This window comes from Lachnospira hominis (ex Hitch et al. 2025), from assembly GCF_040096395.1.
GTDB lineage: Bacteria > Bacillota > Clostridia > Lachnospirales > Lachnospiraceae > Lachnospira > Lachnospira hominis.
Genome location: NZ_JBBMES010000006.1, coordinates 115,343 through 163,768 on the forward strand (window position 1 = coordinate 115,343; position 48,426 = coordinate 163,768).

At 36.2% G+C, this 48,426-nt stretch carries 42 protein-coding genes, 2 pseudogenes and 1 riboswitch (1 of these 45 running past the window's edge); of the genes and pseudogenes, 4 read left to right on the forward strand and 40 right to left on the reverse strand.

Going from position 1 to position 48,426, the window contains the following annotated elements; translation table 11 throughout:
* From WMO38_RS07595 to metK, 26 genes are all read right to left on the reverse strand, one after another.
* Positions 1-363, reverse strand: partial view of a sugar phosphate isomerase/epimerase family protein gene (locus WMO38_RS07595; RefSeq protein WP_349162061.1) — the start only. 570 nt of this gene lie to the left of the window's left edge; 363 of the gene's 933 nt are visible here — the first part of the coding sequence; it begins with the start codon at positions 361-363; the stop codon falls past the left edge of the window.
* Positions 364-381: 18 nt separating this feature from the next.
* Entirely contained in the window at positions 382-1,476 is a 1,095-nt protein-coding gene (locus tag WMO38_RS07600) for a sugar phosphate isomerase/epimerase family protein (protein ID WP_349162062.1), read from the reverse strand.
* Positions 1,477-1,504: 28 nt separating this feature from the next.
* Positions 1,505-2,854 (reverse strand): Gfo/Idh/MocA family oxidoreductase, encoded by a 1,350-nt coding sequence (locus WMO38_RS07605; RefSeq protein WP_021866373.1) that lies wholly within the window; start codon positions 2,852-2,854, stop codon positions 1,505-1,507.
* Positions 2,851-3,762: a LicD family protein gene (locus tag WMO38_RS07610; protein WP_349162063.1), complete on the reverse strand. Its 912-nt coding sequence runs from the start codon at positions 3,760-3,762 to the stop codon at positions 2,851-2,853. Before WMO38_RS07610 ends, WMO38_RS07605 begins: the two co-directional genes overlap by 4 nt.
* Before the next feature lie 128 nt (positions 3,763-3,890).
* Entirely contained in the window at positions 3,891-4,715 is an 825-nt protein-coding gene (locus WMO38_RS07615; RefSeq protein ID WP_349162065.1) for a flagellin N-terminal helical domain-containing protein, read from the reverse strand.
* Positions 4,716-4,930: 215 nt separating this feature from the next.
* Positions 4,931-5,755 (reverse strand): flagellin N-terminal helical domain-containing protein, encoded by an 825-nt coding sequence (locus tag WMO38_RS07620; protein WP_349162066.1) that lies wholly within the window; start codon positions 5,753-5,755, stop codon positions 4,931-4,933.
* Between the two features lie 134 nt (positions 5,756-5,889).
* Entirely contained in the window at positions 5,890-6,366 is a 477-nt protein-coding gene (flgN, locus tag WMO38_RS07625) for a flagellar export chaperone FlgN (protein WP_349162068.1), read from the reverse strand.
* Between the two features lie 18 nt (positions 6,367-6,384).
* A complete protein-coding gene (gene fliS, locus WMO38_RS07630; RefSeq protein WP_186837252.1) occupies positions 6,385-6,771 on the reverse strand; it encodes a flagellar export chaperone FliS in 387 nt (128 codons plus the stop codon).
* Between the two features lie 80 nt (positions 6,772-6,851).
* On the reverse strand, positions 6,852-9,011 hold the full coding sequence (gene fliD / locus WMO38_RS07635) for a flagellar filament capping protein FliD (protein WP_349162069.1): 2,160 nt from the start codon (positions 9,009-9,011) through the stop codon (positions 6,852-6,854).
* A 48-nt stretch (positions 9,012-9,059) separates the two neighbouring features.
* Entirely contained in the window at positions 9,060-9,470 is a 411-nt protein-coding gene (locus WMO38_RS07640; protein WP_021866367.1) for a flagellar protein FlaG, read from the reverse strand.
* A gap of 93 nt (positions 9,471-9,563) precedes the next feature.
* Positions 9,564-9,788 (reverse strand): carbon storage regulator CsrA, encoded by a 225-nt coding sequence (csrA, locus tag WMO38_RS07645; protein WP_349162070.1) that lies wholly within the window; start codon positions 9,786-9,788, stop codon positions 9,564-9,566.
* A gap of 1 nt (position 9,789) precedes the next feature.
* On the reverse strand, positions 9,790-10,257 hold the full coding sequence (fliW, locus tag WMO38_RS07650) for a flagellar assembly protein FliW (RefSeq protein ID WP_021866365.1): 468 nt from the start codon (positions 10,255-10,257) through the stop codon (positions 9,790-9,792).
* Positions 10,258-10,281: 24 nt separating this feature from the next.
* A complete protein-coding gene (gene flgL / locus WMO38_RS07655; RefSeq protein WP_021866364.1) occupies positions 10,282-11,754 on the reverse strand; it encodes a flagellar hook-associated protein FlgL in 1,473 nt (490 codons plus the stop codon).
* A 19-nt stretch (positions 11,755-11,773) separates the two neighbouring features.
* Positions 11,774-13,333, reverse strand: coding sequence for a flagellar hook-associated protein FlgK (gene flgK / locus WMO38_RS07660; protein ID WP_349162072.1), 1,560 nt, complete (start codon positions 13,331-13,333; stop codon positions 11,774-11,776).
* A 27-nt stretch (positions 13,334-13,360) separates the two neighbouring features.
* Positions 13,361-15,301, reverse strand: a complete 1,941-nt coding sequence (flgK, locus tag WMO38_RS07665; RefSeq protein WP_349162073.1) for a flagellar hook-associated protein FlgK — start codon at positions 15,299-15,301, stop codon at positions 13,361-13,363.
* 186 nt (positions 15,302-15,487) lie between these two features.
* Complete coding sequence (locus WMO38_RS07670) at positions 15,488-16,003, reverse strand: flagellar protein FlgN (protein WP_349162074.1); 516 nt, start codon at positions 16,001-16,003, stop codon at positions 15,488-15,490.
* Between the two features lie 13 nt (positions 16,004-16,016).
* Positions 16,017-16,301: a flagellar biosynthesis anti-sigma factor FlgM gene (gene flgM / locus WMO38_RS07675; RefSeq protein ID WP_021866360.1), complete on the reverse strand. Its 285-nt coding sequence runs from the start codon at positions 16,299-16,301 to the stop codon at positions 16,017-16,019.
* Positions 16,302-16,395: 94 nt separating this feature from the next.
* Complete coding sequence (locus WMO38_RS07680) at positions 16,396-16,809, reverse strand: hypothetical protein (protein WP_021866359.1); 414 nt, start codon at positions 16,807-16,809, stop codon at positions 16,396-16,398.
* Between the two features lie 90 nt (positions 16,810-16,899).
* Positions 16,900-17,634: a double zinc ribbon domain-containing protein gene (locus WMO38_RS07685; protein WP_349162099.1), complete on the reverse strand. Its 735-nt coding sequence runs from the start codon at positions 17,632-17,634 to the stop codon at positions 16,900-16,902.
* A gap of 17 nt (positions 17,635-17,651) precedes the next feature.
* Positions 17,652-19,910: an SF1B family DNA helicase RecD2 gene (gene recD2, locus WMO38_RS07690; RefSeq protein WP_349162075.1), complete on the reverse strand. Its 2,259-nt coding sequence runs from the start codon at positions 19,908-19,910 to the stop codon at positions 17,652-17,654.
* A 5-nt stretch (positions 19,911-19,915) separates the two neighbouring features.
* Positions 19,916-20,332 (reverse strand): hypothetical protein, encoded by a 417-nt coding sequence (locus tag WMO38_RS07695; protein ID WP_021866356.1) that lies wholly within the window; start codon positions 20,330-20,332, stop codon positions 19,916-19,918.
* A 21-nt stretch (positions 20,333-20,353) separates the two neighbouring features.
* Complete coding sequence (locus WMO38_RS07700; protein ID WP_021866355.1) at positions 20,354-21,166, reverse strand: flagellar hook-basal body protein; 813 nt, start codon at positions 21,164-21,166, stop codon at positions 20,354-20,356.
* Between the two features lie 22 nt (positions 21,167-21,188).
* Positions 21,189-21,965 carry a flagellar hook-basal body protein gene (locus WMO38_RS07705; RefSeq protein WP_021866354.1) on the reverse strand — a complete coding sequence of 259 codons (777 nt, stop codon included), beginning with the start codon at positions 21,963-21,965 and terminating at the stop codon, positions 21,189-21,191.
* 24 nt (positions 21,966-21,989) lie between these two features.
* Positions 21,990-22,985: a rod shape-determining protein gene (locus tag WMO38_RS07710; RefSeq protein ID WP_021866353.1), complete on the reverse strand. Its 996-nt coding sequence runs from the start codon at positions 22,983-22,985 to the stop codon at positions 21,990-21,992.
* 181 nt (positions 22,986-23,166) lie between these two features.
* Complete coding sequence (locus WMO38_RS07715; RefSeq protein ID WP_021866352.1) at positions 23,167-23,973, reverse strand: putative ABC transporter permease; 807 nt, start codon at positions 23,971-23,973, stop codon at positions 23,167-23,169.
* Between the two features lie 103 nt (positions 23,974-24,076).
* Positions 24,077-25,264, reverse strand: coding sequence for a methionine adenosyltransferase (gene metK / locus WMO38_RS07720; RefSeq protein WP_349162077.1), 1,188 nt, complete (start codon positions 25,262-25,264; stop codon positions 24,077-24,079).
* A gap of 110 nt (positions 25,265-25,374) precedes the next feature.
* Positions 25,375-25,524, reverse strand: a riboswitch (SAM riboswitch).
* A 209-nt stretch (positions 25,525-25,733) separates the two neighbouring features.
* Between metK and WMO38_RS07725 the strand changes: the two genes are divergently transcribed.
* The 3 genes from WMO38_RS07725 (at position 25,734) to mgtE (ending at position 29,092) form a co-directional block, all read left to right on the forward strand.
* The gene (locus WMO38_RS07725; RefSeq protein ID WP_349162078.1) at positions 25,734-26,849 is read left to right on the forward strand and encodes an HD-GYP domain-containing protein; all 1,116 of its coding nucleotides are present in this window, start codon (positions 25,734-25,736) and stop codon (positions 26,847-26,849) included.
* A gap of 81 nt (positions 26,850-26,930) precedes the next feature.
* Positions 26,931-27,206 carry a sporulation transcriptional regulator SpoIIID gene (gene spoIIID / locus WMO38_RS07730; RefSeq protein WP_021866349.1) on the forward strand — a complete coding sequence of 92 codons (276 nt, stop codon included), beginning with the start codon at positions 26,931-26,933 and terminating at the stop codon, positions 27,204-27,206.
* A gap of 458 nt (positions 27,207-27,664) precedes the next feature.
* Positions 27,665-29,092: a magnesium transporter gene (gene mgtE, locus WMO38_RS07735; protein WP_186837244.1), complete on the forward strand. Its 1,428-nt coding sequence runs from the start codon at positions 27,665-27,667 to the stop codon at positions 29,090-29,092.
* 114 nt (positions 29,093-29,206) lie between these two features.
* Here mgtE and WMO38_RS07740 read toward each other — a convergent pair whose 3' ends face one another.
* Together WMO38_RS07740 and recQ are read right to left on the reverse strand one after the other, a co-directional pair.
* The gene (locus tag WMO38_RS07740) at positions 29,207-30,550 is read right to left on the reverse strand and encodes an MATE family efflux transporter (RefSeq protein WP_349162079.1); all 1,344 of its coding nucleotides are present in this window, start codon (positions 30,548-30,550) and stop codon (positions 29,207-29,209) included.
* A complete protein-coding gene (gene recQ, locus WMO38_RS07745) occupies positions 30,543-32,405 on the reverse strand; it encodes a DNA helicase RecQ (protein WP_349162081.1) in 1,863 nt (620 codons plus the stop codon). The genes WMO38_RS07740 and recQ overlap by 8 nt, the downstream gene beginning before the upstream one ends.
* Positions 32,406-32,608: 203 nt before the next feature.
* On the opposite strand from recQ, the gene WMO38_RS07750 reads away from it, so the two are divergent.
* Entirely contained in the window at positions 32,609-33,997 is a 1,389-nt protein-coding gene (locus WMO38_RS07750; protein ID WP_349162082.1) for a TrpB-like pyridoxal phosphate-dependent enzyme, read from the forward strand.
* Positions 33,998-34,148: 151 nt separating this feature from the next.
* On the opposite strand, the gene WMO38_RS07755 is transcribed toward WMO38_RS07750, so the two are convergent.
* The 12 genes and pseudogenes from WMO38_RS07755 to WMO38_RS07810 all read right to left on the reverse strand — a co-directional run.
* Complete coding sequence (locus WMO38_RS07755) at positions 34,149-35,480, reverse strand: HD domain-containing protein (protein ID WP_349162083.1); 1,332 nt, start codon at positions 35,478-35,480, stop codon at positions 34,149-34,151.
* Positions 35,481-35,540: 60 nt separating this feature from the next.
* Entirely contained in the window at positions 35,541-36,038 is a 498-nt protein-coding gene (locus WMO38_RS07760; protein WP_349162085.1) for a low molecular weight protein-tyrosine-phosphatase, read from the reverse strand.
* Between the two features lie 175 nt (positions 36,039-36,213).
* A complete protein-coding gene (locus WMO38_RS07765) occupies positions 36,214-36,510 on the reverse strand; it encodes a hypothetical protein (RefSeq protein ID WP_349162087.1) in 297 nt (98 codons plus the stop codon).
* Between the two features lie 110 nt (positions 36,511-36,620).
* Positions 36,621-37,217: a hypothetical protein gene (locus WMO38_RS07770; RefSeq protein ID WP_349162089.1), complete on the reverse strand. Its 597-nt coding sequence runs from the start codon at positions 37,215-37,217 to the stop codon at positions 36,621-36,623.
* 293 nt (positions 37,218-37,510) lie between these two features.
* On the reverse strand, positions 37,511-41,404 hold the full coding sequence (locus tag WMO38_RS07775; protein ID WP_349162090.1) for an N-6 DNA methylase: 3,894 nt from the start codon (positions 41,402-41,404) through the stop codon (positions 37,511-37,513).
* Between the two features lie 470 nt (positions 41,405-41,874).
* Positions 41,875-43,296 (reverse strand): ApeA N-terminal domain 1-containing protein, encoded by a 1,422-nt coding sequence (locus WMO38_RS07780; RefSeq protein WP_349162091.1) that lies wholly within the window; start codon positions 43,294-43,296, stop codon positions 41,875-41,877.
* A gap of 90 nt (positions 43,297-43,386) precedes the next feature.
* Positions 43,387-44,106, reverse strand: coding sequence for a S1 family serine peptidase (locus WMO38_RS07785; protein ID WP_349162092.1), 720 nt, complete (start codon positions 44,104-44,106; stop codon positions 43,387-43,389).
* A gap of 125 nt (positions 44,107-44,231) precedes the next feature.
* Positions 44,232-44,648, reverse strand: a pseudogene (locus WMO38_RS07790) (tyrosine-type recombinase/integrase); the annotation flags it as partial.
* Between the two features lie 140 nt (positions 44,649-44,788).
* A pseudogene (locus tag WMO38_RS07795) lies at positions 44,789-45,188 on the reverse strand (PcfB family protein); the annotation flags it as partial.
* Positions 45,189-45,375: 187 nt separating this feature from the next.
* Positions 45,376-46,824, reverse strand: a complete 1,449-nt coding sequence (locus tag WMO38_RS07800) for a hypothetical protein (RefSeq protein ID WP_349162093.1) — start codon at positions 46,822-46,824, stop codon at positions 45,376-45,378.
* A gap of 51 nt (positions 46,825-46,875) precedes the next feature.
* Positions 46,876-47,895 carry an SIR2 family protein gene (locus WMO38_RS07805; protein WP_349162094.1) on the reverse strand — a complete coding sequence of 340 codons (1,020 nt, stop codon included), beginning with the start codon at positions 47,893-47,895 and terminating at the stop codon, positions 46,876-46,878.
* A gap of 53 nt (positions 47,896-47,948) precedes the next feature.
* On the reverse strand, positions 47,949-48,426 hold a 478-nt coding region (locus tag WMO38_RS07810; protein ID WP_349162095.1), incomplete at its 5' end, for a hypothetical protein.

The window sequence follows — 48,426 nt, forward strand, 5'->3', positions numbered from 1 at the left end:
AACCATCCACGGAACACCTAAAAATTCCGCTATCAATATATTTTTAGGTATTACATTCCCCTGCATATATTCATTCTGTTTTCCTCTTCCAAGAACATTTACCGGATAAGGTGCGTGCATCTGTGACGGACTAATTCCCGCCTTTTCCATTGCAATCCTGTAATCATTGAAATATACAAGCAAATCTTCTACTGAAGCATCAAAAAATCTATTAACATTACCGGCGTATAAATCTGAATTTTTCAAAAATGTATCTATACTCAGGTCAACTTTTTCAAATCCGGCATCTTTAATAAACTGAAAGCCTTTATCTACCGGCATATCAGGAAGGATTCCTTTGGTCTGTACTCCTACTTTAAGCATTTTTCACCTCACAACTTACTACATATAATAATGGTCCCAATAGCATCTGTATTCGACGCCCATGCTGTCAAGCTGTGCACCGATAGCATCATAATACATATTGCAAATCCACACATTTCGCTCACTTTCCGGAACATTAAGGATTTCATCAGGTGATTTAACAGGTATTCCCCATCTTTCCTGACCCTGGATTTCAGAATTATTATCTACAAGAAATGCCGGCGGGTACTTGTCTCCCCAGTTCTGCATATAATTAAGTGCCATTCTCCCGGCCCCGAAAAGAATAATTTTCTTTCCGTCAGCCGCGAGATATTCTTCAGTCTTAAAACAGCTCTCAATCCACTCTTCATACATTGCTTCAAGAAGTTCTGCCATTGATTTATGAAGCTTTGCCGGTGTTCTTTTAAATGTGCCTTCAACATTAAATACAAATCTTCCGTCAAATCCTGTTCTTGACAAATCGCCTATTATATTGTCCCAGTCTGTTGAAAGCAGTCCTCTTCCTGTCGTAAATGTATATGGCATCTGATGATAATCGCCTTTTCCGTCGTTATCGTTAATATGCATTATACCGGTCTTTTTACCGCACACTCTAACCATATCCCTCACGTTTATACCAAGAAGATTAGCATGTCCAACATTGATACAGATTCCAAATTTATCACAGCCTGCAAGCAGATTAAGTTTATCTGTAAGTTCAACAAGCCTTGAACCTTCAGAATAATCATTATGATAGAATCTGCCATTATCATTCGTATAACCATTTTCTATAAAAACATTAACATCTGATGCAGCAATTTCATTGACACATTCATCAATAATCTGTTCCAGAACAGACGCTTTTTTCACATTTGCTGTATCAATAACAATATATGCATTGTATCTGTCTGCAACAGACATTGCATCCCTAAATATCTGCGAAGCATTTTCTTTTAAAAATCCTTTATCTGTAAAATCACACAGACTGATTGCAATTCCGTCAATATTTCCACCATTTTCAAGAATCATATCTGCACTTTTACAACCAGTATATTCCAGTTCAAAATCCTCTAATCCGGCTTTAATCACGCCATGCAAGTCCATTCCGTCAACATACTTAATCCCTGACTTCACTTATCTTCCCCTTTCCGCTGTCTAGAAATCATCCATTTTTTCTGTTTTTCTTCTGCTCCATGAATTTTTCAACAAATTCAGACATTATAATTGATTCTCCTGATGTAAGCTTATAATCTTTCTTGTCTGTTCCATTAATCTTGGAAACAAAATCACTTATTTCATATCTCAGACCATCTCCCTGGAATCTAGGCTCAAAATGCTCAATCTTTGATGAATCCTCATATCTTACATCAAATTTTTTCATAAGCCACCACGGAGATTGTGCAATTATATATCCTTTTGTTCCTGAAACAACAAGCTGTCCTTCTGTTTTTACGCCAACGCCTGTCTTCACTGTTGCAAATCCGTTGTCATAGCGTATATCAACCTTTGTATACAGGTCAACTCCATTGCCATCATATATACTGTCAAAAGTAGCTGATGTGTAATCTTTTCCCATCAGCTTAATTACCGGCACAAGCACACTTGGTCCAAACTCCAGAAATGCACCGCCATATTCTGCATCTGTACGTTCTCTTGAAAGCGGGTCTGCAAGTCTTGTAAATGATGCTTCAACGTCAACTATATCCCCGATTTTTCCACTTTTTGCGACATTGATAAGCTGCTGGAATCCCGGACAATATGCTGCTTTTACAGCTTCCATAAGAACCACGCCTTTTTCTTTTGCACTTGTATACAATACTTCACTCTCTTTTTTGGTAAATGAGAGTGGTTTTTCCGAAAGCACATGTTTTCCTGCTTCTATCGCTTTTTTTGCATATTCAAAATGTGTTTCATTAGGTGAAGCTATATACACGGCATCTACATTTTCAAGAAATTCTTCATAATCGCCTGTATAGCACTTTATTTTCTCGCGTTTTTCAAATCTCTTTGCACTCTCCTCTACCGGATTGTAAGCACATTCTATCGTAAGTCCACTTACATATTTTGATTCCGATATAAATCTTGGTGCAATTCTTCCCGTACCTACTATGCCAATTCTTACAATTTTGAACTGTTTTTTTCTAAGAAATGTTGAAGAAATATTGGGCGTTCTCTCAAGATAGACTACTTTACAGAAGGCATTAAGATAATCAAATGTTCCTACCCAGTCTGAACCAACAGTAAATATATCCGCACCGTATTTTTGAATATCTTCAATTTTCTGCCCATCATGATCTTCAACAATAATCATGTCGGCAAAACCTGTCTTTTTGACATTCTCTATACGCTCAATTATAGGGTCAACAACATTGACCTTACCCCTTGCTTCGTCAAAATGCTCAGTTGTAACGCCAACTATTAAGTAATCACCCAACTCTTTTGCTCTTTTTAAAAGATTATAATGTCCCTGATGAAATAAATCGAATGTTCCGTATGTAATTACTGTCTTCATATCTTTATACCCATCTGGCTGTAAAGCTCCCTTTTCTGTTTTTTATAAAATGGGTATTCATGACTGCTGTTAGCAATTATCGGAGTCATATAATTTTCACCGTATTTTTGTTTTAATATCGCATCGTATCCAACCGGAACAGGAATCGTTGTATATTCAAAAGGCATCTCTATTGCTTCGCTATAATATTCTTTTGGATATACATCCAAAGGTCTGGGACCCACATGGTCAGGCATAAGTGCAATTTTTGTTGACTCTTCTTCTGTATACATCATATTAAGTCTGTCAATCAGTCTCAGCAGCTGATTTTCAAGAGGTTTACTATAGTCAAACTTTACATTAAGCATCTGCTCTACTTCAATTGCAGCTGCCTTTATTGTTTCATCATCATAAATATTTTCTTCTATATTAGCAACAAGTGCTGACACAATTTTTATAATTTCACATGTATATTCATCATCTTCCTGCGTTGGTGCAACATAATCAACAATAAATATATCAAGTCCTATCACCCATGGGCATCCATGGTATTTTTGAAGATGTTCATCATCAAATCGTATTCTTTTGCCATTAACAACTCTCGTTATGAGACTATTCCACCATTCTTCAGTATATATAGTTACCAAATCAAGTTCTGTTGTCTCTTTTGGAAATACTTCACAAAACTTAATATAATCCTGACGTTTCATAGTTATATCCATATCATCATCCCATGGAATAAAACCTTTGTGCCTTACTGCACCAAGCAGTGTTCCCCAGTCAGCAAAATATGTTATATTATGTTTTTTACATATCCTATCTATCTCATGCAGCACTTCAAGCTGTGCTGCCCATACTTTCTTCATCATGCTTTCAACGTAAAAGCTGTTGCGGATCTCGCCCTCTAAAAAATTATCAGGTACACGCATATTTATCACTCCATACAATCAATTTTCTTAACACGTCTTAATTAGTTCTCTTCTTCTATCCCCAGTGTCTTCATAAAGTAAAAAAAGCTGGCTTTAATAAGCCAGCTTTAATAAACAAAATATACTTTTTACTGGAGAAGTGAAAGTACGCCCTGTGTCTGCTGATTAGCCTGTGAAAGCATTGACTGACCTGCCTGAGCAAGGATATTGTTCTTGCTGTACTCAACCATTTCACTAGCCATATCTGTATCACGGATACGTGATTCAGCTGCCTGTGTATTCTCACTTGTTGTGTTAAGGTTATTGATAGTATGCTCAAGTCTGTTCTGGATAGCACCGAGTTTTGAACGTGTCTCAGATACTGTCTTGATAGCATCCTGAATTGTCTTCATTGCTGTACCAGCTGCTGAGAATGATGATACCTTCATGTTAGCTGTTGTAAGCTGAAGCTTTGAAGCACTCATCTTTGCAATAGATACACTGATTGACTGGCCAGACATAGCACCAACCTGAAGCTTGAGTGCCTTTGATGAGAATGTACCGTCTAAGAGGTTCATTGAGTTGAACTGTGTTGTAGACTGAATTCTGTCAATCTCACTTGTAAGCTGATTCATTTCCTGCTGGATAGCTTCTCTATCAACAGATGTATTAGTATCGTTAGCTGCCTGTGTAGCAAGCTCGTTCATTCTCTGTAAGATTGAATGTGTCTCATTAAGAGCACCTTCTGCTACCTGTACAAGAGAGATACCATCCTGTGCATTTGAAGCAGCTTTGTTAAGACCTCTAATCTGGCTTCTCATCTTCTCTGAGATTGAAAGACCAGCTGCATCATCTGCTGCTCTGTTAATCTTGTAACCTGATGATAACTTTTCTGTTGACTTTGACATTGCACTTGATACTGTGCCCATCTGTCTGCTAGTGTTCATTGCTGATAAATTATGCTGTACTACCATAACTATAATCCTCCTTGATTCAAACAATCCAATTATTTATTTTAAAATTAATAAAAGTGATTCTATTAATCCTATTAACTATTAATCACTCATTTGTATTATATATCGGAGATTTTTTTTATTCCTTAACCCCTAAATTTAAATTTTTTAATTTTTTTGCATAAAAAAACCGCTGCCTTGCGGCAACGGTTTTTTTATTATAGTAGTGCTTATAATTAGCCGAGGAGTGAAAGAACACCCTGTGTCTGCTGGTTAGCCTGTGCAAGCATTGACTGACCTGCCTGAGCAAGGATATTGTTCTTGCTGTACTCAACCATTTCACTAGCCATATCTGTATCACGGATACGTGATTCAGCTGCCTGTGTATTCTCACTTGTTGTGTTAAGGTTGTTAATTGTGTGCTCAAGTCTGTTCTGGATAGCACCGAGTTTTGAACGTGTCTCAGATACTGTCTTGATAGCATCCTGAATTGTCTTCATTGCTGTACCAGCTGCTGAGAATGATGATACCTTCATGTTAGCTGCTGTAAGCTGAAGCTTTGAAGCACTCATCTTTGCAATTGATACACCAATTGACTGACCCTTTAAAGCACCAACCTGAAGCTTAAGCTGCTTTGATGAGAATGTACCGTCTAAGAGGTTCATTGAGTTGAACTGTGTTGTAGACTGGATTCTATCAATTTCGCTTGTAAGCTGATCAATCTCAGCCTTGATAGCTGTTCTATCAACAGATGTATTAGTATCGTTAGCTGCCTGTGTAGCGAGTTCGTTCATTCTCTGTAAGATTGAATGTGTCTCATTAAGAGCACCTTCTGCTACCTGTACAAGAGAGATACCATCCTGTGCATTTGAAGCAGCCTTGTTAAGACCTCTAATCTGGCTTCTCATCTTTTCTGAAATTGAAAGACCAGCTGCATCATCACCTGCACGGTTAATCTTGTAACCTGATGATAACTTTTCTGTTGACTTTGACATTGCACTTGATACACTGTTCATCTGTCTGCTAGTGTTCATTGCTGATAAATTGTGCTGTACTACCATAATTGTTTCCTCCTTGAATTTACAGTGGCGTCCCTGCCACTAATATTATTTTGTTTAGGTTATTTATTTAATAACCTGTTATATATTATATCGGTGATTCTGTTTTAAACTTTACCCCCGAATATAATCTTTTTTTATTTTTTTTGATCCATAAGATGTGGCTCAAAATTCAGCTTGTTCATGCTGTTATAATATGTACTTGCCGCCTGAGTGTTTCTCTTCGCATTTGAAACTTCTTTTCTCATCTGGGCAAATCTGTTTTCAGCAAGAACTTTATTTCTTGCCTCCTGTGCCTGAACCCGCACTGCAAGCTCAGTTACACTTTTAATCAGTTCTTTGATATCGGTTATTTCTGATTTGTATTCATCTTTATGTCCGTCAAGAGTTTCCTTAACTCTTGCAAAAAGTGAATTAAATCCGTCATCAAGTCTTTCTATCTTATCTATGAGTTCTGCTTTCTCATCAATATTTTCGCGGAAAGCTTTCTCATCAAATTCTGCTGCAGCCAATATACCATTTTGTGCTTCGCTTAGCACTATAACTTTTTCAAGTATATCTTTTTTCATTATCAGGCTGTCTGTCATCATCTGAACATAATTTTCTGTTTCCATGATTCACCGCCTTAGTAATTAACCCTGCTTTGCTTTTGCCATTACTTCTTTCCATGTATCACGCATGCCTCGAAGTTCATTTAATGCCTGTTCAAGAAGCTCTTTATCTTTTTTAATGTTAGCCTCAACTAAAAGATTATATATATACTTATATATCTTATCAAAATCTTCTGCAACCGGATATTTATGATTAAGCGTCGCCTGAAATTCTTCTATTATATTTTCTACCTTTATGATATTGTTATGAACTTTCTCCATATCATTTTGTTCCAAGCCTATAATTGCAATATTGCAGAATTTTATAGCTCCCTCATATAAAAGAAGCGTAAGTTCCGCCGGTGATGCCGTAAGAACTTTATTTCTGTTATATTCTGCATATGCCTGATTTGCCTGATTAAATGCCATCCCTTAGTAACCTGTACCTTTCTTTAACGTCCATATGCCTGCACAACCAGATTTTGTGCAGACATATAAACTAATTATTTTTAAGAGAAATATCCTGAAAGTGAAGACTGTGTCTGATTAAGCTTAGCAAGTGCAGACTCCATCTTAGAGAATTTATTGTAATAATAATCTTCCCATGTACTTATCTCTGTCTCTTTATCAGAAATCTTAGTTGTATATGTTGAATACTCTGTAGCCATCTGCTTGTCATTGTATATTGTATAGATACTTCTCATACTTGTAGATGACATTCTCTTCGTCAAATCGCTGTAAAGATTTGATGCAAGCTGTGAGAAGAATGATATTGTTGTATCAGGGTCACTTGCAAGTGCAGCTTTTAACTTATCTTCATTAGCTGATGAAACTGAATCGTCTGAATTACCATCTATATGGAATACACCTTTTTCATTAGTACCTGAACTGAAATACCCCTGTGTCTTAATACCAAAGTTAGCTAATGAATAGCTCTTACCATTAATGCTGATTGATGATGACATAATCGTCTTCATAGCTGTAGATGCATTGCCAAGCGTTGAATCTTTTCTTAAAAGAGAATCTTTAATCTTCTTCTCCCACTCTTTGACTTCATCATCTGTCATCGCCTCTTTTTCATCGCTTGTAAGAGGTTCGTAGCCCTTGGAACTATCTGCATTGTAAGCTGTATCCATAGCCTTAATCAATTCATTATAATCTTTGAAGAAATCTTTAATCTGCTTATAGATACCATCTATATCTGTATCCGTTGTAATTGATACTGTTTCATTGCCTGTAAGTGCTGTTGCCTGGATTGTAAGACCATTAATTGAAAAATTATTAGTATTATTCTTAAATGTTGCACCATTTAATACAATCTCTGAATCGCTGCCTGTAATTCTTACCGCACCTGTTGAATCATCACCTGATGAGCTTACTATCTGCTTTGCAAATGCTGCCTTTGCATCTATTGCAGCATCTGAGTCAGACTTAATCTTTGCATTATCTGTATCAACTTCCGCGACAATCTTATTATATGCTGATGTATCTGTATCAGCTGCCGTTGCAGCAGCTGCACTTCCGTCATCTTTTATTGTAACATATGAAGCTGTATCTTCCATTGTTTTTTTATTAGTCTCATATGTTGTAATATTATTATTTAACGCATCAATTGATTTCTTTTCAGCATTATATTCTGTAAGCTTGCCATCTTTTTCAAGCTTATCTGTATCATATACAAGATTGCCACTGCTGTCTTTTACATCGTTGCCATCATCATCTTTTTTAACGTAATCTTTATATTTATCAGTAAAATCTGTCTGTTCTTTTGACAACTTTGCTTTTGCATTATCAATACCAGCCCATGTATCGTCAGCTTCCATAGTATCTATAACTTTTTTAGCTGCATTGTACTTATCAGCATATGATTTTGCCCGGTCAGCATAATTGATTTTCTTGCTTTCATATGCAGACTGCTTGATAGCATCAAGTTCATCTGTGCTATAATTAGCCCACTTTGTATATTCAGCCATATCAGCTGAAAGATTACCATTGCTGTCTTTTGTTGTATATATTCCAAGTCCTTTAAGTGCATTAAGACCATTCTGATTATTAGAAACTATTGAAAAATCATGGCTTTCACCTGACTTTGCTGCACTGATAAAGAATCTCTGGTTTTCTGAATCAAAGTTTGCATTAAGACCTGCTTCCTTTAATTCTGTGACAAACTTATTAATTGTCATATCACCTGATACCGCAATATCTCTTGTCTTACCATCAACAGTTACTGTCACTTTGCCATCTGACAAATCTCCAATTCCTTTAACATTGCTGAGTTTAGAGCTTCCACTAAGCTTAGCATCTTTGCCGTTGTCATCAGTTCCGCTTATTTCGCCGCCTGTAAGATATCCTGTGGCTGCAAGCTTATTGACTTTAAGTGTCTGTGTACCATTTACAGCAGAAGAACTTGCTGTAACTTTGGCATATGAACTGTTTGAAACTGTGGCTGTTTTTAAATTATAATTTTTTGAAAATCTCATAGAAGACAATTTTCCTGTGTAAAAGCTGTAAATACTTTTATTCATAGTCTTCCAGCTTTCCTGCTTCCATGAAAGTTTTGTTTGTGCTTTTACAAGGTTATCCTTCTGTAATGTATATGATGATACCAAAGCACTTACGAGTGATTCAGTATCAAGACCTGATGATAATCCTGATAATCTTATTGGCATATTATACTCCTATCTGCACCTCCGTGTGCTTAAACAATCATTGTATACTTATCTCTTCTCATCAACAAGAATTCCGGCTATCTCCCACGCTTTTTCGAGCATCTTTAATGCCTTTTCAGATGGAATCTCTCTTATAACTTCATCTGTATCCCTGTCTTTAATTTTAATTGTTATTCTGTTAGTTGGCTCATTATAGCCGAATTCAGCAACAGTATTGCGGTTAATAATCTTATTAATCTCGCTCATGTCTTTCATTGTTGCCGCATTTTTCTCTGAATTGTCAGATGTCTGGCTGCTGCCCGTGTTATCTGACTGCTGGCTTGACTTTACTTCTGTCTGCTTATCCTGTGCTACGGCATCAGATGTCTCTACATTAGTTACAGGTGCCGGCTGGCTTGCAGCTGTGTTTGCCTGATAACTCTGTGCTGCTGTAACTCTGCTTATTGATTCCATTCCCATCTTAAATCCACCTCCGTGTGATAGATAATATCATATTTTCCTATGTGCTACGTTGTATATCGGAAAAATGAGTTTTATAATTAACCCGTTTTTCTATTTTTTTGCAAACAACTCTTTGATATTTTTTATATCTACAGACTGTGCCGCCTCCTTGTTGGCATTCTGAATCTGCATATATACTTCTTTTCTATAGATTGGAACTGATTTTGGTGCTGATATACCGATTTTAACCTGGTCGCCTTTTATCTCGATTATAGTAATCTCTATGTCGTCATTGATAATAACTGCCTCATCTTTTTTTCTTGATAATGCCAGCATCCTACTCACCATCCTTCTGTTTTTTTGCATCAAGTATATCGTAAATAGGAAATCTAACCTGATAATCTTCATTACCGGCAATGAGCTGCGTTCCTTTCATTGTATCCATATTTACTATTATTGGTGCTTTAAGATTGCATGTCATCTTTGTAAGGTCCGATGGAACTGTTATTGTGACATACACGGCAAGATATGCATTTTCTATATCTTCACCAAGTGATTTTATAAGTTCATCTTCCACTATAGGATCGTAATCTTCTTTTACAATTTCCGGTTTGATAATAGGAAGTGCAAGCGAAGGTTCTTCTGCTGACTGAAGCCACATTATTGTATTTTCTGATTCCTTTTCGGCATCAACAACTATCGTGAACTTTTTGAAATCTTCAAATCCTATTATTCCTTTTTCAAATGTTATTATTTTATCTTCTGTTGTATCAATTTCCCCAAACCATTTTGTCTGTATTTTCATGCTAAATCAAACCTTTCCTTAATTTTATAAGAAATCAAGCAATGTCTGCTGTATTACTTTGCTTGCCGCTGTAAGAGAAGCATTGTATACAAGCTGTGCTGCAGAATATCCAACTACAACTTCTTCAAGGTCAATATCTTCATTTTCTGATTTGAGATTTGTAAAGTTCGTTTTCTGTTCTGTAAGTCTGCTCTTTGTAAGATTAAGTCTTGTCATTCTGTTACCTGCATCTGCTTTTGCGAGCGATGCCTGTTCCTGATAACCCTGCATTGTACCGACACAATACTCAAAGCGGTTTTTCATCTCTTCTTTTGCAAGTTCATTCTGCTTTGTAAGACCTTCCTTTATAGAATTCAACTTGCTCTGTGAATCTTTATCACTGTAAATATCCTGTTTTAACATTCCCTCAACTTTTTCAAGCTGTGCTTCAATATCAATAACATTATTTACTGATGTAATCAAATCATCAATATCTCTTCCCAGATACATATTAAATACTTCGTTGGCTTCTGTATTAACTTTTAACTTCTGTGAGAAGTTGATATTATATTCAATATCTTCTGTTTTCTTTGTATATACAACACCTGCATTATCAGGATTGTTGTCAACACAGTCATAATACATTACAGGATTCAAATCACCTTTTGCAAAGTTATCTTTTCTGTATGTAAATGAAAATCCGTCAGAAGCATATAACTGCTTATATACATTTTCTCCAAGAAGAATCTCACCTGTCGCTGCATTAAATGCTGCCTCATCATCTCCCGGCTGATAATTGGAATCATTAACAGCTGCTGCCGCAATTGTAGTTCCGTCATTTAACTTGATTTCAAACGTGCCTGCATCAGAAACTTTTGTATATCCGATTCTTACTCTATGAACATCTGCAACATTAGGTGTTATAACATTTCCTGTCGCTGCATCTGTCTTAACATTAAGATTAAGAATATCATCATTAGAATAAGCATTTGTATATACTGTCTTTAATTCTATGTTTTCTCTTGTAAACTCCTGTGTTATTGTAAAATCAGCTTTAGCTGCTGTCTCATCTGACTGATATGTGAGCGGTGTATCTGTCATATAACCTGAAAAGAGATATCTTCCGGCATATTCAACATCACCTTCCGCATAGTATGCATCGCGAAGTTTATTAAGGCTCTCTGCCAATGTACTTCTTTCTGAAGGTGAATATGAGTCTGTCGCACCCTGTTCACAATAAGCATAAAGGTCTGTTATTACTGATACAGCTTCGTCTACAGCCCCCTCTGTTGTCTTGAGCCACGAATCAGCATCAGGAATATTTTTATTAAGATACTGTGTAACCTGTTCAAGGCTTGAACGAAGACGTAAGGCTCTGATTGCAATTACAGGATCCTCAGACGGCTTATTGATTTTTTTCTGCGTAGAAAGCTGTGTTTCAAGCGTATTTACCTGTTTTTTATTTACCTGGATATTGGCCATCGTACTGTTGACCATCATCTGATTAGTTATTCTCATCTATGCCGCTTCCTTTCTTTTATATTCCAGTCTGATTGATAAGCTTGTCATAAATCTGGTTCATGACTGACATCATCTTTGAGTTAAGATTATAAGCCTGCTGGTACTTTATCATATCCATAGCTTCTTCATCTGTATCAACACCCATTATTGAAAGTCTCTGGTTATGTATGCTTGTCTTCAAATCAGTATAATTCTTATACAGATTAACAGCCTTCTGTGAATCAATTGACATATCACTGACAATACTTTCAAGGAAATACGAGCCTGTGCCGCCTGCAAATATCTTTTCGCTCTGAAGCTTATTTAATTCTTCCATTATCTTTGCGTCTGACTCACCGTCATTCTGCTCTTTTTTAATTGCAAGCAAATCAGCATTTTTAAGAAGTTGAGGATTAACTGTTATATTTCCTGCTGACATTACTGTTGTATTTGGCTGCGTTACAAATAATGAAATTCCCTTGCTGCTTCCATCAGACGTGTAACCTGACTTCATTATCTTATTAACTGCATCAGAGAAAATTTTTGCAAATTCATTGAGCTGTGCCTGATAATAAGGAACACCTTTATATGAAACTGTCTTATCTGCCGCCGGTGCTGTCGTAAGCACAAGATTGCCATCTGAATCAGTAACATTGTTACCATCATCATCAGTTTCTATATTTTCATGCTCACCATTATTACCATCTCTTATATCTATTAGACCTTTTAAATGTCCGCTTAAAGATGTGCTGTACATATCAAACTTCTGTCCTGAATTCCACTGTACATCATAAAGGCCTTCTGCGTCTGAGTAATTCTTTTTATCAGTTCTTGCAACCGTTTCAAGTGTATTATAGCTGTATGATGAAACTAATGTCTGTCCGTTGATTCTTACTGAAAAATTAGATACATTATTTCCCATATCTTCTTCTGATGTATCAAGATTGACAATCTCTGAAAGTTCATCAATCATGGCATTTCTCTTATCACGCAGATCATTTGCATTACCATAATTTGCTTCAATCTGGTTAATCTGTCTGTTAAGTGCAGCTATATTTTTTGCATATGAATTAATCTGCTGGACAGCATCTTTTATCTCGTTATTTGCATCAGCCTGAACATTTCTTAAATTTGTTGTAAGTGTGTTAAAATAATCTGCAAGGCTCTTTGCATTATTGATAAGCTGGTTCTTAGCTGATGTATCTCCAGGTGTAATTGTAAGCTGGTTTACGGCAGAAAAGAAATTTTTGTATTCCTGTGAATATCCGTTGAGTGTAAACTCATCAAGATAATCTTCAATCTGTCCCATATAACTTTCTTTTACTGAATACTGACCGTAATTTGCCATATTATTACGGTATTTTACATCATAGTAACTGTCTCGTATCTGACTTATTTCTGTAACAACAACACCGGAACCGATAGCACCGTATGTTGTATGTGTTCTTAAAGCATCCGCTGCCTGTGTACCTGCCTGCTGTTTTGTGTATCCTTTTGTATTAATATTAGATACATTGTGGCCTGTTATTGTTAATGACGTATTTGCCGCCTGTAATCCTGAATATGCGATTGTTAATCCAAAAAATGTTGATGCCATATTCTCACTTTTTCCTTTCCGCCATTATCATGAACCAAGTGCTGTAACTATATGTTCAAGCATCTCGCTTATTACATTGACATATCTTGATGAGGCATTGTATGCCTGCTGGTATTTTATCATTTTTTCAAGTTCTTCATCTGATGCAACGCCTTCTGACTGAAGTCTCTGGTCATCGTATCCGTCAACCATTGTCTGCTGGTGGTCTACATAATTATAAAGGACTTTTCCTACTGTCGAGAATTCTCCGATAAAGTTATTGTAATATGTGCTGAAATTGCCAACAGCATACATCTGCGGATTTATTGATGCGAAATCACCGTTCCATGCATCAATAAGTTCCTGACCCTTAGCCATATCTTCTTTTCCCTGAAGCGTTGTCATTGGAATCTTTGCTATATCCTGTTCTGCATCAGAATTCATAATTATATTTCCAAGCTTATATTCTGAACGGTCGCCTTTTTCATTCTGGTTATTATGAACATACATGTCATTACCATTGGCATCTTTCATCTTTATATAACGCTTTGTATTAAGTCTTCCAAAGATTTCTGTGCCGACTGTCTTATCTTCATCCATGCCATAATCTGTCTTATCCATGTCAAGCACAGTATAATTGTATGATGTTACGTCAGCCTTATTTTTTAAATCTTTATCGGTATAAAGAGGCTCTGATGATTCGTAGCTGTATGTTCCGTCGCCGTTATCAAAACCTTTTACTTCATTTTTATATTTATCATATAAAACAGCATCTGAAACAGTATAACTGTAGCTGTTTGGCATAATTTCGTTGCCATTTTCATCTGTCAAAGCTGTTGTAAGCTTCATGTCTTTCTCCGGGCAAAGAACATCATTTATCTTTGTCACAATACCGTTCATAAGCTTATCAACGCCCGCAAGAGCACTAAGGATAACCGATGGTTCTATGTACTTATTATAATATTCCTGCTTCTCCTGATATTTTGCATAATCTTTATCATAGGCCGCTTTTCCGTCCGCTGTTGTAAGATCATAATCAGCTTTATCAGGCTTTACCGGTATATCTGTATAATCGACTTCAATGCTTCCTCTTGCAAGAAGTATGCCTTTAAGTCCGCCCTTGTCTTTATCTGTCAATGCAGAATACAATTCTGTCTCCGGATATACATCTCTTTCAAATGCCGGCCATGTCGGAATAAGTAATGTCGAATCATCATTCGTTCTTGATGACATCTGCGTATATGACGACATTGTCACAAATGGAACTCCACCGGCATTTACATATATCTCTCCACCCTGCACTTCATAATATGAAATATCAATATACTCACTGAGTTCATCAAGTGCTTTATCTCTCTGGTCTCTCAAATCGTTGGCATTCTCAACACCTGTACCTTCAATCTTTGCAATCTGCTTATTCAGTGAAAAAATCTTCTCACCATAAGCATTGATTTTGTTAATTGCATTGGCAACATCTATGTTAAGAGTTTCCTGATAATCTTTAAGTCCTGAATAAATTGCATCAGACCTTGTCACAAGTGCTGACGCATTCTGTATGAGTGAAGAACGCTTTACAGTACTTGCTGGTTCTTTACTAAGTTCATTAATTGCCGTATACAGATTGTTCAATGCGTCCTGAAATGTTACGCCCTGAAGTTCTCCAAACTGGTCTTCAACTTCTTCAATAGCCTTGTACTGGTTTGAGTAATAACCAAGCCGGCCGTTTTCTGTCCGATATGCTTTATCTATAAATTCGTCTCTTATTCTTCTGATTTCGCTTATCCCAACACCAAGTCCGTATACAGATGCTGAAGGTGAAGCATAGCTTCCACCGATTCTAAGATAGTGTGTATCCCTGAATGCAATCTGCTGTCTTGTATAACCCTCTGTATTGATATTAGAAAGGTTGTGTGCCGTTGTATTTAATGCTGTCTGTGCTGATTTTAGGCCTGATGCACCAACAAACAGACTCGCCATTCCATTAGCCATAAATATCCTCCTGCCGGTATTGCTTATCCGTAAGCCGGGCATATACTCATCCGTGAGTATATAGAACTGCAGTATCCGCCAAATTCTCATTCCCATACAAGTAATGACTCTGGCTTACTGCCCACATAAATTAAGAAAGCTGCAAAGCAGCTTTTGAAATAATCTTTATAAATTTATATTAATCCGTTACTGCTTGGCGTCAAATCCTCCTGCCGTAGGATATGAATTATTCTGCTCGTATGCACCTTTACTATAATTACCCGTCTGTGGTGCAACCTTTGAATTCTTTGCAAGATTAAGCTCAAATTCAATCATATCCATCGACTCCTGCAATAACATCTTATTATTCTCATTAACTTTCATCAACTGATCAAGTGTTCTTTTCAGTTTCATATGAACATCCGTAAGAGCTTTTGCATCTTTGGGCTGTCCTGACAACATATCTACAATATTCTCAATCTTTATTCCTTTTCTAGGAATATTAAGAACATTGCATATATCTCCCACATTCTCATCCCTGAAAGCATCAAGTTTATTAATCTTATCAATGCTTCTTTGCTCAAGTCCAAGAATTTCCTGTAATCTTTCAACATTGCCATTAACAATGGCGGTGGTCTTTTCTTCGGAAAGCTTCAAAAGGCCCTGATATTCTGTATTTTCTTTATCCAACACATCTATAAGTGTCTCTATCAAACTCGCCATCTAATTCCACCGCCTAAAATACTAATGTTTCTGCATCTGCAATTATCTTATCAGCCACATCTTCTGAACTGACATTATATGTTCTGTTTGCAAACTGTGCCCTGAGGGCTTCTACTTTATCCATCCGGACATCTTCTGCCGCATTAACTGCTGACTTTGCTGTCTGATAGCTTTTAGCCGCATTTGAAATTTCAAGTTTATCACTGAACTCAGAACTGCCTGATGTTTTCTTAGCAGTATTCACTTTTGTGCTCGACTTGTAAATCTGGCTTACCGCATTATATGCATCTATACGCATGCTAACCGCCTCTCTTTCTTTTATCTTATGTGAAATGTATCGGCGTTTATTTTATTTTTCTTAACAGCAAAAATCAACTTTTTAAATTACGTTTTTATTTTCTGTCAAGATAACGCATTCTCGCTCTTGAGTTCTTATCTTTTTCATCATCTTCTTCGTAATTTATGGCATACATGCTGCCAAGCTGGTTTGCAAGCGTGTTCTTACAAGCCTCGCAATATCTTCCAGATTTTATTGTCTTTCCACAATTTTCACATGGAATACCTATTGGGGAATCATCTGCAAAGCAGAGTCTCTCTTCACGAACCCACTTTTCAAGCTGTCTTACACTCACATCGCAGTCTTCTGAAATCTGATTCATCGTTGCCGAATGGTTTTCCTCTATATAGTCCTTTACAATATCAAACTTTTCCTCTAACTTTCTTACGCAGTCAGGGCAGAGATTCCTATATGAACCACCGATATAGTTATATAATCTTCCGCATCCTCTACAATTTCTTACATCCATAATTTTCCTCCTGTTCCGGCATCACGCCAAACCGCTGTTATTTTACCGGAAATATCCTATACCAGATATTGCATATCGCAACATTACCTCTTAGGACATTCCTCTTCCAATACAAAGGCATGCACCATATACCTTTTCTACCCCGTATTTTTTTAATACCGCAGCACACGCATCAAGCGTTGCACCTGTAGTATATATATCGTCTACCAATAGTATTTTCTTATATTTTACAACATTTTTGTCCGCAATAAAAGCATTTTCAAGATTTTTACTCCTGTCATGTCCCGAAATTTCTTTCATCGGAACTGTATTTTTATTTCTTTTAAGAAACTGTGTGTTAACCGTGACATGTATAATTTTTCCAAGTTCACACGCAATAATTTCTGCCTGATTGTACCCTCTTGCACGCTGTTTTTTTGCATACATAGGAACAGGAACAATCACATCAGGCGACCATATTTTTATAAGCATTCCCAGCTTGTCAGCCATCTGCGTGGCATACCACTTTCCATATTCCCGGCATCCTTTATATTTAAACCTGTATATTGACTGCTTTAATCCGTCTGAATACGAAAAAACAGCCGCCGATCTGTCAAATATATGTTTTGTCTTTGCACAGTCGTGGCAGTATTCTTTGTCATCAACATCTAATGGTTTTCCACATTTCAGGCAGCTTTCATCGCCGATATACACAATTTTTTTAACACACTCCCTGCATATTCCCTGTTGTCTTAATCCCGCCGGCAATGGTATCCCACATATGGGACACGCTGGCGGATATATGAAGTCCAGTGCTTTTCCACAAAATTTTTCCAGAATATTTATGCTTTTACCCCTTTCATTTAAACCACATTATCCAATTCATATATTTCTTTTATTCTTTCATCTAAAGACGAATAACGTCTCTGTTCAGACTCATTTTGTGCCATCTGATGAAAGCAGTTTTCATTTCCAACCATACATACACATTTTCTTGCCCTTGTAACCGCTGTATACAAAAGATTTTTGTTCATAAGCATCCTTGGGCCGGGATACATCGGAATAACAACCGCTGGATATTCACTTCCCTGCGATTTATGTACCGTAATTGCATATGCAAGTTCCAGCTCTTCAAGCTGTTTAAAATCATATTTCACAATACGCTCATCATCAAACTTTACAGTCATCTGCTCCATGAATGTATTAATCTCTGTAATTATTCCTGTATCACCGTTAAATACTCCGCTTCCGGCATCGTATGTCACTCCGTATTTACTCTTCTTTTCCCATTCCGTCTGGTAATTATTTTTAATCTGCATAACTTTATCTCCCTCACGGAATGTGACTTCGCCATACACTTTTTCCTGTTTTCCTGCCTGTGGCGGATTGAGATACTCCTGCATGATTTTATTGAGTCTTAATGAACCTGTTGCAGATTTTTTAGATGGCGTAAGTATCTGTATTTCATTAATTCCCGCACCGACATAATCCGGCAGTTTTTTCTTTACGAGTGTACATATTGCAGCTATTATCTCATCAGGTGTTTCGCGTCTTACAAAAAGAAAATCTTTACTGTATTTATTAAGAACGACCGGCTCACCTTTATTTATTTTATGTGCATTTATAACTATTTCACTCTCGGCTGCCTGTCGGAAAATCTTTTCAAGCCTTACAACCGGAAAACATCCTGATGCTATTATATCTTTTAATACATTTCCGGCACCGACACTCGGCAGCTGGTCGGTATCGCCAACAAGAATAAGTCTTGTTCCTACCGCAACTGCCTTTAAAAGCGAATTCATTATGCTTATATCAACCATTGACATTTCATCGACTATAATAGCATCTGTCTCAAGCGGATTTTCTTCATTTCTGTCAAAATTAGTTGCAAATGAACTTCCATTGGAATCTTCCTGCGGTCCTCCGCTTATCTCAAGCAGTCTGTGTATTGTCTGGGCTTCCATTCCACAGGTTTCACTCATTCTTTTGGCTGCCCTTCCTGTCGGTGCTGCAAGCCTTATATCAAGCCCTTCCATCTGGAAATATCGGATTATGGTATTTATTGTTGTTGTTTTTCCGGTTCCCGGACCACCTGTTATAACGACAAGGCCATTTTGAACAGTCTTTTTCACTGCCTCTTTTTGAATTTCATCAAGCTCAATATTAAGACGCTGTTCAATTTTTTCAATTGATTCTTCCATCTCCTCATCGTTACATGAATAGCTTATATCCAAATCGCACAGTTTTCTTGCAACAGACGTTTCCATATAATAATAAATCGCAGCGTATACAAGCTTTCTGTCGCCACTCTGTTTTACAACAACTTTTTTATCTACCGCAAGGTCCATTATATAACTTTCCATATTATCAAACTCTATCAAAAGAAGCGATTTAACATAGCTTTCAAGCTCATCCAATGGAAGATATACATGTCCCTGCCCTGCTGCCTGACATAAAACGTAAAAAATTCCGCTTTTAATTCTAAATGCCGAATCCACTTTTATTCCGGCTTTTGCTGCTATTTCATCTGCAATTTTAAAGCCTATACCATCAATATCATCAGCAAGACGGTAAGGATTTTCTTTTAGAATTGTATATATGTTTTGTCCGTATTTTGTGTAAATTTTGTTAGCCAACTTCATGCTTATGCCAAACTCCTGCATAAACATCATTGCACGACGCACATCTCTTTTGTCCATAAGCTGTGCGGCAATATCCATTGCCTTTTTGATGCTGATTCCTTTAATCTCAGCAAGACGTTCCGGTTCTTCTTCCATAATGCGGAATGTATCATCACCGAATTTATTCACAATATTTTCGGCCATTTTTTCGCCAATGCCTTTAATCGCACCGGAACTAAGATAACGCTTCACCGATTTTGCATCGTCAGGCGCCCTGAATTCATATGATTTTATTTTAAATTGCATGTAATACACGGGATGTTTGACAAATTCACCCTGTGCGGCTATAAATTCACCTGCACTGATGTAACTTAATACACCAACGCAGGTTACTTCTTCACCATTATATGTAATATCAAACACCGTATATCCGTTATCTTCATTGCGGAAAATAATATTTTCAACAAATCCCTCAACGTATTTTACAGCTTCATATTCCAAAATAATTATACCTCACTAACTCCGTAGTTTCTCTTCATCTGTTCGTAAAGCTGCTGTGCAAGTCCAAGACCTTTTCCACCATTAGACTCTGTCATCTTGTCAGCTACCTGCTGAACTATCTCATCACCAAAATAACTTGAAAGTGTACTCATTCCCGAATCAGAATTATCAGTCATTCCAAAAAGTGACGAATACAGATTACTATCATCCGTATCACCGTCAACTTTTGTCATCTTTACCATTGACTTTAACATCTGTTCTAAGAAATAACTCTCGAAATCTTTGCAGACTTCCATGAGTTCATCATCTGTTGCTTTTGACAAATCTTTATTATTTATTTTATCTTCAAGTGAATTACCTGTACCGGATGCATATGTTCCATTAGTATAAATGGAATTAACATTACTGATAATATTATCCATAATAATTCTCCCTGCCGCTTATTATCTCTTCAAGTTGTTTGCCTGTTCCATCATTGTATCAGATGTTGTAATAGCCTTTGAACAAAGCTCATAAGCCCTCTGTGCTGTTATAAGATTAACCATCTCTGTAGCCACATTAACATTAGAGCTTTCAAGATAACCCTGCTTTAATTTACTCTTGCTTACAACTCCATCCTCTTCATTGATTGCTACGCCTGATGCATCACTTTCTGCAAGATATGAATTACCAACCTTTGTAAGTCCTGAAGGATTAGGAAACTGATATAATCCAATCTTTATTCCAATAGGCTGTGCATTGTTAGATTCGTCAGGATAACATATATTACCGTCTCCATCAACTGTAATCTTAGTTGACTGATACTGTGGGTCAAGAACAATAGGCTGTCCCTCTGAACTAAGAACCGGATAACCTTCTGCAGTACAAAGAACCGTTCCCTCAGTATCTACCGATAAGAAGAAATTACCATTTCTTGTATAATATACATTTCCATCAATATTTTCTATTGCAAAAAATCCCATTCCGTTTATAAGGAAATCTGTTGTACCATCCGTTGCATTTGCTGAACCCTGTGTGTAATGTGATGTTATTGATGATATTCTTGAACCAAGTCCAACCTGTGCACTTACCGGCTTATTTTCTCCATTAGCAGAAGTTGTCTTAGCCTGTAAATCCTGATATAAAAGTGACTTGAATTCAGCACTCTGTGACTTATATCCTATTGTATTAACATTTGCAAGATTGTTTGCAATTACATCAACATTTGTCTGCTGTGCCATCATTCCTGATGCAGCTGAATATAATGATCTTACCATTCTGTCTACCTTTCATCTAAACTTATAACTCAGAAATTGATACCATCTTACTCATCATCTCATCCATGGCATTGATGACCTTCTGACCGCTCTCATACTCTCTTGCGATACTAATCATCTCAACCATCTCTGAAACAACATTGATATTAGATGCTTCTTTAAATCCCTGATTAACTGTTGCAGTAACCTCATCTGCCTGTGTTGCACCATCTATGGCACGATAAAGATTCTCACCATACATTTCGAGATAATTATAATCTTCAAAATCTGTAAGAAGAAATGAATCTACATACTCATTATCAGCATATATCTCTCCTGTAGGTTCTACTGCTATATTAGTTGCATCTGTCGGAAGAACAATCGGCTCACCGCTCTCTCCCAACACATAATCACCATCCTTGGTAACCAGATAACCATCTGCGTTCATCTGAAAAGACCCATCCCTGGTATACATCGTTGATGTCTCCCCGGCTTTGTTTGTAAAGGAAATCGTAAAGAATCCCTTTCCTGACAATGCAAAATCGTATGTATTATCTGTTGTAACAAAAGAACCCTGCTCCCAATTACGATACGTTTCACCGATTTTTGCTCCAAGCGAAAGCTTGCCGATATTCTGATTTACATGACCCACTGTCGCATCTTTAATCTTAATGCCATAAACAGCATCAAAAGACTGCGTTGTGCATCCTTCCTTTTTATATCCTGTCGTTGTAGCATTCGCCAGATTGTTGGATACAACATCAAGTCTGTGCTGGCTGTTTACCATTCCTGTATAGGCAGTATATAAGCCTCTTACCATAACCTGACCTCCATCCTGATATTTTTAGTTCTCATCTCTGTAACCGGCAAGGAATTCTATGAACTTACCTGTACCGATTGCAACTGCTGTCATTGGATCCTCAGCAGTAACTGTATTAATACCTGTCTTTGCCTCAATTAAATCTTCAAGTCCTGAAAGAAGACTTCCACCGCCTGTAAGAACAATTCCTCTGTCGGCTATATCTGATGCAAGTTCCGGAGGTGTCTTTTCAAGGACACTGTGAACTGCTTCAACAATCTGTGAAGTTGCCTCTCTCAATGCTTCTTCTGTCTCTTCTGATGTCACTTCTACTGTCTTAGGAAGACCTGTTACAAGATTACGTCCTCTAACATTCATAGTAGTAACTTCTGCTCTTGGGTATGCTGAACCAATCTTTATCTTAATATCTTCGGCTGTTCTCTCACCGATAAGAAGATTGTGTTTCTTTCTCATGTATCTTACAAGTGCTTCATCAAAATCATCACCTGCAATCTTAATAGATGTACTTACAACAGTACCTCCGAGTGAGATAACTGCTATATCTGTAGTACCGCCACCGATATCAACAATCATATTACCACATGGTCTTGAAATATCAATTCCGGCACCGATTGCTGCTGCTATCGGCTCTTCAATAATTGCAACTTCTCTTGCTCCTGCCTGAAGTGTTGCATCCTCAACGGCTTTCTTTTCAACCTCAGTTACACCTGAAGGTACGCAAACACTGATTCTAGGCTTCTTTAACATTCTTCTGCCTATAGCTTTCTGAATAAAATACTTGAGCATCTTCTCTGTTACTGTATAATCTGAAATAACACCCTGACGAAGAGGTCTTACGGCAACAATATTACCTGGTGTACGTCCAAGCATGAGACGTGCCTCTTCACCAATGGCCTTTATCTTATTAGTATCTCTGTCAAAAGCAACAACTGAAGGTTCCTTTAACACAACACCTTTTCCTTTTATATAAACCAGAATACTGGCTGTTCCCAAATCAATTCCTATATCTGTTGACAGCATGAAATTACTCCTTTCACTTTGTACTAAGCTGTTCAATATCCAATCATCCATAAATCTTCCGACACAAACCACTGCCAAAGTACCACGCAATAAAGATTTTATGCCTAAATATCATTATATACAATAAAAAAAAAATTTAAAAGACTTATTTTAAATAAATTTATAATTTTTTTTAATATCTTTACTGTTTCTTAGTGCTTACATACTTCTTAATCTCTTCAAACGCCTCGCCAAACCTCTTAGATGAAGCAGATGGGAAGCTCTTTAAGAGTGATTTGTGAAGTTTACCGGCTTTCTCCTTTGCAGCGTCAAGTTCAAGACGAAGTCTTTCAACTTTCTGCTCCTGATTAGAAAAATATTCTATCTGCTTTGCAGTTGCCTTTTCCGTAAATGCTTCTTTTGCTTCCGCAAGTCTTTCTGATATTTCTGAAAGTTCTTTCTTTATCATAGACTCATAAGCAAGAAGCTTCTGGTAATCAAGTGCTTTCTTAAATGCAAATACTGTATCGGTCGCAGCAATCACAATTATAACCAGCAAAACTGCCGTAAGAATTCTTATATCAAGTGAATCAATAAATTCTGCTATAGGCACATGGATTACCATAACAAGCACAACTGACAAAAACCCCCAGAAAAGCGATGATTTCAGGCATATATATCCATGAATGTTAAACTTTTTGTCACTGTAATCCCAATATTTCATATTAAATATAGCTTCCATTGCAGCACCTGTTACGTATTCAAGTGCAGTAGCCGCAATCATGCCGCATATATATACAAGAACTGCATTATCAGCAACCATCAGTGTCGAAATTATAATTGTCAAAGCCCCAAAACCATATAATGGAAGCATAGGACCTTTTAAAAATCCTCTGTTTGTAAGCTTTCTTTTGCTCACAGAAACTATAGTTGATTCAATGCACCACCCGAGAAAGCTGTATATAAAAAAGAATGCCAGCCATCTCTCAATTGTATAATACCCTTCCATCAAAATCTCCTTAAATAAACTGATAAGAGCCGGATGCAGGAAGTCTGTCCCACATCCGGCTCTTATTATTATACATTACCGTAATGTTATTTTACAATTGTTTTTATAAATATTTTTTTAATAATTCTGCTTTATCTGTCTTTTCCCATGGAAGATCAAGATCCGGACGACCAAAATGACCATAAGCTGCAGTCTGCTTGTAGATAGGACGTCTTAAATCAAGCATCTTGATAATTCCTGCCGGTCTTAAATCAAAGTTTTCTCTTATAAGCTCAACAATCTTATCTTCTGAAAGCTTGCCGGTTCCAAATGTATCAACCATGATTGATGTAGGATGTGCAACACCAATTGCATATGAGAGCTGGATTTCGCATCTGTCAGCTATTCCTGCTGCAACGATATTCTTTGCAACATAACGTGCTGCATAAGCTGCCGAACGGTCAACCTTTGTGCAGTCCTTTCCTGAGAAAGCTCCGCCGCCGTGCCTTGCAACACCGCCGTAAGTATCAACGATAATCTTACGTCCTGTAAGACCGCTGTCGCCGTTAGGTCCGCCGATTACGAATCTTCCTGTAGGATTAATGAAAATCTTTGTATTTTCGTCTATCATTGCAGGATCAACAACCGCATCAATTACATATTTCTTGATATCTTCATGAATCTGTTCCTGTGAAATTTCAGGTGCATGCTGTGAAGAAACAACAATAGCATCAAGCTTGACTGGTTTGTTATTTTCATCATATTCTACAGTAACCTGTGTCTTTCCGTCAGGTCTTAAATATGAAAGAGGTCCGTTCTTTCTTACAGCTGTAAGCTGTCTTGCAAGTTTCTGTGCAAGTGCAGCTGAATATGGCATATATTCCGGTGTCTCATTAGTTGCATAACCAAACATCATGCCCTGGTCACCGGCACCGATTGCATCAATCGCAGCGTCATCTTCTTCACCATTTTTTGCTTCAAGTGCTTTATCAACACCCATTGCAATATCTGCAGACTGCTTGTCAAGTGCAACCATAACTGCACATGTATTTCCGTCAAATCCCTTTTCTGAGCTGTCATATCCGATTGTTGTAACTGTGTTACGTACAATCTGAGGAATGTCGATATTTGCCTTTGTTGTAATCTCACCCATAACCATTACAAATCCTGTATTTGTAAGTGTCTCGCAGGCTACTCTTGAATATGGGTCCTGCTCATATAAAGCGTCAAGTATTGCATCTGATACCTGGTCACAGATTTTATCAGGATGTCCTTCAGTAACAGATTCTGATGTAAATAATCTTCTTTCCATAATAATTCCTTTCTTCATAAAAATTAATTGTATATGTGGTTACATTAATTAAAACATAACGAAAAAAAGAGCCCTCGTAAAAGGACCCGCAATCATCAAGACTCGAAATCCTCTTATTGTTCGAACTTCCGGTATAATCCGGATATCTTCGCTCAGGTTGGCACCTTCCTTGCAACTGCTCAATCATCAAATCACTGCCATTGCCTACGGGGTTGCCGGGCTTCACAGACCCTATGTGTCTCCGCCACTCTAAATAAGGGATGTAATATCATAAAGCATACCGCTACATGATACTCACTCGTTATATTTTTATATCAAATGAATATTACACAATTAATACTTACTAGTCAAGTGTTTTCATCGAAATATATTTTATTTTATAAAATTGACAATTTGCCCCATTTTTTCTATAATAAAATCATATTTAAATGTCGATATTATTTTATATCTAAACGGGAGTATTTTAATTATGTCAGACAATAATTCATCATCTAATAACATACATACAAAGACAGTGTTTATTTTTGATGCCGATGACGGAATGACTCTTTCTAAAGATGTCCTTAACAGCGATGGCTCTCTTATTGCTGCATCAGGCACAAAGCTTGATATGGATATGATTGCAAAGATTTCTGCAAACCACATTCTTGAAATTGAGATTATTGATAAAGATTACACCGAACCTGTAAGACCTGTCGAGAATGACAATTCTACATATTACGAAAAGGTAAGAAACAGTAAAGAATTCAAAGCTTTCTGTAAAGAATACAATGAAGGAATTTCTGATTTAAAATCACAGTTAAATGATATTGTAAACCGTAATGCAGATGTTGACGTGGATGAACTTCTTACTTATCCCCTTTCTCTCATGAATACATATTCAAACAAACTTCAGATGTTTGATATGCTGCACAGTTTACGCCAGTTTGATGACCTTACTTATGCCCATAGCGTAAATGTTGCACTTGTTGCATCTATTATAGGTGAATGGCTCGGTTATTCCGAAGAAGATGTGCATGTTCTTACACTGTGTGGTCTTTTGCATGATATAGGCAAAGTCCGTATTCCTAGGAAAATTCTTGAAAAACCAGGCAAGCTTACACCTACTGAATTTGAGGTTATGAAAGCCCATGTAAACGAAGGTTATGATATTATAAAAGATAAAGATATCGACTCAAGAGTTAAAGAAGCGTGTCTGCTTCATCATGAAAAATGTGATGGTACAGGCTATCCTTTTGGACTTACAAGCGAAAAGATTCCTGATTTTGCAAAAATAATTGCAATTGCCGACATTTATGACGCAATGACATCAGACAGAGTTTACAGAAGTGCTGTATGTCCTTTTACAGTTATACATCTTATGGAACAAGAGTGTTTTTCAACACTTGATCCTAAGTTTGCACTTCCATTCTTTAAAAATGTTGCATCATCATACATTCACAACAATGTCAAACTTTCAAATGGCGAGACAGGTGAAGTTGTACTCATTAACGACAGAAGTTTAAGCAGACCGGTTATACGTTGCAAAGATAAATTTATTGATTTATCTGCAGCACCTGATTTAACTATAACATCCATTCTTTAATCTATATTTTCAAAACGCTTTGAGGTCATATTTGTCTTAATTATTGAATATGATATACAAACAAATATGCAGGGGTTTTGATTGAAAGGTTATATCGAAGAACGGGCTATAAAAACTGCTGAATATATTATCGAAACAAAAGCTACCGTCCGTCAGACGGCAAGAAAATTCGGTGTCAGCAAAAGCACTGTTCACAAAGATGTCACTTCAAGATTAGCACGTATTAATCCCTCACTTGCAAGTGAGGCAAGAAAGGTTCTTGACATTAACAAACAGGAACGACACATACGAGGTGGTCTTGCAACCAAAGAAAAATATCTTCATGAACACAATTTACATACGTCAAAAAATATTTGATTTTTTAATAATAGAGACAGCCATTATATAAGCCATAAATTTATCTGCTTATATATGGTTGTCTTTTTATATAACAGCTCATAATATTTATTATATTATTTCTTGACTTTTTTATTTGCAGTGAACTATAATCTTCTTTATGGGATTTTTCCGCATATTTATTTTTAATATTATTTTATGAAAACGAGGTGAGATCATGACTGACGACAGTTACGGGCGAAGTAGCATCATTGTCTGCAAAAATCAGAAGAATTCATATAAGAATATAGATTTTAAACCCGGCACTTTTGTCATGGCGGGTCTCATTTTAAGTCTATAAATTTCTTCATTTCTAAATATGAAAAACTTTCATAAATCCGGTTATCTGCATCGGATTTTTTTCTCCTGCTTTTTCTGGCAATGATTTTCATGTCCGGTCGCTACAGACTATTTCTAACTGAATATGAAAGGAGATTGTGATGGAAGAAAAAGACATCGTAAACACAACTGCTGAGGAACTTTCTTCAGCAAAACCTGACTACGAAAAGGAAATCGCTTCTATTATCAGAAGCAACGCATCCCCTGCACAGATTAAAGACAAGCTGCTTGATTATCATGAAAATGATATTGCCGCTGCACTTGACAGCATGAGCATATCAGAAAGACAGAGATTATACAGGCTGCTTAATATTGACGAGCTTTCAGATATATTTGAATATGTTGACGAAGACAATATTCCGACATATTTCAAGGAGCTCGATATCAAGAAGAAAGCTGCTGTTGTATCCGAAATGGACGCTGACAAAGCAGTTTTTGTTCTCCAGCACCTTGATAAAAAAACACGCGATGATTTAATCGAGCTTATAGGTAATGATGCAAGACGTGACATTGCTCTTATCTCTTCATTTGACGATGACCAGATAGGCAGCAAAATGACAACAAATTTCGTTTTAATCCACTCTACACTTACAATTAAACAGGCTATGCGTGAGCTTGTAAATCAGGCCGCCGAAAATGATAATATTTCTACAATCTATGTTGAAGATGAAAATGATGTTTTCTGTGGTGCCATAAGCCTTAATGAGCTTATCATCGCCAGAGCTGATATGCCGCTCTCAGATTTAATTGTAACGTCATATCCTTTCGTCTATGCCAAAGAAGATATTGACGATTGTATCGAATGGATTAAAGATTACTCAGAGGATTCTATTCCTGCACTCGATGAAAATAACAGGCTTTTAGGAGTTATAACCGCACAGGATATTGTTAAAGTCGTTGATGATGAAATGGGTGAAGATTACGCCATGCTTGCCGGTCTTACTTCTGAAGAGGACTTGCATGAGCCGCTAAAACAGAGTATCAAAAAACGTCTGCCATGGCTGATTATACTTCTCGGTCTCGGACTTGTTGTTTCATCTGTTGTAGGAATGTTTGAAACTGTAGTTGCCCAGCTTACTATTGTTATGTGTTTCCAGTCACTTATACTTGATATGGCCGGAAATGTAGGTACGCAGTCACTCGCTGTTACTATCCGTGTTCTCATGGATGAAGATCTGACTGCCAGACAAAAATTCGGACTTGTGTTTAAAGAAGGCCGCGTTGGTCTTATCAACGGACTGATTCTCGGCATATTATCACTTGTATGCATTGGCAGCTATATCCACTTTTTTAAGGGTGCATCAATACTATTTTCATTCAGCATCTCACTCTGTATCGGTGCTGCACTTATGCTTGCAATGCTTATATCAAGCCTTGTGGGAACACTTATACCTATGTTTTTCAAAAAAATCCATATCGACCCGGCAGTTGCTTCAGGTCCGCTTATCACAACAGTAAACGACCTTGTTGCCGTCGTGACATACTATGGACTCGCATGGATTTTCTTAATAGAAATCATGCATTTTTAAATATACATCTGCACAAAATATGCCATCTGTAGCATTGATATGCAAAGCTTACAAAAAGCTTCGCTGTCCGTGAGAATTGCTTTATTCACGGATGCGAAGCTTTTTATTTTTTCTTTATGCTGTTTTTCCTGCTCTCTCAAGTCGTTTTTTACAATACATAAATGCCGGGAACAGGAATATGTCCGCTGCAATCCATGCGAGCGGATTTGCAAGACACGCACCGCTATATCCCATAACCGGAACCAGCATAACTGCCGCAAATGTTCTTGCCGCCATCTCAAACACTCCCGCAAGTATTGCAAACGTTGAAAATCCCATACCCTGTATGCAAAATCTTATTACATTGACAAATGTAAGCGGTATATAGAACAATGCCGAATATACAATAAACTGATGTGTCAGTCTTATTATCTCTGTCTCTGATGCTGCCACAAACAGAAGTGCAATGTAACTTGCAAAGAAATATAAAAGAACAAATGCAACAATGCTGTATATAATTCCTATTATTCCCGCAGCCTTAATTCCCTTTCCGAGACGCTCCGTTTTGCCGGCTCCTACGTTCTGACCGCCATATGTTGCCATCGTCGAACCGAGTGCATCAAACGGACAACATGTAAATGTAAATATCTTTGAGCCTGCTGTCATTGCTGCAACATAGACTGAGCCAAGCGTATTAACTGCTGCCTGAAGAATTACACTTCCTATTGCCGTGATTGAATACTGCAGTCCCATAGGAATTCCATTTATGCAAAGATTCTTAACATAAACCTTTTTAAACTTCTTCTCCTGCTTCTGGAATTTCAGTATATCATATTTTTTATTCATATAAACATAACATGCCACACCTGATATAAGCTGTGATATGTCTGTCGCCCATGCAGCCCCGGCAACTCCCATTTTAAATACAAGAATAAATACAAAATCAAGTATTATATTTATAACCGCCGAAACGACAAGGAAATATACAGGTGTCTTGCTGTCACCAAGTGAACGGATTACACCAGAAACCATATTATAAAGGAAAACCGTTGGTATTCCTGCAAATATTACAACAATATATGCATATGCATGCTCATAAATATTGGAAGGTGTCCTTAAAAGTGTAAGTATACCGCGGCAGCCCACAACTGATGCGACCATCAGCACAACCGAAAATATAATGCTGCAAATATATCCATTATATACATACTTTCTGAGTTCCGAATATTTGCCTGCTCCAAACTGCTGTGCAACAGGAATCGCAAATCCGTTACATACTCCCATGCAGAAACCAATAATCATAAAGTTAATGCACGCCGTAGCTCCAACGCCCGCAAGTGCATCTACGCCTAATGTTTTTCCAACAATCATTGTGTCCACCAGATTGTAAAACTGCTGAAAAAGCATTCCCATAAGCATAGGAATTGCAAATCCAAGAATCAGTTTCATCGGCGAACCTTTTGTCATGTCTTTAACCATGTGTATCCTCCTGATTTTCGTGTTCTTTTATACATTTAAGAAACTCTTTTCCGTATCTTTCGTATTTATTTTCACCAACACCGTTTACATTAAGCATTTCTGCTTTTGTATGTGGTCTTTTTATGCACATATCAGTAAGTGCCTTATCTGAAAAGACTATATATGGCGGCACATTTTCATTTCGTGCAATATCAATTCTTAACATACGCAGTCTTTCAAACAGCATAAGGCCGTCTGCATCGAGGCTTTTTGGTGTACGCTTTTCTTTTTTGAATTCTTCTTTTCGTTCCGACCATTTCATAATAAGATGCTCTTCACCTGATATCAGCATATCTGAAGTTTCTGTAAGTTTAAGAAGTCTGTACATATCATCCGTTTCCCTAAGATACCCATCAAGCAGCATCTTGTCAATAACGCCTTTTATAAAGCTTTCACTCATCTGACGGCACATTCCAAATGTCGAATACCTGTCAACTCCGTAACTTCTTAGTTTTGCCTTATTTTCACAGCGAATCGTCCCTGTTATTACCGATGTTCCAAATCTTTCATGACACTCTTTTATTGTCTTAATAATAACTGAAGCTGTATTTGTTACATCCTTTTCTTCAAATACTGCAGAACAGTTGCTGCAGTTACCACAGTCATCTTTTCCTGAATACTCGCCAAAATAGTTTAGCATGTATTCTCTCAGACACTCCTTTGTACTGCAGTAGTAACGCATTTTTTTCAATCTGCGTATATCATTGTCATGTACAGCTTTTCTTTCCTCTTCAGTAAATTCGTTATTTTCCCCTTTATTTTCGATGAGGAATTCGTTGATAATAACATCCTGTGGCGAAAAAAGCAATATACATTCTGCAGGTTCTCCATCACGGCCGGCTCTTCCCGCTTCCTGATAATAATTTTCTATACACTGAGGCATATTATAATGAAGCACATATCTTACATTTGACTTGTCTATACCCATGCCAAACGCATTTGTTGCCACAATTACCGGTTTTTCATCATATATGAAATCTTCCTGATTGGCTTTTCTCATATCATTATCAAGCCCGGCGTGATACCTTGTAACTGCAATTCCATTTTTAGCAAGCATCGCATATACTTTGTCAACATTTTTTCTTGTAGCACAATATATTATTCCACTGTCATCCCTGTGAGAAAGCACATAATTAAGCACTTCTGCATCCTTATTATTCGGCTGACGCACTTCAAAATACAGGTTACTCCTGTCAAATCCGGTCACCTTTATAAAAGGATTATTCAGTCCCAGCACGCATACAATATCATCTTTTACTGCCTGCGTTGCTGTTGCTGTAAATGCACTTACAACAGGTCTTTTAGGCAGCATTTTTATAAGATTCACTATTTTAAGATAGCTTGGCCTGAAATCCTGTCCCCACTGTGAGATGCAATGTGCCTCATCTATCGTAATCATCGAAATATCGGCATTAAGCACAAATTCAAGAAATCTGTTGGTTTCAAGTCTTTCCGGTGCTACATAGACTATTTTGTATCTGCCACACATCGCATTATAAAGTGCTTTCGTAATCTGATTTTCAGTGAGGGCACTGTTTATATATGCAGCATGAACCCCTGCCTCATTCAATGCTTTTACCTGGTCTATCATAAGTGAAATAAGCGGAGATACTACTATTGTTATTCCGGGAAGCAATAACGCCGGAAGCTGGTAACATATTGATTTACCTGCTCCTGTAGGCATTATTCCACAAACATCGCGTCCCAGAAGTATGTTATCCACAATTTCCTCCTGCCCCGTCCTGAATGAATCATATCCAAAGACTTTTCGCAGTACATCTTTTTTTCTGTTTTTCATATCCACCATTCCTGCCATTGTTTATCTCCGCTAATTACTGTTTTGTGTCTTCGTTAATTACTGTTTTGTGTCTCCGATAGATTATCGCTTTATCGCAAAGTATGCAAGTATTTTTTCTTAATAAATTTAATATTGATACACTTTTAATCATTGCTAATTTTCACTATTTATGATACGATATTTTAAATAGTTTTTAAAAACAAAAGGAGTTATTTATTATTATGGGGTCAGAGAAAAAAATTCCGTACAAAATTTATCTTAACGAGGATGAGCTGCCAAAATCATGGTACAACGTGCGTGCCGATATGAAAAACAAACCGGCTCCGCTCCTCAATCCAGCAACTTTAAAGCCAATGACAGCAGATGATTTGAAAGCTGTATTTTGTGATGAATTAATCGCACAGGAACTTGACGAAACTAATGCATATATTCCTATTCCTGAAGAAATCGTTGATTTCTACAAGATGTATCGTCCGTCACCTCTTGTCCGTGCATATTGTCTTGAGAAAAAATTGCAGACACCTGCTAAGATTTACTATAAATTTGAAGGCAATAACACAAGTGGAAGCCACAAGCTTAACTCTGCTATCGCACAGGCTTATTATGCAAAAAAGCAGGGGCTTAAAGGTGTTACAACAGAGACCGGTGCCGGTCAGTGGGGTACTGCACTTTCTATGGCATGCTCTTATTTCGGACTTGACTGTCAGGTTTATATGGTAAAAGTTTCTTACGAACAGAAGCCATTCAGACGTGAAGTTATGCGTACATACGGAGCAAAAGTCACTCCTTCTCCAAGCACAACTACTGAAGTCGGAAAGAAGATTCTTGCTGAACATCCCGGCACAACAGGAAGTCTCGGATGTGCAATCTCTGAGGCAGTCGAAGCCGAATCACGCCAGGAAGGTTACCGCTATGTTCTCGGAAGCGTTCTCAATCAGGTACTTCTCCACCAGACTGTAATAGGTCTTGAGACTAAAGCTGCTCTTGAAAAATATGATATTGTTCCTGATATTATCATCGGATGTGCCGGTGGCGGCTCAAACCTCGGCGGTCTTATTTCTCCATTTGCCGGTGAAATGCTCCGCGGTGAACATGACTATCAGATTATTGCGGTTGAACCTGCATCATGCCCAAGTCTTACAAGAGGCGTGTTTGCATATGATTTCTGCGATACAGGAAAGGTATGCCCTCTTGCTAAGATGTATACACTCGGAAGCGGATTTATCCCTTCTGCCAACCACGCCGGCGGATTACGCTACCATGGTATGAGCCCTGTTGTTTCACAGCTCTACCATGACGGAATTATCGAGGCAAGAAGTGTAGAACAGACTTCTGTATTTGAGGCAGCTGAACAGTTCGCAAGAGTTGAAGGCATTCTTCCGGCTCCTGAAAGCAGCCACGCAATCCGTGTTGCAATCGACGAAGCTCTCAAATGCAAGGAAACAGGCGAAGAAAAGACTATTGTATTTGGTCTTACAGGCACAGGTTACTTCGACATGGTTGCTTACGAAAAGTTCAACAACGGCGAAATGACAGACTACATTCCGACTGATGAAGATTTAAAACCTGGCTTTGACGGAATTCCAAAATTTCCCGGAAATGAATTTTAATATTCTATAGATTTTTATAAAATTTTTTAGCATTACAGTACAATACACATTGGTTAAATAATCCAATTTAATAAATGTCCTGTAAAACTAAGCGGATGAAAACGATAACTAACTGAAGGCTTCCTTCTGATTCGTTTTTCATCCGCTGTTTTTATTGTCTTTCTTTTTTTAATGTCGTAATTTCCTTATGTCCCGGATAAATCAGATAATTTCCGTCTATATCTTTTAAACGCTGTAAAGACTTAATCATATCTTCTTCATTTCCACCCGGCAGACTTGTCTTTCCGTGTCCTCCCGCAAGCATGGTATCACCCGTAAAAATTATGCCTTTTATATTATCCGGTTCATTTGAATCACCAACCTGATATATTGTATTTTCAGCATCCATATATTTGGCAGCTGTATATTTGTTTTCATCTATTCTATGTCCCGTGCTGTTTTTAAAATCAATCTTAAATGCAGCAGAACCCGGTGTGTGCCCCGGTAAAATCATGGTTTCAAATCTTATATCATCAAGCCAGATTTCATCACCCTCTCCTAATAAAACAGATGGATATACGGCTTTATACGGCACTTCAACATATGGTCTTTCATTTATCAGTTCTTCATCAAGAAGACGCGGTGCATCAATCCTGCTGATAACTACAGGAATATTATACTTTTCTTTCAAAGCACCAAGTGCAAGTATGTGGTCCGTATGCCCATGCGTCACCAGAATATACTGTGGCTTCAGCCCATTTTTACTGATATTATCAATTATCTTTTCTGCATCATCTGCCGGGTCAATAATCAGGCAGTTATTCGTCCTGATATTGTATACAATATAACAATTAGTAAAACATGCACCAAGAACAAGCCTTATTATGCCGATATTATCTGTTAGCACTACATCACTGATATCTTCCTTTACATAACCTGCAAATTTTGCTTTTTCTATCTTTTCTATTGTATCGTTATTTGCATGTTCTTTTAGTTTTTCAGTCACTTTACTAAATGCCGCCTCTTTTTCACCATAAGAGAGCTGCAACTCATATTCTAACGGCAGCCATGTTCTTATATCAGCCTCGTTATGCTGGATAACCGCCTCCATCCTGTCAAGTGCCTTATACAGTTTGGCTTCAGTTGTAACCTGCTCTTCCATCTCTTTAAACAGTTCATGAAGTTCTTTTTTATACGGCTTTGGCAGTTCATCTATCCAATTTTCAACTATCTTCTCTTCTTTAAGGCTGTCTTTTTCTTTCTTTTCAAATGTCGGAATGTCGCCTGTGAACGCCTCCCCGATATCGTGAAACATACACATTCGGATTACCTTATCTATGTCTGCATCTTTAAACTCATCCTTCATAAAATAAGCCATAAGTGTAAGCCTGTAACAGTGCTCAGCAACACTTTCACGTCTTCCAGATGAAAGCCATGAATGTCTTGTATTATTTTTTAGTTTTTCAGTCAGATGCATTATTTCAAAATATTTTTCAAGATTCATAATACTTCTCCATTTTGATTAATCTGTTGAAATGTTATGTGTTTGATGATTTTTATAAATTTATATAACATGCTGTGATTCCAGATATGCAAGGAAGCCTTCACAGCCTTCCACAACATCCCTATATGTATCAACGAAATTGCCTGAATACCACGGGTCAGCAATACTGCTGCCTTTGCGGTCTGTATAATCCAGAAGAAGCTTTATTTTGTTATCTGTGTCAGGTCCTGTAATTCTTATTGTATTGCGTATATTGCTGCTGTCCGCACACAAAAGATAATCATAGTAATTGTAATCCTGCTTTGTGACCTGTCGTGCCCGCTTGCTGCTGAAATTGGTATACGCAGTCTTTCCAATTCCGTGTTTTTTTAGTTCTGCCTGTGCCGGCGGATATATAGAATTGCCTTTGCCATTCCATATCTCCTCGGTCGATGTCGCCGCCGATGCTATATCAAATTTATCTTTTATGCCACGCTTCTCAACCATGTCTTTTAAAATAAATTCAGACATCGGTGAGCGGCAGATATTGCCGTGGCAGATAAAAAGTACTTTAATCATAAAATTTCTCCTTCATAATCTGATAAATACCGCGTAGTTTTGCTAGGTTTTGCAAGGCCTCTCAACCTTTAACTCTCTCTACTGTAAATGTGTGTAAAAATGCAAATTGTAGCAAATCTACGCAATACACAGACGTCAATCGTAGTAAAAACGTAGTAGAACTACTCAATAATTACTACTCATACTTTTGCATTCTCCAGTCCTTATATATCCAATAGCAGGCTGCTATTTCAAGTATACCCACTTCTGGTCTTCCATCCCTATTTTCTTTTTCAAGTATGTGTTGAATTATGGAATTTTTGATTAATTTTTTTCTTTTATGTTCAACATTTTCATAACCACTTTTCTCAAACCATTCTTCAAATTGTTCAAATTCTTTTTTATTGTCAAAAAACATTACTGGAATTTCGATCCCACTTCTATTACAACAATAATTTCTACGATTAATTACTGAATTCAACTTTCCATTCATACTATCTTTCAAAAAATAGTAAAATAAACCTTTCCCAATAATATACCGTGTTTCGGGTTTAGGGATAATGCAACGTCCCATATCCATAAACCATAATTCAGATTCATATATTATAGTCGTAAGGTACTCAATCGCAATAAGAAACATCGGAATGCATATTTTTCATTTTCAACTTCTTTATCTGTCAGCGAAACTCGTTTCAGCTTGATTGCCAAGTCACATAACTTGGATATAAATTCCGTATAAGCATTCACAGCATCCGGCTCAGACGCAAGTGGAAACCAGGGAAATGAAATCTGGTCATCAGTAATTTTTACATCCAACTGCTCCGCCTGGAATGCATGCTTCATAAGCGTTTGCTTTCCTTCTATCAACTTCTGCAAATTTTCCAGTTTGTCATCTGTAAACATGCTTCTCGGAACCGAAATGCTTAATACATTTTGCTCTATTATCTCATCTTCTGACTGTATCGCATTCTGCAAAGGCTCACCTGTATAAAATCTCTCTATAATCAAGTCCAATTGGCTTTCTGTAATTTCATTGGATGCCTGAAATACACCTTTTTTATCAAGAATACTCTCACCAATCATATAATCAAATCTTGGTGTTCTTGTATACTTTACAGGTAATCCAAGTGTTTCACCAATGGCATAAGCCAGCTTCTTACGTTCTTCTCCTGTAACTTTAAAATCAATTTCTGTAATCATTGCACATACCTGCCTTTCCTTTTTGGTATGTACATATATCACTCTACCAGGCCAATTAGTCAACACAATATTTGAAAAAGAGCTGCCCTATTTCAAGGCAGCCCTACTTTTACACAAATCGACAATACTTTTCGCGCACAGCATTTTAATATTTTTACTTAATTTCAGCCATTCGAGTTGCTAAAACCAAGTTAACACAATACCCCCTGTGCAATTTCGCGAAAATATGCGTGAGAGGGGGCATCGGTCTTCATTCTAAAAGGTCGTAGAGATTTGAACCATCCCTTCCTCATCTACAAATATTTGTCTATAAGCTTAGCCTGTTGCATTTCAATATCATAAATGTCATGCAATGATTTGTCAATCATATCATCATATTTACTAACACTTTTAACTATTCTTTTCTGTTCCTCCATATCTCCTGGTACAGGAATTTTAATAGCTTTAAGTGTATCAATTGATGTTACGTTTTGAATACCTTTCCCATGACTTTTTCTTGTAAATTCAAGTGTAATATATTCCAAACACATTTTTAAATATTCTGGTAAAATTTTATCTGTGGTTCTAAATCTTAATAGTGCTTGATTTATTATGCCTGGTTTTGCTTCTGTTGGAACAATTGCAAACTTACCAATTGTTCCAGAACAGCTCATAAGAATATCATTGGGCAACACTTCAAACGCTTTCATTTCATTAAATTTTTCAGTTGTTATATAATATCTCCCAATTGAAAAATCATTTTTTATTACATGCTTCTGTTCATATACCTTATAGCCAGATGCTACAAATATTTCCTTCTTCAATGAACCTCCAAAAGGTCCTCTTCTGAGAGTAACGTATTCCTCATCTCCAAGAAAAAACTCCTTATGCCCTTTACAAAATATATCCGAAATAATATTTTCCCTATTTTGCTTAATAACAACAATTTCTTCCTGTTTCTTTGCTATATCAGAATACAGTTTATTATTCTCTTTACACAATTGTTCTTGCACAACTATTGGTGGTTTTGGAACTTTTAGATTCGATATTTGTGTAGGTGTTAATTCAATCTGCCCACTTTGTCCAGTTGCTAAAGATTCTAGATTTTTAAAACCTATATTTTTAAGTACGTACAACAAAAATTCAGGTAACATCTCTGTTTGATCTAAGCGCACAATAGCAACATGACTATCAACGACAAAATCTCCTTCCAAATTAAACAGATTTACCCGCCCAGCAGTACCTACACCAGTTGAATTGATTAATATATCCCCTTTTTGCAAATTTCTATCATCTGAAACAAATGAATCAGCAGCATAATACTTTTCAGTAAAATCAAATTCATATTCTCCACGAATCTGACCTGATTTTATGACCTGAACAGCAGATGATCCATACTGCGTAGACTTTCCCCTAACAATGGGCATTTTTATAATCCTATCCAACTTAGTCTGTTTATACTGACTTGTCAAAATAAACTCTCTTGGACTAATATATATTCTGTTTTCAAAATCCGCTTCCTTAAAGTTGAACATGGATGAAGTATTTACAACAATAACGTTATCTCTCAATGTATTATCCACTTCTGGATATTCGTCCAAAAAAGCACTATGAATATAATAGTTAACTTTTTCTGGATTTGAATTTAAATCTTCTTCATCATATAACTTTGAAATAATACAGCCGTTCTCATCTGCATATGGATGTATCCCCTCATAACGACGCCTTGTAGCAAATTCATAACCCAAAAAGTCTTTTTCAGCCTGTTTTTCACCTGTTTTTATTAATATAGTCTTACTTGCAAATGTGAGTAAATAATATGTTATTTTTTCAAATTCTAGTTGCTCCAGCAATTTTATTTTTATTCTATCATATTCCACTTTAAAAGAGTTTTTATCTAATTTTTTATTCTTTTTTAAATCCTTATATTCCTTAGTTTTTTTTACAAGCTTCTCAAAATCAATATAAAAATCACTTTCTAACATTTCCCTTGACGGATTATTTTCAAGTAACTGAATATAGTCTTCAAAAGAAATATTATCAAATGCCTCTGATACATATTTTTTTATAACATCCGGCTTCCCATTATATGAAAAATCATTATGATTAATGATAAAGTCTTTTGCAGTTTTTTCAGCAATTGCAATTTCAGTCTGAGGCCTCTTTTTCAAGAAAACAATTATTGTTTTTACATCAGTAGCCATAAAAGTATTTCCACCAGAATGGTTCGATATTGCTTTTATATAAAAATTTTTTAACAAAATATCTCTTGTCTTTTCTGACAACGCACCTGAATTAGACAAAATAGAAACAGGCAGAATAATTGCTGCACATCCATCTTCACCTAGCAACTGTTTTGTTCTTTCCACAAACAGACACTCGATTTCAGAACTATTTTCTGTCAAATATTTATATGTTTCAAAATCATCGTCTCCCGATAGTAATGTCTGTTTAAACGCAGATACAGAATATGGTGGATTTGCAATTACAAAATCAAAATTACCATTTTCCCTTTTTGTAGTCCACAGTGCTCCTTTATATTTTTCAGAAGTAAACTTATCTAACCCATCAGCATGAATTATATTTGCCTCTCCATCTCCATTCAAAAATGTACTAATCTTTGTCGTTTTAACTAAGCGATAGTCCTTCTCAATTCCATAAACATAATCTTTTGCCCATTCAAATTCTCCTTGTACATCATCATCATTTCCTGTTTGCTTCCACTTATCAAATGTGTTTCTCATTCTTGGCTTCAATTTTGATGTATCATAATTATTGAGTATTCCTTGCATAATATCCATATATTCAGTCAAAAAATGTCCAGAGCCACAAGCATAGTCGATAACCAATGGTAAAATATCCTTCCTATTTGAAGAAACATTACTATCAATTCGTTCCTTTATCGGAAGAGAACTAATCATATAACGAGCAATTGGAACAGGTGTAAAGAATTGTCCAGCTTCTTGTTTAATACTCGTATTTAAAAGTAACTCAAAAAAGTTTCCTAAGAACTGTTGTTTATGTCCGTATCTAAATTGATACGGCTGTAATAATTCCACCACTTCCTTCAATACCTTTGCGTTTTCTTCAAATGACTCTTTATTATATACTTCCTTAAATGCAAATTCAGGATTTTTTTGAAGTCGTAGTTCTTGAAACATTTGTTTTATAATATTTTTTGAGCTTTCATCTACAATCGCCAAACTATTTTCAATTTCCTTATCCGAATAATCTGTCACTTCTATTCCTAAGAATCTATCCATCCCCTGTTTATATAAGTCTTCAAGATTTGATTGTAAACTTATATATGTAGAATCGTCTTTCCATTGAAACAGCAGTTCCTCATCATCATTGCGATCCTCATCAATAATTTTACATATGAACAAATTAAGTATTTTGTTAAATGCATTGGGTTTATCAGAAACTGAATTATGCCTCAAAATTTCAAGAAACTGGTTAAATATTCTACTACTATCAGCATCTGTAATTTTTGCCAAATCTTTTCTAAGCAGAGATTTTGGTTCAATACAATAAGGTTTTATTGTATCTTCAAAAATACCATTTCTTTTAAACGATTTATTCCAATACGTATATAATTCTAATGCATTAGATAAATTTCTCCACGATTTCTCTACAGGAATAATTGCATTTTCATACTTTAATTCATCAGAAGACCAATCAGACGCATATAAACACAAAAATTCCGTTGTCTTTTCATGCCAACAATATGTTAAAAGCTGTCCTTTAGGTTGTTCCTCACACCCCACTTTTTTTGTTAATAACATATTAGATTTTTCTTTTTTATACTCTTTATCCCAAGTTTTACATTCAATCATCAAATATGATCTTCCATCCATTTTAACCATAATGTCAAGACGATCAGTAGTAGAATGTCCTCCTGACCATCCATACTCTAAAGTCAATGATGCTGGTTTATATCCCTTTTCGAGTAATCTATTCACACACTCTAGAACAACAAAATTCTCTTCCTTCTCAAAATTCGAAGTTGTTTTATTCGAAACAGTTATACGCTTATCTTCTGACTTAGAATTATCTGCATACTCTATTTTTTCATTATCAAAATCCAACCTTATAGTATAATCGTCATATTCAGTGTATGTTTTGGTCCAAATCTCTCCTCTGCCATTTTTTAAACTATAATTAAGCATTTTCAGCAACTTTCTAATATGCTCTTTCTTAACTGCCATAATTCAATCTCCATTTCATCCAATTTTCCCTGCGAATAAAAAATTATATCATCTACGTCCAACATATACAATACAAATCGCCACGTTACAACATAAAAATAGCAGGTACTTTTCACCTGCTACTTTCACATTTATTCACGGTTCATAAGACAATTCATCATTATTTTGTTATCCTCATTCGTATAGAAACCGTAGTCCAGCTCCTATCACTCTACCACGCTTTGCCCCGCTTTATCGCACTTCATCGCCACTTATAACTGTACTCAAAACCCTGCCGTGGCAGATAAATAATATTTTTATCATTGTTTTGTTTCTCCTTGTTTTGCCCCGGAATGCCCTGTTTTGCGAGGGATGCTGGGATTCGTGTAGTTTGCTCTGAAATTACAGATTGCGGCAAATCAGAGCAGAATTAAGCAAATTGTTACTACCTGTTAGTAGTAAAATTGGTAGTAAAAGGAAACTTCTTACTACTAAGAATTTTGCGACTCACTTCGCTGACTATACCAATAATTTAACTTTTCATGTCGTTTCATTACCTTGCCAATAGCTCCACTATTACGCAACCCCAATTCAACCAAAAAATGATACTCAAATACTTCCATAAGAACAGCAATTGCATATTGCAAATCTATACCTCTTAAAGATTTCTCTTCTTTTGTTTTACCATAATGTGTATAGTAATGACGAGTATCAACAATCTTTTCAATAAAGTCATATAACTCAACCTGTATCCCACCTATAAACAGTGGAAACAAGCTAAGTCTAAAATCATCATTCATTAAATCTACCAATCTACTCTTCAGAATTATATAACTAATATTTTCATCAGATTGTGTCGTATCAAAATATGCATTTCTGTTTTTCTCATCTATATCATCTAAATCTTCAACCTCAAACAACTTTACCACATGTTTTTTATATTTCTTCAAATCATTATACTTAAATCTTGCGTGATAAGTTTCTAATGCCTGCACTATATTCAAATACTGCATTTCAATTGGCAAATCTTCATATCTAATGATTGAAAAGTACAGATTTAAGGCTGGCTTTATTTTATCAATTATCATACTCCAATTTTGAATAACTTCACTATTTGTAACTATATCATCAAGTGTGAATAACATATCAAAATTTGTTATTTCATCGCCTTTTGAATATGGTTTATCTCCCACATAGATTTCTTTCGGCATAACAATATCTTTTCGTTCTGGATGAAAATAATTTCTTTTATCATAAAAACAAATTTTTCTTCTGTACGGAATTATACCTGAGCCAATCGTGATTAACATCTCTATTTTTTTATAATCTAACATAAATTCTTCTAAACTTGTTTCTGTGTTATAACTAAAAACAATTTCTATGTATTGTTCTAACTCTAGCTTTTTCTCTATTACTGCACTACCTTTTCCACCTTTACAAATAGGAATAAAAGCAATTGACAATGTTTCATTTATTGTTAATTCAATTTTTCCCTTACTTTCCCAATTATAATATTGAAAATTTGTAGAAGTAAAACTACACAACTTAGACCAATTTAATAGTCCATCCATTTCTACGGAATACTTACTAAATTTTATGTCATCTTTACTTTCATAGTGAAACCCCCAAAAAGCCCATTTAGATTCAATAATAATTTCTGTATATGAGCCTAAATATTCATGTCTATGAATCACATCATTATTGACCAATGTGATTTTATTATTTCCAATAAGATTTCCTGTTATTATTGGACATATTGTTTTAATTCTATGTCCGAAGCCAATGCCATCATCCCCCATAACGAATAGTTTAAGTCTAATCAGCCCTCTATTCTTATCAATAAACAGAATTCCTTCTTGTTCATTGTCTATATTTGGTATTTTCCATGTACCTTCATATCTATGTTCACTCATAACAAACCTCTAGTATAAACTATATCGAAATATCAACTATTTTTCACTAAAACAACGCCCTAGCCACGCAGAAAAGGCATCATCATTCTATTATATTTTTATTAAATCCTTAAGATAAAATGCAGGAGTAACTAAAGCTATTTTCCCACCTGTTGTATCACTCATAGTGCCATGCATTATTCCATGACACCAAGTTCGCTCCTTAGTAATTTGCATCACACCATTAGTAGAATAACCCAAATCAAACACAGGACACCCCGAATAACCACCAACACTTGGATTTTCTAAGCAAAAAAATTCGGACATTTCTCCTGTATCAGCACGTTTAAGTGTTACAAAACCAGAAGAAGCATAAGAACGAAATGTGAAAGGAGAAAAAGAACCTTCTATACCAAGTCCATGAGGAAATCCTATTGACGTCAACTCAAAATCACGAGATACAGCAACTCTGTCTAGATTAAAATGATCATATGGAAAAAATCTATTTTCCATAAACCGAATATTTGAATCTGTGAACACTATTGGTAATACACTTATATCTGCTATCGAATGATTAATCCATGTACTTATATTTCCAAATGTCGCAAGTGGAAGACTTTTAGCTTTTCCTTCTTTTGTAGCTATTACAATTTGAGATAAATTATTTGTTTCTCTAGCCACATGTGTTGCCGTTACAATCCATCCTCTAAATTGGTCATCACCCACTGGTGAACTTACAAACATTCCAGTACCCACACTTATTTCATTAGGTCCAACTTGTGTTCTTAACTCGCAAACCGCCCTAAACGCTTCATCTCTCTTTATAATCATTTTGCCCTCGTTTCTGATGAGAATAAAAAACATCATTTTATTTTCATTAAATTATATCAAAAAACATCCATTTTTTCCACCAAAAACGCCCCAACAATAAGCCAGAGCGTCATCCTTCTTTCATATTAAACTACCTTAAATATCTTCTGCGACATCGGTTTCTCTTTCTTCTGCTCAATCTCCGCCTGTGCCTTTCTAAACTCTTCCATCCGTTTCAATTCTTCCTCAGCATCATCGAATCCGATATGTGTGTACACATTCATTGTAACCGATATATCCGAATGCCCCATGAGGTACTGCAGCGTCTTTGGATTCTTTCCCGATTTTGCCATATTGGAGCAATAGGTATGTCGGCATACATGAGGCGTGATATTTGGCAACTGTACCCGGTAGATGTCATTGTATCTGCCGACCATATGATTAAAGCGGTGTTGCCAATGCATTGCAACAAGTGGCATTCCATTATCATCGAAAAATAGAAATCCGCTATATCCGTCTATAGATTTCTCCACTTTCGATGCATTTCTATCCTCGATGATTACACTCTGTAAAATCATCTGGTCTTTTGTGATATCATCTGCATCTCTAAGAATTTCCGGGAATACAAATATCCCTTCATTCTCCAACTGCTCCAAAGTTTTATCTGCAATTTTGCTTGTCAGAAGTGATATGCCAGACAATGACTCCTTCAGTTTCTCCCTTACGGAAGTCCCGCCCTTCCGTTTCTCATTACCATAAACAAATTCCTTGAATGCCTGTGCTACTGCATCGGCATCTCTGCCCTTGAAAAATACCACATATTTCGGCGGGTCCGTTGTCTTGTCTTTCTTGACGGCGAAATCAACATTATATTTACGAGCTACCCACTCAAAGGATTTGATATTGTCATCCGTCACTTCGATAGACGAAACTCCCACGCCTTCGCCAACCAGCTTTTTCACAGAAGTTTTACCATGCGTTTTCTCTGCTTTCTGCCTACGGTGGTTCAGATACATCCGCATTGCAGCCTTCAAGACGTTGGCATCCAGTTTAGCGGTCTTAATTACAAGAGTGATTATTTTCTGCGTTACTTCCTCTTGCATAAGTACCTCCGATCTGCATTTCCATGTGCGTATGCTCCGCTAAGGCGGAACATACAGCCGATGTAATAAATACCTCATAATTCTCCTTTCCGCTTTTGGACATCGTGTCCAAAAGCAATAAAAAAGGGCAGCTACAAATCTCTCGACTTATAACTGCCCTGACGCTGTTTTATCGACTACTTCTATATCAATACTTTCTATCGTGATAAATAAAGTAATCATCCTTATTTAATCCAATTTTCAATAAATAATTTCTTTCTTGAGACCATTCAGGTCCTACAATATCAGTCTTCGAAATCAATCTATTAACAAATTTTGTAAAATCTTCTGTTCCTCGACTATGATTAAGCAAAGTCTTTGTAGCACTTATGTTATTAGTATCAGAAAATACTTTGTAGTAATATTCCAATGCCAATTCGTTGACATCATTATTTGTATAACCATATAATTTTGCCAATCTCCCATAAAGCATTGCAATTTGCATAATGGCATTACTTTCGGTACGAAAATATTTTGTTTCACCATTGTCTACCCTTATTCTTGAATCTTGCTCGGCTTTTTTAGCCCAATCAATTGCCTCAAGTATTTCTGCTCTTGAGCCTGCATGTCTATAATTGTTCGTTATATAAATACTCTTAGCTCGTTGTAACCAGTAGTTCGGATCATTAGCCTTAAGTCTCTTTATATTTTCATTTGCATAAACATTATGTATAAACTTGGCTGCTCCATATTTAATTGAAGTAGATCTATTAGGATTCGACATTGAAGTAATAGATAATTCAGAATACACTCTAGAAAAAATGTCATTCAACTTATCAAATTGCAAAAATTCCTTAACATAATCCATATCAATTTTACTAAAACTCAACAATATTTCATATATAGCCTGACAAACATTTTTTTGATGTTCCTTAGCCATCCTGTTACCAATTTCACTACTTGCCGATGGATAAATATATGCACTTAGAATTTGTAACAATCCTAATTTTCCATTACATATCACTTTTATTGCCGAATGCTTCCCGATTTCACCCTTTTTACAATTTTCTTCTTGTATAAAAGGTGAAAACTGATTGACAATTTTCTTATATTCCTTAGCCATCCCCAATATCACAATTTCTTCGAAATAAATTTTATTCTTAACAAGTATCCATATTATTAATTTAAGTTCTTCTAAAGATGTAATAGTATAACTATTAACAAGTTTTCTATTATAAACATTCGCAATTCTTAATGTATTATCCAACAAATTATTCTTTTCGTTAAAAGTAGCAATACCTAATAAATTCAGTTTTTCGTTGATAGCTAATACATCTTTCTTTAATATCTTTCCAGTTAATGTCCCATCAATGGCATAATTAATTATTTCTGAATTGAATGTAAGTAAATTGACCACATCATCAAATGAATTCAAAAAAATACAAATAATATTTTTCTTTGAGAGATCAAAATTCACAAGCAAATTATTAAACCCACGATCATCAAGTGATTCGCTATCAAAAATAATAAGTGCATTATGTTCCTGAAGTAAATCAACAACATCTTTTTCTGATAAAGACTCTTTCTCTGAAATAAAATAGCGCTGACAATTAGGATGGGCTTCAAGAATTGCGTGTGCAAGCATAGTTTTACCCACAAATCTTCTTCCTATTACAACATTAATTTTATCTTGTAACAATTTAATATTTTAAATACGTTCTGAAGAAACATAATAAAAGGGAAGTTTATTTTTATCCGGTGATAAGTCTGCTAAATAATCAAGATTTATTCTTTTTTCTTTCCCAAGTCTTTCTAATTCTATATATTTGAAATTTGTTATGTTTTTTTCGATTTGTGCTTGGCTTTGTTCATAGCATTGAACCAAGAATTCATAAAAGTATTCATAGTCATCACTTGATGAAAGTTTGATTATATGTGAAATATTAAATCCTGCTAATTTATCTTTTTTAAATTCAGATAAATCATCTGATGTAACGTATATACCTCGAATATCTCGGACTTTTTTATTTCTGTTTTTATCTGCTAAAACAGAATATTTTATATCAATTTCGTCATCCAAACTACATCCAATATATAACAAATTCTTATTTCCACAATCTGCCGATAATAAATCATGAAATTGTTCACTTTGCCGAAGACTTGCAATATACTGACTTTCCGTAAGAATCATCTCATTATAGTCTGAGCTTTTGCAAAACATTGTAACATCGCCATGAATTTTATACAATATTCTACAATCCGGGTTTATTTTTCTCTCGTCAAACTTTCTATTTGGATAGAACACTTCCCATTCTTTAGGTCTTGAATCCTCAATTCCAGTATCAATATTTAAAGTATAAATATATGGCCATTTAATATAATTTAAAAAGCGTAATTGTTGCGGATTATTAATTCTAACTCCAGTGAAGTTTTTTAAATAATAATCAATAACCCCGTCTTCGGACGGATTTGGAAATGTATTCTGAAAAAATTCTGAAATTGAACTAAATGACTCCGACTCTAATTCATGATTATTAATTTTTTTCTTCAAGCATATTTTTTCAATCATTGCATCCTTCAAGTCAGTTCCACTAGGAACGCTACCTCCCCTTCGGGTTTTTACCCCATGTGTGAATCCTGACCCTAATATTGGCACCAAAGTTTCTTCCCTAAATGCATGGATAAAGAAATCTTTTGTTTCCTTCGAGCTAATCTTAAGTTCCTCCATTTTTCTACCTCCTCTTTCTGTTGAACATTCTCTTAAATTTTTCTATCGCATAATCAAATGGCAATGTCCAAAGTAAAACATTCTCCAGCCTTACCATTCCATACTCTTTCTCTGTAAAGCCCTCTATCTGTATCTTCTTGCAAAGCAGCTTCCTTTCTCTCCACCAGACAATGCGTATACAATGCCATGATATACTTGTCCGACATCAGAAAGGCGTATGTTTCGTTCCCCTGATATGTATATCGGCACTTTTCCAGATTTTCTTGCGATATGTGGAAATAACATCTGACCGTTTCCAAATATACATCTCCATTATACTCCGGCTTTAGCTTTTTTGCACACCTTTTGATTGTTGCAAATATATTATTTCTTTCTATTGCTGTCCTAGTTCGCTTGAATATAGGCTTTTTCCCTCGAAGGTTCATATAAACATTATTTAGGATAGTCTTTCCGACATACTGCCTGAAATCACCTATCCGCAACAAATACGATAACACCTCCAGCAATTTCTCTTTTGATGTTATCTCCTGA

Excerpts from the sequence above, each read along its gene's own strand:
- WMO38_RS07610 (WP_349162063.1), bottom strand. The coding sequence starts at position 3,762 with ATGCGTGTACCTGATAATTTTTTAGAGGGCGAGATCCGCAACAGCTTT.
- WMO38_RS07670 (WP_349162074.1), bottom strand. The coding sequence starts at position 16,003 with ATGGCGAGTTTGATAGAGACACTTATAGATGTGTTGGATAAAGAAAAT.
- WMO38_RS07765 (WP_349162087.1), bottom strand. The coding sequence starts at position 36,510 with ATGAATGGAAAGTTGAATTCAGTAATTAATCGTAGAAATTATTGTTGT.
- metK (WP_349162077.1), bottom strand. The coding sequence starts at position 25,264 with ATGGAAAGAAGATTATTTACATCAGAATCTGTTACTGAAGGACATCCT.
- fliD (WP_349162069.1), bottom strand. The coding sequence starts at position 9,011 with ATGCCAATAAGATTATCAGGATTATCATCAGGTCTTGATACTGAATCA.
- WMO38_RS07780 (WP_349162091.1), bottom strand. The coding sequence starts at position 43,296 with ATGAGTGAACATAGATATGAAGGTACATGGAAAATACCAAATATAGAC.
- WMO38_RS07710 (WP_021866353.1), bottom strand. The coding sequence starts at position 22,985 with ATGCTGTCAACAGATATAGGAATTGATTTGGGAACAGCCAGTATTCTG.
- WMO38_RS07620 (WP_349162066.1), bottom strand. The coding sequence starts at position 5,755 with ATGGTAGTACAGCACAATTTATCAGCAATGAACACTAGCAGACAGATG.
- flgM (WP_021866360.1), bottom strand. The coding sequence starts at position 16,301 with ATGCGTATAGATGCATATAATGCGGTAAGCCAGATTTACAAGTCGAGC.
- WMO38_RS07725 (WP_349162078.1), top strand. The coding sequence starts at position 25,734 with ATGTCAGACAATAATTCATCATCTAATAACATACATACAAAGACAGTG.
- WMO38_RS07700 (WP_021866355.1), bottom strand. The coding sequence starts at position 21,166 with ATGGTAAGATCATTATATTCAGCTGCATCAGGAATGATGGCACAGCAG.
- WMO38_RS07755 (WP_349162083.1), bottom strand. The coding sequence starts at position 35,480 with ATGAATCTTGAAAAATATTTTGAAATAATGCATCTGACTGAAAAACTA.
- WMO38_RS07695 (WP_021866356.1), bottom strand. The coding sequence starts at position 20,332 with ATGGATAATATTATCAGTAATGTTAATTCCATTTATACTAATGGAACA.
- flgL (WP_021866364.1), bottom strand. The coding sequence starts at position 11,754 with ATGAGAATAACTAATCAGATGATGGTCAACAGTACGATGGCCAATATC.
- csrA (WP_349162070.1), bottom strand. The coding sequence starts at position 9,788 with ATGCTGGCATTATCAAGAAAAAAAGATGAGGCAGTTATTATCAATGAC.
- WMO38_RS07705 (WP_021866354.1), bottom strand. The coding sequence starts at position 21,965 with ATGGTAAGAGGCTTATATACTGCCTATACAGGAATGGTAAACAGCCAG.
- WMO38_RS07785 (WP_349162092.1), bottom strand. The coding sequence starts at position 44,106 with ATGATTATAAAGAGAGATGAAGCGTTTAGGGCGGTTTGCGAGTTAAGA.
- WMO38_RS07760 (WP_349162085.1), bottom strand. The coding sequence starts at position 36,038 with ATGATTAAAGTACTTTTTATCTGCCACGGCAATATCTGCCGCTCACCG.
- flgK (WP_349162073.1), bottom strand. The coding sequence starts at position 15,301 with ATGGCTAATGGAATGGCGAGTCTGTTTGTTGGTGCATCAGGCCTAAAA.
- WMO38_RS07680 (WP_021866359.1), bottom strand. The coding sequence starts at position 16,809 with ATGGATGTAAGAAATTGTAGAGGATGCGGAAGATTATATAACTATATC.
- WMO38_RS07805 (WP_349162094.1), bottom strand. The coding sequence starts at position 47,895 with ATGGAGGAACTTAAGATTAGCTCGAAGGAAACAAAAGATTTCTTTATC.
- WMO38_RS07740 (WP_349162079.1), bottom strand. The coding sequence starts at position 30,550 with ATGGTTAAAGACATGACAAAAGGTTCGCCGATGAAACTGATTCTTGGA.
- WMO38_RS07715 (WP_021866352.1), bottom strand. The coding sequence starts at position 23,973 with ATGGAAGGGTATTATACAATTGAGAGATGGCTGGCATTCTTTTTTATA.
- recQ (WP_349162081.1), bottom strand. The coding sequence starts at position 32,405 with ATGGCAGGAATGGTGGATATGAAAAACAGAAAAAAAGATGTACTGCGA.
- flgK (WP_349162072.1), bottom strand. The coding sequence starts at position 13,333 with ATGGCATCAACATTTTTTGGATTAACAATCGCATATTCAGGATTACAG.
- WMO38_RS07615 (WP_349162065.1), bottom strand. The coding sequence starts at position 4,715 with ATGGTAGTACAGCATAATTTATCAGCAATGAACACTAGCAGACAGATG.
- WMO38_RS07605 (WP_021866373.1), bottom strand. The coding sequence starts at position 2,854 with ATGAAGACAGTAATTACATACGGAACATTCGATTTATTTCATCAGGGA.
- flgN (WP_349162068.1), bottom strand. The coding sequence starts at position 6,366 with ATGGAAACAGAAAATTATGTTCAGATGATGACAGACAGCCTGATAATG.
- WMO38_RS07775 (WP_349162090.1), bottom strand. The coding sequence starts at position 41,404 with ATGGCAGTTAAGAAAGAGCATATTAGAAAGTTGCTGAAAATGCTTAAT.
- WMO38_RS07750 (WP_349162082.1), top strand. The coding sequence starts at position 32,609 with ATGGGGTCAGAGAAAAAAATTCCGTACAAAATTTATCTTAACGAGGAT.
- mgtE (WP_186837244.1), top strand. The coding sequence starts at position 27,665 with ATGGAAGAAAAAGACATCGTAAACACAACTGCTGAGGAACTTTCTTCA.
- WMO38_RS07770 (WP_349162089.1), bottom strand. The coding sequence starts at position 37,217 with ATGATTACAGAAATTGATTTTAAAGTTACAGGAGAAGAACGTAAGAAG.
- fliW (WP_021866365.1), bottom strand. The coding sequence starts at position 10,257 with ATGAAAATACAGACAAAATGGTTTGGGGAAATTGATACAACAGAAGAT.
- WMO38_RS07640 (WP_021866367.1), bottom strand. The coding sequence starts at position 9,470 with ATGGGAATGGAATCAATAAGCAGAGTTACAGCAGCACAGAGTTATCAG.
- fliS (WP_186837252.1), bottom strand. The coding sequence starts at position 6,771 with ATGGCATTTAATCAGGCAAATCAGGCATATGCAGAATATAACAGAAAT.